Source organism: Rhodococcus sp. PvR044, assembly GCF_040548995.1.
In the GTDB taxonomy this organism is placed as follows: Bacteria; Actinomycetota; Actinomycetes; order Mycobacteriales; family Mycobacteriaceae; genus Rhodococcus_G; species Rhodococcus_G oryzae.
In genome coordinates this window covers 228,317-285,987 of the sequence record NZ_JBEPSX010000007.1, presented here as the reverse complement: position 1 = coordinate 285,987, position 57,671 = coordinate 228,317, and the positions used below count along the sequence as shown (strand labels likewise).

34 protein-coding genes and 1 pseudogene (2 of these 35 running past the window's edge) are annotated in these 57,671 nt (G+C 68.9%); 14 read left to right on the top strand and 21 right to left on the bottom strand.

From position 1 onward, the window contains the following. Together ABIC28_RS18090 and ABIC28_RS18085 are read right to left on the bottom strand one after the other, a co-directional pair. Positions 1-236, bottom strand: partial view of a cutinase family protein gene (locus tag ABIC28_RS18090; RefSeq protein WP_097209723.1) — the 5' portion only. It extends 472 nt beyond the left edge of the window; the window shows 236 of its 708 coding nt (coding positions 1-236); its start codon is at positions 234-236; its stop codon lies off the left edge, out of view. 473 nt (positions 237-709) lie between these two features. After that, complete coding sequence (locus tag ABIC28_RS18085) at positions 710-1,018, bottom strand: DUF2834 domain-containing protein (protein ID WP_257016948.1); 309 nt, start codon at positions 1,016-1,018, stop codon at positions 710-712. 649 nt (positions 1,019-1,667) lie between these two features. Here ABIC28_RS18085 and ABIC28_RS18080 point away from each other — a divergent pair. Then, positions 1,668-2,834 carry an HNH endonuclease signature motif containing protein gene (locus ABIC28_RS18080; protein WP_257016947.1) on the top strand — a complete coding sequence of 389 codons (1,167 nt, stop codon included), beginning with the start codon at positions 1,668-1,670 and terminating at the stop codon, positions 2,832-2,834. A gap of 17 nt (positions 2,835-2,851) precedes the next feature. Further along, complete coding sequence (locus ABIC28_RS18075; protein ID WP_097209721.1) at positions 2,852-3,511, top strand: response regulator; 660 nt, start codon at positions 2,852-2,854, stop codon at positions 3,509-3,511. A 10-nt stretch (positions 3,512-3,521) separates the two neighbouring features. On the opposite strand, the gene ABIC28_RS18070 is transcribed toward ABIC28_RS18075, so the two are convergent. Then, entirely contained in the window at positions 3,522-4,205 is a 684-nt protein-coding gene (locus ABIC28_RS18070; RefSeq protein WP_257017002.1) for a hypothetical protein, read from the bottom strand. A 171-nt stretch (positions 4,206-4,376) separates the two neighbouring features. On the opposite strand from ABIC28_RS18070, the gene ABIC28_RS18065 reads away from it, so the two are divergent. The 4 genes from ABIC28_RS18065 to ABIC28_RS18050 are packed head-to-tail and all read left to right on the top strand — an operon-like array spanning position 4,377 to position 8,988. Continuing rightward, positions 4,377-4,955 (top strand): FxsA family protein, encoded by a 579-nt coding sequence (locus tag ABIC28_RS18065; protein WP_097209720.1) that lies wholly within the window; start codon positions 4,377-4,379, stop codon positions 4,953-4,955. A gap of 6 nt (positions 4,956-4,961) precedes the next feature. Further along, positions 4,962-6,542, top strand: coding sequence for an amidohydrolase (locus ABIC28_RS18060; protein ID WP_257016945.1), 1,581 nt, complete (start codon positions 4,962-4,964; stop codon positions 6,540-6,542). Then, complete coding sequence (gene lnt / locus ABIC28_RS18055) at positions 6,532-8,157, top strand: apolipoprotein N-acyltransferase (RefSeq protein ID WP_097209718.1); 1,626 nt, start codon at positions 6,532-6,534, stop codon at positions 8,155-8,157. Before ABIC28_RS18060 ends, lnt begins: the two co-directional genes overlap by 11 nt. Before the next feature lie 54 nt (positions 8,158-8,211). Beyond that, positions 8,212-8,988 carry a polyprenol monophosphomannose synthase gene (locus ABIC28_RS18050; RefSeq protein ID WP_097209717.1) on the top strand — a complete coding sequence of 259 codons (777 nt, stop codon included), beginning with the start codon at positions 8,212-8,214 and terminating at the stop codon, positions 8,986-8,988. Positions 8,989-9,160: 172 nt separating this feature from the next. Here the strand turns inward: ABIC28_RS18050 and ABIC28_RS18045 are convergent, their stop codons facing one another. Next, complete coding sequence (locus ABIC28_RS18045) at positions 9,161-9,499, bottom strand: RNA polymerase-binding protein RbpA (protein ID WP_027501343.1); 339 nt, start codon at positions 9,497-9,499, stop codon at positions 9,161-9,163. Between the two features lie 218 nt (positions 9,500-9,717). On the opposite strand from ABIC28_RS18045, the gene ABIC28_RS18040 reads away from it, so the two are divergent. The 3 genes from ABIC28_RS18040 (at position 9,718) to ABIC28_RS18030 (ending at position 37,652) form a co-directional block, all read left to right on the top strand. After that, the gene (locus tag ABIC28_RS18040; RefSeq protein ID WP_097209716.1) at positions 9,718-10,050 is read left to right on the top strand and encodes a hypothetical protein; all 333 of its coding nucleotides are present in this window, start codon (positions 9,718-9,720) and stop codon (positions 10,048-10,050) included. 183 nt (positions 10,051-10,233) lie between these two features. After that, positions 10,234-37,101, top strand: a complete 26,868-nt coding sequence (locus ABIC28_RS18035; protein WP_354580147.1) for a non-ribosomal peptide synthase/polyketide synthase — start codon at positions 10,234-10,236, stop codon at positions 37,099-37,101. Positions 37,102-37,226: 125 nt separating this feature from the next. Further along, positions 37,227-37,652, top strand: coding sequence for a hypothetical protein (locus tag ABIC28_RS18030; RefSeq protein ID WP_354580145.1), 426 nt, complete (start codon positions 37,227-37,229; stop codon positions 37,650-37,652). A 71-nt stretch (positions 37,653-37,723) separates the two neighbouring features. Here ABIC28_RS18030 and ABIC28_RS18025 read toward each other — a convergent pair whose 3' ends face one another. The 9 genes from ABIC28_RS18025 to ABIC28_RS17985 form a co-directional block, all read right to left on the bottom strand. Next, positions 37,724-38,299 (bottom strand): MerR family transcriptional regulator, encoded by a 576-nt coding sequence (locus ABIC28_RS18025; protein WP_257016943.1) that lies wholly within the window; start codon positions 38,297-38,299, stop codon positions 37,724-37,726. Beyond that, entirely contained in the window at positions 38,254-38,508 is a 255-nt protein-coding gene (locus ABIC28_RS18020) for a MerR family transcriptional regulator (protein WP_257016942.1), read from the bottom strand. The genes ABIC28_RS18025 and ABIC28_RS18020 overlap by 46 nt, the downstream gene beginning before the upstream one ends. 23 nt (positions 38,509-38,531) lie before the next feature. Then, the gene (locus ABIC28_RS18015) at positions 38,532-39,752 is read right to left on the bottom strand and encodes a serine hydrolase domain-containing protein (RefSeq protein ID WP_097209713.1); all 1,221 of its coding nucleotides are present in this window, start codon (positions 39,750-39,752) and stop codon (positions 38,532-38,534) included. Positions 39,753-39,878: 126 nt separating this feature from the next. Further along, the gene (locus ABIC28_RS18010) at positions 39,879-40,871 is read right to left on the bottom strand and encodes an AurF N-oxygenase family protein (protein ID WP_179800402.1); all 993 of its coding nucleotides are present in this window, start codon (positions 40,869-40,871) and stop codon (positions 39,879-39,881) included. After that, entirely contained in the window at positions 40,868-41,743 is an 876-nt protein-coding gene (locus ABIC28_RS18005; protein WP_097209953.1) for a prephenate dehydrogenase/arogenate dehydrogenase family protein, read from the bottom strand. Before ABIC28_RS18005 ends, ABIC28_RS18010 begins: the two co-directional genes overlap by 4 nt. Before the next feature lie 77 nt (positions 41,744-41,820). After that, positions 41,821-43,905, bottom strand: a complete 2,085-nt coding sequence (gene pabB / locus ABIC28_RS18000) for an aminodeoxychorismate synthase component I (RefSeq protein WP_269590335.1) — start codon at positions 43,903-43,905, stop codon at positions 41,821-41,823. A 5-nt stretch (positions 43,906-43,910) separates the two neighbouring features. After that, the gene (locus ABIC28_RS17995) at positions 43,911-44,285 is read right to left on the bottom strand and encodes a chorismate mutase family protein (RefSeq protein WP_097209711.1); all 375 of its coding nucleotides are present in this window, start codon (positions 44,283-44,285) and stop codon (positions 43,911-43,913) included. A gap of 230 nt (positions 44,286-44,515) precedes the next feature. Next, on the bottom strand, positions 44,516-45,271 hold the full coding sequence (locus ABIC28_RS17990) for an MBL fold metallo-hydrolase (protein WP_097209710.1): 756 nt from the start codon (positions 45,269-45,271) through the stop codon (positions 44,516-44,518). Positions 45,272-45,316: 45 nt separating this feature from the next. Further along, complete coding sequence (locus ABIC28_RS17985) at positions 45,317-46,807, bottom strand: flavin-containing monooxygenase (RefSeq protein WP_097209709.1); 1,491 nt, start codon at positions 46,805-46,807, stop codon at positions 45,317-45,319. A 105-nt stretch (positions 46,808-46,912) separates the two neighbouring features. Here ABIC28_RS17985 and ABIC28_RS17980 point away from each other — a divergent pair, with 105 nt between their 5' ends. Next, positions 46,913-48,961 carry a phage holin family protein gene (locus ABIC28_RS17980; protein ID WP_097209952.1) on the top strand — a complete coding sequence of 683 codons (2,049 nt, stop codon included), beginning with the start codon at positions 46,913-46,915 and terminating at the stop codon, positions 48,959-48,961. On the opposite strand, the gene ABIC28_RS17975 is transcribed toward ABIC28_RS17980, so the two are convergent. Next, positions 48,958-49,860 carry a LysR family transcriptional regulator gene (locus ABIC28_RS17975; RefSeq protein ID WP_097209708.1) on the bottom strand — a complete coding sequence of 301 codons (903 nt, stop codon included), beginning with the start codon at positions 49,858-49,860 and terminating at the stop codon, positions 48,958-48,960. The genes ABIC28_RS17980 and ABIC28_RS17975 overlap by 4 nt on opposite strands. 137 nt (positions 49,861-49,997) lie before the next feature. Between ABIC28_RS17975 and ABIC28_RS17970 the strand changes: the two genes are divergently transcribed. Together ABIC28_RS17970 and ABIC28_RS17965 are read left to right on the top strand one after the other, a co-directional pair. Beyond that, a complete protein-coding gene (locus ABIC28_RS17970) occupies positions 49,998-51,314 on the top strand; it encodes an NAD(P)/FAD-dependent oxidoreductase (RefSeq protein ID WP_097209951.1) in 1,317 nt (438 codons plus the stop codon). Positions 51,315-51,393: 79 nt separating this feature from the next. Further along, complete coding sequence (locus ABIC28_RS17965; protein WP_097209707.1) at positions 51,394-52,680, top strand: MFS transporter; 1,287 nt, start codon at positions 51,394-51,396, stop codon at positions 52,678-52,680. Positions 52,681-52,703: 23 nt separating this feature from the next. Here ABIC28_RS17965 and ABIC28_RS17960 read toward each other — a convergent pair whose 3' ends face one another. Continuing rightward, entirely contained in the window at positions 52,704-53,090 is a 387-nt protein-coding gene (locus ABIC28_RS17960) for a DUF309 domain-containing protein (protein ID WP_097209706.1), read from the bottom strand. Positions 53,091-53,530: 440 nt separating this feature from the next. Between ABIC28_RS17960 and ABIC28_RS17955 the strand changes: the two genes are divergently transcribed. Beyond that, entirely contained in the window at positions 53,531-53,872 is a 342-nt protein-coding gene (locus ABIC28_RS17955) for a transglycosylase family protein (RefSeq protein ID WP_097209705.1), read from the top strand. 108 nt (positions 53,873-53,980) lie between these two features. Here the strand turns inward: ABIC28_RS17955 and surE are convergent, their stop codons facing one another. The 6 genes and pseudogenes from surE to ABIC28_RS17925 all read right to left on the bottom strand — a co-directional run bounded on the left by surE (position 53,981) and on the right by ABIC28_RS17925 (position 57,395). Then, positions 53,981-54,568: a 5'/3'-nucleotidase SurE gene (gene surE, locus ABIC28_RS17950; protein WP_257016938.1), complete on the bottom strand. Its 588-nt coding sequence runs from the start codon at positions 54,566-54,568 to the stop codon at positions 53,981-53,983. 133 nt (positions 54,569-54,701) lie between these two features. After that, a pseudogene (locus ABIC28_RS17945) lies at positions 54,702-54,767 on the bottom strand (hypothetical protein); the annotation flags it as partial. Further along, positions 54,764-55,729, bottom strand: a complete 966-nt coding sequence (locus ABIC28_RS17940) for a PfkB family carbohydrate kinase (protein WP_354580138.1) — start codon at positions 55,727-55,729, stop codon at positions 54,764-54,766. The pseudogene ABIC28_RS17945 and the gene ABIC28_RS17940, both read right to left, overlap by 4 nt. Before the next feature lie 51 nt (positions 55,730-55,780). Beyond that, a complete protein-coding gene (locus ABIC28_RS17935; protein WP_097209703.1) occupies positions 55,781-56,167 on the bottom strand; it encodes a hypothetical protein in 387 nt (128 codons plus the stop codon). 31 nt (positions 56,168-56,198) lie between these two features. Further along, positions 56,199-57,113: a non-homologous end joining protein Ku gene (gene ku / locus ABIC28_RS17930; RefSeq protein ID WP_097209702.1), complete on the bottom strand. Its 915-nt coding sequence runs from the start codon at positions 57,111-57,113 to the stop codon at positions 56,199-56,201. A gap of 45 nt (positions 57,114-57,158) precedes the next feature. After that, positions 57,159-57,395 carry a hypothetical protein gene (locus ABIC28_RS17925; protein WP_143548361.1) on the bottom strand — a complete coding sequence of 79 codons (237 nt, stop codon included), beginning with the start codon at positions 57,393-57,395 and terminating at the stop codon, positions 57,159-57,161. A gap of 238 nt (positions 57,396-57,633) precedes the next feature. On the opposite strand from ABIC28_RS17925, the gene ABIC28_RS17920 reads away from it, so the two are divergent. Then, positions 57,634-57,671 carry the start of a DUF6292 family protein gene (locus tag ABIC28_RS17920; RefSeq protein ID WP_143548360.1) on the top strand. It continues 328 nt past the right edge of the window, so the window shows 38 of its 366 coding nt (coding positions 1-38); its start codon is at positions 57,634-57,636; the stop codon falls past the right edge of the window.

The following is a 57,671-nucleotide window of genomic DNA, read 5'->3' as shown; positions in this document are numbered from 1 at the left end:
TAATTGACGGCGTACTCCCCGATCGATCGCGCACCCGCGAACAAGCGCAGCGATTCGATGAATGAGAGCCCCGTCGTGCCGACGCCGTCCTCTTGGCCGGTACCCCGGGCGAACACCACCTCGACATCAGGGCATGGCTGGGCCGACGCCGGCGGGGGTTCGAAGGATACGCAGAGCAGCACCGCAGACATCGCCATCGCGGCGCCGAGGAATCGAGCGATCGTGCGCGTCCCCATCGGCCAACACTACATTCGGGGACGCCACGTCGACATGCTTCCTCACGGCAGTCGGCAGCGGTTCGTACTGCGAACTTGTCGGACCCTGGCGGTAGATTCGAACATATGTTCCCTAGGCTCAAAGCCCGTCTTCGTGATCTGACATGTGGGTTTGCGTTGTGGACGGGTGTCCTCGACTAGCTGATGTGTTCACTGCGGAGTTGTCCGTGTGCGAGCGCGAGTTGGTGGCGCAGCTGCCTGTTCCCGGTTGCGAGTTCGGTGATCCGCACGCTCATCTAGCGATTCCAGTTCGTCGAACGTGGCTTCCGCTCGTTCACCGTGCGAGAGCGCTGCGTTGTCGGGCCGCATCGAACGGATCCACAAGACGGGCACTCAGATTTCGCGAGCCGTCCAGTTAGCAGGCCACGAAGCGCTGTGAACATCGTGGATTCTTCAAAGCACTGGACCGGTGCGGTGTCTTCTGCGCCGGGTGATCACATCGCCGTGCCCGAGGTCTCCGACATGCGCCGTTCGCGAGCGATCAGGAAGAGCGGAAACATCACGCTGATCGCGATCACGAACGACAGCACGACGTACACCCACACGTACTTAATACCCAGCCTGCGGGCCTCGACGACCATGAACACGACGGCCGCGAGCACAACGAGCCACAGGTCGTTGGTCAACGAACTGCTTGCGTAGTTCGCGTAGCTGTCGACGACGAATCCGCCAAGATCATTGCCGTCCGCGAGGTACGCGATGTTGTTCCACCACGTTGCGATCAGTGCTACGAATGCGATCACGCCGTAAAAGACACAGAGATTCCTGCGAGCAGGGGACATGCGCGAAGGTTAGCCCCCAACGCCGCTCGGCGTCCCCAATTCTTCGTGTCGCATTGGTCGGGACGATAGGCGCCTCGGGCGAGCGACAGTGCCCGGTCAACGTCGACGAGCGCCGGCCGCTGCGGGATGAACCGCCGGATTGCGAGGGTCAGATGGCCTGCCTTGTGGACACCCTCGACAACACTGCGGACTCGAGTATTGGAGTGTCCCAACGCATTCGACAGCTACATGGAGGACGCGATTGGCGCAGCCCAGGGGAACATGAGTGCGAACGATGGCATCGAGGTCTCGGAACAGGTGCACGGCTACCTGTCCGCATTGGCCACCGCCATCGGCGGGCTCACCGAATGCGATCTGACGGGGTTGCCGGACGGCGAACTGACGTCGGTCATGCAACGGGTCGAAAAGTCCCTTCGCCGGGCCGACGCGGTGGGGCACCGGCTGATTGTCGAAACGGCCGAACGTTCCCTACCCGGGAAGCTCGGCCACAAAACCTTCAACAAGCTGCTCATCGGGGTGCTTCGGATCTCCGCGGCTGATGCCTCCGCGAGGGTCACCGCAGCGAAAATCGCTCGGCGCCTGGCATGCACTGTCCGGCCAGCCACTACCCGTGGACCTGCCCGAAACCGCTACCGCGCAACGCGACGGAGACATCGGCGCCGACCACGCACGCGCGATACGCGAAGTCATCCGCAAGATCCCCCACACCGTCAGCAGTTCCGACGTCGCAGTCGCGGAGCAGATCCTCGCGGAACTGGCGCGCACGGCACCGCCCGAGGACGTCGAGAAAGCCGGGCACGAGTTGCTGGCGCACCTGAACCCCGACGGCAACCTCACCGACGACAAGGACCGCAAGCGTCTTCGCGGGATCCGCCTCGGCCGGCAGGACCAGAATTTGACGACACCGATCTCCGGGCACCTCGACCCCGAGACCCGCGCATTGCTCGACCCGATCCTCGCGAAATGGGCGCGACCGGGCATGAACAACCCCGACGACCCCGAATCACCCACCGGCGCCGCCGAACACCCCGGCGTCGACCGCGACAAGCTCGCGGCCGCCGCGGGCCGCGACACCCGCACCGCCGCGCAACGCAACCACGACGCAGTCAAGGAAGCACTGCGCGCCCTCCTCGGTTCCGGAGTCCTCGGCTCGCACCGCGGGTTGCCGGTGACGACGATCCTGACGATGACGATCGATCAACTCGAACAACAAACAGGTGTGGTCACCACCGCCTCCGGCGGGATCGTCCCCATCAAGGACGCCCTCAAGCTCGCCGAACGGTCACATCAGGTGCTGGTGCTCTTCGACCACAACGGCCGACCACTGCACCTCGGACGGAGCAAACGCCTCGCCACCGCCGACCAACGACTGGCTCTGATCGCCGCCGATCGCGGCTGCACCAGACCCGGCTGCGACGCCCCCGCCACCATGACCGCCGTCCACCACGTCCACGACTGGTCCAAGGGCGGCACCACCGACATCGGCGCGCTGACCCTCGGATGCGATGGCTGCCACGCCCTCATCCACGACGGACCCGGCGACTGGAAAACCCGCACCGCACCCAAAGACTCCGAATACGCCGGACGCACCGAATGGAGCCCACCACCACACATCGACCCCGAACAGAAACCCCGCGTCAACCACCGCCACCACCCGAAAGAGCTCCTCGACCGCGCCAGACGAAAAGCCAACGCCCACAAATATGCCGACACAGTGTCAAGGCGTGAGCAACCGCAGCGGCCGACGGGAAGCGACGGAATGGACGAGATCCCGTAGGGGGATAGGGTGGCGCCATGCCCATCACCGTGCTGCTCGTCGACGATCAAGAGCTGATGCGCATGGGCCTCAAGATGGTGCTCGAGGCACACGAGGACATCGTGGTGCTGGGGGAGGCGGGGGACGGGGCCGCCGCGGTCAACGCCACGCGGGACCTCGAACCCGACGTGGTGCTCATGGACGTGCGGATGCCGATCGTCGACGGCGTGGCGGCCACCACGCAGATCGTCGAATCCGGCTGCTCCAGCAAGGTATTGGTGATGACCACCTTTGACCTCGACGAGCACGCCCTAGGCGCGCTGCGCGCGGGGGCGAGCGGATTCCTGCTCAAGGACACCCCGCCCGAGGACCTGGTCTCGGCCATCAGGAGCGTCGCGGCTGGCGACGCGGTGGTCTCACCCAAGGTGACCCGGCGACTGCTGTCGCGGTTCATCGGCGACGACCCGGCCCCGACCCGGACACCCGAGATCCTCGACGACCTGACCGAACGCGAACTCGAGGTGCTCCGTCATCTGGCGACCGGGCTGTCGAACGCGGAAATCGCGCGGCAGCTCTATCTCTCCGAGGCCACCATCAAGACCCACGTGGGCAAGATCCTGACCAAGCTCGGCCTCCGCGACCGCGTGCAGGCGGTCGTGTTGGCCTACGAGACCGGGCTGGTCACGCCCGGCTCGTAGGCCGACCGGGCTAGGCGGTGAAGCTGCCCACCGTCGGTAGCGCGAAGCAGGTCTTGCCCGACTGATAGGTGACGTCGCCGTAGAGCGCAGCGAACACGGTCCCGGCGCCGGTTGCCACGGTCTTCGACATCGTCGGCACCCCGAGCAGGACGTCGTTGAGCGGCTCGATGCCGCCCTTGAAGGTGTCGGCATTGAACCAGACCACATTGAGTCCGGACTGCTTGGGGAAGTCGACGTGGGCGGGCAACGCCTGGAATCGCAACTGACCGCGCTCGATGAACGGCGGCAGGGGGAAGTTGGGACCGGCCTGCGCGGACGCGACGGTGACGGTCACCGGACTCTCGCCGACCCCGCAGCCGAGAGTCGGTGCGGGATACATGAAGTCCTGCGGCGCGGTCACGCCGAACTCGGGGAGACCGAGGGGACCGAGCGCCGCGGCGCCCAGAATGTTCTGGAGCACCGCCATCGCCTCGGGCGACTGCATGCCCGACTGCGTCAGGAGGGCTGCGGGCGCCGAGCCGGGCGGTTCCGCGGCCGCGGGGGACGCGCCCGCCTGCCCGGTGACCGCGAGGGCAAGGGCCGCGGCGGAGGCCCCGGCGACGGACATCGTGCGAAGGATCAAGGGGAGACGCATGTTGCTCCTCGGCTGGTGCGCGAACAGGGCGATCATGAACCCGACCGATGTGAACTGCATCACGCCCAATGTCTAAATGTCAACTAGAGGGTTTGGGTTGACCTCCACTGGAGGTGTGCATCCAGGTCAACTGGAGGGTTCTGGTTTACAGCGCAAACCCGGGAGAATTTCGGGGCCTCCGCACGTTGTTCGGGCAGAGGACCCGACAGGGGACCGAGGAAAGGCAGGCCGATGATCCCGGCGTTGTTCGTGCTCTACGTCGTCATCGAGGTGGCTGCGGTGATCTGGGTGGGCAGCACCATCGGTGTGCTGTGGACGATTGCCCTGTTCCTGCTCGGCTGGGCGATCGGCCTCGTCCTGGTCCGCTCGCAGGGCCGCAAGGTGATCGAGGGGTTCCGTCGTGCCGGCAGCGGCACCGGTTCCGCAGGCGGAGCCGTCGCCGACGGGGCGGTCGTCGCCGCGGGCACCGTTCTCCTGGTGATCCCGGGCCTCGTCACCACCGCGCTCGGGTTGCTCCTGCTGATCCCCCCGACCCGGCGGGTGCTCCGGCCGCTCGTGTTGATCCTCGGGGGTCGTCGACTCGGCATGATGACCGCGGCGGGCGGGGTCGGCGCCGAGGTGTACTCGCGAACCCGTCGCCGCACGGTGGTGGACGGCGTCATCGTCGAGGACACCATCGTGGAGGACGTCACATACGGGACCGAGACCGCCGGCTCGCCCGCGGGCACCGCCGAACCGCTCGCGATCGAGGGAGAGATCATCCTTCCGGATCCCGGTGACACGGCGGCGGGTCCACGGCGGGCAGACTGAACCCCCGTGGGTACCCAATTGTTGGTCGGCGGTCGCATCTACAGCCCCGCCGCACCTGATGCGACATCGATGGCCGTGACCGATGGCACCGTGGTGTGGGTCGGCGAGGACCGTCCCGGACGCGCGCTCCATCCCGACGCCGAGATCATCGAACTCGACGGGGCCTTCGTGACACCGGCCTTCGTGGACACCCACGTCCACGTGACGGCCCTCGGACTGATGTTGACCGGCCTCGACCTGACCGGCGCCCGATCCCGACGCGAGTGCCTCGACCTGGTGCGGCGCTATGCCGAGGAACAGGACGACGCGGTGATCTGGGGGCACGGCTGGGACGAGACCACCTGGACCGAGGAACCCGGCGCCCCGACGACCACCGAACTCGACGCCGCCGCACCGGGCCGGATGGTATACCTGGCCCGGATCGATGTCCATTCCGCTGCCGCCTCGTCGCTGCTACGGCGGGCGGGTGGCGTCGACGAGGCCGAGGCCCCGGTCACCGCCGAAGATCACCACCGGGTCCGCGCGGCCGCCAGGGAGCTGCTCACCGCGGCACAGCGCGCGCGGGCCAGGACCGCGGCGCTCGACAACGCCGCCGCCAACGGGATCGTCGCGGTCCACGAATGTGCAGGCCCCGACATCTCCGGTCGCGAGGACCTGCGTGAACTGCTCGCACACCCGCACGGGGTCGAGGTGCGCGCCTACTGGGGACAGCCCGTTCAGACCGCGGCGGAGGCGAAGGCACTCCTCGCCGAGACGGGGGCGGCAGGCCTCGGCGGTGACCTCTTCGTCGACGGCGCGATCGGATCCCGCACGGCCTGGTTGCACGAGCCGTACGCCGACCGCCCCCAGACGGGCAATGCCTACCTCGACGTCGACACGATCGCGGCGCACCTGCGGGCCTGCACCGAGGCGCGCATCCAGGCCGGCTTCCACGTCATCGGCGATGCCTCCGTCGCCGCCGTGGTCGAGGCGTTCGAGCGTGTGGCAGGCGAGCTCGGTGGGCCCGCGGTCGCGGCGTGTGGTCACCGTCTCGAGCACGTCGAGATGATCACGGCCGCGCAGGCGGCGACCCTCGGCGGCCTCGGCGTGGTCGCGAGCGTCCAGCCGGTCTTCGACGCACTCTGGGGCGGCGACCACGGTCTCTATGTCCAGGCCCTCGGGCGGGATCGCGCGGCGACCCTCAACCCGCTCGCCGCGATGGCGGCGGCTGGGGTGTCACTTGCCTTCGGATCCGACGCACCGGTCACCCCCGTCGACCCGTGGGCGATGCTCAGGGCCGCGGTCAACCACCGCACCGAGGGCAGCGGGGTCTCACCCCGCGCGGCCTTCTCCGCCGCCACCAGGGGAGCCTGGCGGGCCGGTGGTGTCCGCGACGGGCTCGCGGGCACGCTGGTCCCGGGTGCGCCTGCCTCGTACGCCGTCTGGGAGGCCGGTGAGCTGGTGGTCACCGCGGCCAAGGATTCGGTCCAGCGCTGGTCGACCGATCCGCGGTCCCGCGTGCCCGCGCTGCCGCACCTCGATCCCGAGTCCGCGAACCCGGTGTGCCTGCGAACCGTTCACCGCGGGGAGACCATCTATGAGCGTTGAGGTGACCGCCTCGACCCAGACCCGCTCTCGCAAGCCCCGATCGTCGACCATCCGCGACTGCGTCCTTGCGTTCGGATCCGGTGCGCTGCTGTTCGCGAGCTTCCCACCACGACCGTTGTGGTTCCTCGCCCCATTCGCCGTGGCCCTGCTCGTCCTGGTGCTGACGCGTTTCGGTGCGGGGGGCCGCGCCGGGACGGCCCAGGATCGGCCGCCACTGCGCCTACGAGGCGCATTCGGGTACGGATTCCTCGCCGGACTCGGATTCCTGCTGCCACTGCTGCCCTGGGTGGGGGAGTACGTGGGTCCGGCGCCCTGGCTCGCCCTCGCCTCCGCGGAGGCCGTGTTCTTCGGGCTGTTCGGCGTCCTCGCCGTCATCCTGGCCAGGCTGCCGCTGGCGCCGCTGTGGATCGCATGCGCGTGGACGTTGACGGAATGGCTGCGCTCGAGCGTCCCGTTCGGGGGCTTCCCGTGGGGACGGCTGGCGTTCGGACAGTCCGACGGCTGGCTGCTGTCGCTCGCCGCGATCGGCGGCGCCCCGCTGCTCGGGTTCGCGGTCGCGCTGACCGGCTCCGGGATCGCCGCGCTCGCGGTGGCGATCGCCCGCCGTCGCCCGACCCGGGACCTTCTCGCCGCCGGGGCGTTCGCCCTCGCCATGCCGGTCCTCGCCGCCGCGCTGTGGCCCGCCCTTCCCGATATGGAGTCGGTGGACGGCGCGGCGGGGGATCGGAAGGTCGTCGTGGCCGCAATCCAGGGCAGCGTGCCCCGGCTCGGGCTCGAGTTCAACGCCCAGCGCCGCGCGGTCCTCGACAATCACGTCCGGGAGACCCTCGCGCTGGCGGAGGACGTGCGGGCGGGCACGCAGCCGCAGCCCGACCTGGTGATCTGGCCGGAGAACGCCTCGGACATCGATCCGTTCCGCAACGCCGACGCGGCCGCCGCGATCGAGGCGGCCTCGCGTGCCGTCGACGCTCCGATCCTCGTCGGCGCCGTCCTGGTGAACGGCGACAGGACCACCACGAACTCGGTGATCGTCTGGGACGGCGACAACGGTCCACAGGACCGCCACGACAAGAAGATCATCCAGCCGTTCGGCGAGTACCTGCCCTACCGCGACTTCTTCCGCCACTTCTCCTCGTATGCCGACCAGGCGGGCAACTTCGTCCCCGGCAACGGCAACGGGGTCGTGACGGCCGCCGGGATCCCGGTCGGCGTTGCGACCTGCTACGAGGTGGCATTCGACCGAGCGCTCAGCCAGTCGGTCCGGGCCGGCGCCCAGTTGATCGCGGTGCCAACCAACAACGCGACCTTCGGGGATACCGAGATGACCTACCAGCAGCTCGCGATGTCGCGGGTGCGGGCGGTCGAACACGGTCGGGTCGTTGTGGTCGCGGCCACGTCGGGCGTCAGTGCGATCGTCGCCCCCGACGGGTCCGTACAGGAATCTTCGTCACTTTTCGTGCCCGCGACGCTTGTCGCGGAGGTTCCACTTCGGGCCTCCACTACGCTGGCTACTCGACTCGGCCCGATTCCGGAGATCGTTCTCTGTGTCGGCGCCACATTGGCCCTCGCCGTCGCACTCGTGCGGCGGCGTCGGTCGGCCGCACCGATCAACTGACGGCGGCGGACGCATCACGAAGGAAACCAGCCTCGGCTGGCAGGGAGGATCAAGATGGCAGCGGGTACGCCAGGCGGGGACACACCGAGCGCGCACACCTTGGTGATCATTCCGACGTACAACGAGCGGGAGAACATCGGGCTGATCATCGGCCGCCTGCACGCCGCTCTCCCGAACACACATGTGCTCGTGGCCGACGACGGCAGCCCGGACGGCACCGGCGACCTTGCGGACAAGCTGGCAGAGCAGGACACCGCAGGCCGGATCCACGTCATGCACCGGACCGAGAAGAACGGCCTCGGCGCGGCCTACATCGCCGGTTTCAAGTGGGGCCTCGAGCGCGACTACCGCGTCATCGTCGAGATGGACGCCGACGGCAGCCACGCCCCCGAGCAGCTGCACCGGCTGCTCGACAAGATCGACGCGGGCGCCGACGTGGTCGCCGGCTCGCGCTACGTGCCCGGCGGCTCCGTGGTGAACTGGCCGAAGCGACGCGAGTTCCTCTCCCGTGGCGGCAACATCTACTCCCGGCTGGCGCTGGGCGTGAAGATCAAGGACATCACCGGCGGCTTCCGCGCCTACCGGCGCGAGGTGCTCGTGGCACTCGACCTCGACTCCATCGAGTCGCACGGCTACTGCTTCCAGGTCGACCTGGCCTGGCGCGCGATCCAGCACGGCTTCACCATGGTGGAAGTGCCGATCACGTTCACCGAGCGCGAGTTCGGCGAGTCCAAGATGGACGGAAACATCGTGCAGGAAGCGTTGCTCAAGGTCACCGTCTGGGGCATGCGCAACCGGTGGCACAAGGCGAAGGCGCTGTTCGGTAAGTAGGCAAGGCGTTCGGATACGACAACGCCGCCCCCGGGGATCTCCCCGGGGGCGGCGTTGATTCGTTCAGGTGAAGCGGCGCCTGAGGCGCCGGCTCCGCTACGCTCCGCGTCGCGGTATCTCAGGCGCCGGCTCCGCTACGCTCCGCGTCGCGGTATCTCAGGCGCCGGCTCCGCTACGCTCCGCGTCGCTTGGTCTTCAGCAGGTCCAAACGCTCCTTGAGCAGCTCCTCGAGCTCCTCGACGGAACGACGCTCGAGCAGCATGTCCCAGTGGGTACGCGGGGGCTTGACCTTCTTGGCCTCCGGCGCGGTGCCCTCGAGGAGGCTGCCCTCCAGACCGTTCTTGCACAGCCAGGTGCCGGGGATCTCGGCATCGTCAGAGAAGGGGACATCGAACTCTTCGCCGTTGTCGCAGCGGTACCGGGCCATGCGGCGGGGCGCCAGGTCGTGGTCGCGATCGGTCTCATAGCTCACCGCTCCGAGTCGACTTCCTCGAAGTACGCGATCTGCCATGGTGGTGTCCTCTCCCTAGGTCGGCACGCGAGCGCACTGGATCGGCAGTACCTCACCGATCAGCAGGCATTCACTCATCTTCAACGCCACGGACGCTGGAATGGTTCCCGGGCGTCGCACAGACGCAACCGCACCATCTTACCGGTTTGTGAATGTCGAACAGCACAGCATCGTCGCCCGGCACGGCGTCGTCGGCAGGCACAGTAAGGTGACTGTCCGTGGCAGGCCCCTCTCGCAGACTTGATTCGTGCGTGTGGTGTGGGCGCGAGGTCGCCGACGTCGGCATCGGGAGACGCCGCCGCTACTGCCGCCAGTCCTGCCGACAGCGCGCATACGAACAGCGCAGCGCGGTCAAGGGCACGTCGATTCCCGCCGACGCCGTGGTCCTGACCGCAGACGAGGCGGCGGCGCTCGTGGATCGGATGTTCGAGGTCCGCTGCGCCGCGGAAGACGTCGAGACCGCCGTGGCGGAGGGCGCGGAGCAGTCCGAACTTGCGTCGATGTGCGCTCGGCTGGTCGAACTCGCGCGAGAGGCCGAGCGCTTCCGCTGATCCGGGCGAGGGGCCGCCGCGCGCGAACGTGCAGGCCATGTAACCAAAGGCCGAAACGGACGACAATAGCAGCCCACGGCCGATACTCTGTGTAACGCGGCCGACACAAATCTGGACATACAAAATAGTGCGCAACCTGCGCCGAATACACCTTCGAGTTTGTCTACTCGCTTGGGGAGTGCGATGACGACTACACCTTCGCAGGGGCCAGCCCAAGACCCTTACGGGCAGTACACGGCATTTCCGCTGTCGGCAGTCCAACGGAGTATGTGGTTCGCACAGCAACTCAGCCCCACCGTCCCGGAGTTCATCGCGCACTACATCGAACTGCACGGCGACCTGGACCTCGAACTGCTCCGCCGGTCGGTCGATGCCACCGCGCTCGAATTCGAATCCCCGATGCTGAAGATGGTGGACGTCGACGGCGAGCCCTATCAGGTGATCGACCCGAACTGCGACACCTCCACCGGATATATCGACTTCCGTGGGGAACCCGATCCGACCGCCGCCGCCCACGCGTGGATCGAGGGGGAGTACACGACGCCGGTCGACCTGGCCCGTGACCGACTCATCGATACCTCCGTCCTCCAGGTCGGCGACCGAGATTACTTGTGGTACGCGCGAATTCACCATGTGGTCCTCGACGGTTACGGCGGCGCGACGCTGATCAACAGGATCGCGGCGCACTACACGGCGGCGGTCAACGGCACCGAGCCGCCACCGAATCGCGCCCTGCCCGTGCGCGACCTCTACGACCTGGATCAGAAGTACCGCAGTTCCGACCGATTCACCGCGGACCGCAACTACTGGGCGGAACACATCGTCGGCATCGAGTCGGGTTCCACGCTGGCGCAACGGGAGGCAGCCGCGACCGCGCGTGTCTCGCTGGTGAGTGCTCGCCTGTCGGATGCGGGCCTGTCCGCACTCGAGGACTCTGACCACCGGGTCGGAGCGACCTCGGCCGCGGTGATCATCGCGGCCTTCGGCTGCTACCTCGGGCGGATGACGGGCGAGCGCGACCTCCTGATCAACCTGCCCGTGTCCGGCCGGACGACGGCACAGTTGCAGCGATCCGGGGGCATGCTCGCCACCGTCGCGCCGCTGCACATCACGGTGGACGAAACCGACACCGTGACCGAGCTCGTCGGGCGGGTCCAGCTCGAGCTCATGGGGGCACTCCGGCATCAGCGGTGCAGCGTCGAGGACATCCGCCGCGATGCCGGGCTGACCGGCTCCTCGCGTGGGCTCGCGGGCCCGATGGTCAACGTCATGCTCTTCAACCAGGTGGTCACCCTCGGTCCCATCGTCGGCGGCTATCACATCGTCACCTCCGGACCCGTTGAAGACCTGCTGGTCAACATCTACAAGAGCGGTGCCGACGAGCGCACCCTCGTCGACTTCCGTGGCAACCCGAACCGATACGACGACGACGAGCTGCGGACGCACCACGCCCAGTTCGTCGAGCTGCTCGAGGAGTTCCTGGCCGCCACACCGAGCACCCGGCTCGGCGACATCCACGCGACCAGCGCGGAGGCGGGCGTCCGCCAACGCAGGATCAACGAGGACCGCGACTATTGGACCCGCGCACTCGCCCACCTGCCAACGGCCGCGTCGGTTCCCCTCGATCGTCCTCGGCCCGTACGGCAGTCGGGACCGACGGGGCACGTCGACCTCGAGATCGACCGACGCATCCACCGCCGGATGGCCGACCTGGCCTGGCGGTCGGACTCGAGCGTCTTCGCGGTGATGCACACCGCGCTCGCCGTATTGCTCGGCCGGCTCGCGGACACCGACGACGTCGCCCTCGGCACCGTGGTCAACCGCAGGCAGGCGACCGAGCCACCCGACACCACCGACCCGGACAACCCGGTGGTGTTGCGAAATACGGTCTCGGGGGCCTCCACGTTCACCGACCAGCTCGCCGCCGTCCGCGATTCGGACCGGATGGCGCTGCGACACTCCGATCTTCCGTACGAGAAGGTCGTCGAGGAACTGGTCGCCGCTGCGGGTGGACCGATTGAACCGCCCTTCCGGGTCCTGTTCGAATTCGGGAACAAGGGCGACCCCGAATCCGGCCCGGACAGCCTGCGGATCGGGACGGGAGAGGTCGACGTCCGCCTCGTCTTCACCGAACTGACCACCCACGCCGGGGAACCGGCCGGGATCGCGGGCCGCATCCTCTTCCAGACAGACCTGTACGACCGCACCACCATCACCGAGTTCGCGGACCGGATCGACCGGATCCTGCAGAGCGCCACCGCCGACCCCGATCTGCCGGTCGGCGATATCAGACTCCTCGGACCGGCCGAGTTCGATTCGCTCACACCCGTCCTGGGCGCGCCAGGAGTCCCGCCACGGCCACTGCCCGACCTCCTCTCCGCTGCCGCCGCGATCACACCCGGCAACGACGCCATGAGGTTCGAGGGCACCAGCCTGACGTATCGCGAACTCGACGATCGGTCCACCCAGCTGGCACGTCTGCTGATCGATCGCGGGGTCGGCCCGGAATCCGTTGTCGCGCTGTCGATCGCCAGATCGATCGACTCGGTGCTCGCGCTGTGGGCGGTCACCAAGACCGGCGCGGCCTTCGTGCCGATCGACCCCAACTATCCGCAGGACCGCATCGCGCACATGCTCACCGATTCCGGCGCGGTCCTCGGACTCGCCGCAGGCGACGGCGAACGGTCCGACACCACCCCGTGGCTGGATCTGCACGACCCCGAACTGGGTCGCCTGTGGTCCGAGCAGTCGACGGCGCCGATCGCCGATGCGGACCGCACCGGCCCACTGCGGATCGACCATGCGGCATACCTGATCTACACGTCCGGGTCGACCGGCCTGCCCAAGGGTGTCGTCGTCACCCACCGGGCCCTGGCGAACCTGGCCGCCGATGCTCGCGAGCGGTTCGCCGTCACGCCCGAATCGCGGACCCTGCACTTCAGCTCGCCCAGTTTCGACGCGTCGATCATGGAGCTGTTCATGACCGTCTGTGCCGGTGCGACGATGGTCATCGCCCCGTCCACTCTGTACGGCGGTGCCGAACTGGCCGAGTTGCTCAGCCGCGAGCGGGTCACGCACGCGTTCGTCATCCCGGCCGTACTCGCATCGGTCGATCCGGCAGGACTCGACCACATCGAGTGCATCCTCACCGGGGGAGACGTCTGTCCACCGGCACTCGTCGAACAGTGGGGCCGGGGCCGGACGCTGTTGAACGGGTACGGCCCGACCGAGGCCACCATCATCGCGAGCGCCAGCGGGCTGCTGTCACCCGGAGAGCGGGTCGGCATCGGCCGCCCCTTCGTCGGCTTCGGCTTGATGGTGCTCGACTCCCGCCTGAACCCGGTCCCGGTCGGTGTACCCGGCGAGCTGTACATCTGCGGTCCCGGGGTGGCCAGGGGCTACCACCGGCGACCGACGACCACCGCCGAGCGATTCGTCGCGAACCCGCACTCGCGCTCCGGGGCACCGATGTACCGCACCGGTGACCTGGTGCGGTGGACGGATACCGGCGGCGGGATCTCCCTCGAGTATCTGGGGCGCACCGACTTCCAGATCAAGATCAGGGGCTACCGGATCGAGCTCGGGGAGATCGACGCGGTGCTGCGCTCGCACCCGAGCGTCGGTTTCGCGCTGACCACCGGCCACCCGGGCCCCTCGGGCGACACCGTGCTGGTGAGCTACCTCGTGCCCGAACCGGGACAAGAGGTCGACGAACCCGGAGTCCTCGCCCAGGCCGCGGCCGCGCTGCCTGCGCACATGGTGCCCGCCAGCATCACCGTCCTCGACGAGGTGCCCTTGACCCCGGCGGGCAAGGTGGACCGAAAGGCGCTGCCCGCGCCTCGTTTCGACGGGAGCGTCGCCGGATACCGTGCGCCGAGGGGCGAGACCGAGGAGGCGATCGCGGCGGTCCTCGCGGGCGTGCTGCAGCGCGAGCGAATCGGCGTCGACGACAGCTTCTTCGATCTCGGTGGCAACTCACTGGTCGCCACCAAGGTGGTGACCCGGATCAACGCCGCCCTCGGCACCGAGATCGGGGTGCTCGACCTGTTCGAGGCACCGACCGTCGCGAGCCTCGCGGAGCGAATCGGAGCCGGCGGCGTGCGCACGGCGCCGGGACCCGTCCTGCGGGCGGTACCGCGGACCGGTCCGGTGCCGGTATCGCTGGCCCAGCAACGGATGTGGATCGTCAATCAACTCGACACCTCCTCGGCCGCCTACAACATCCCGATCGCCGTGTCCCTGTCGGGCGAGCTGGACGTGGCCGCGCTCCGGATGGGGCTCGTCGATGTCCTCACCCGTCACGAATCGCTGCGCACCGTATTCCCGAACAGCGAGAACGGCCCGGTCCAGGTGGTGCTCCCCGCCGAGAGGGCAATCCCCGATCTCGAGGTGACCGCCACCGGCGAGGCCGAGCTCGACGAGCGCCTGAAGCTGATCGCGACGGCGGGATTCGACGTCGCCGAGGACCTCCCGGTCCGGATCAGGCTGCTCAGCACCGGCCCCACCGAGCACGTCCTTGTCATCGTGGCCCACCACATCGCGGCGGACGGACTGTCGATGCCGCCGCTCGCGCGCGACGTCATGACTGCATACGTCGCCCGTACGGCGGGCCGGGCACCGGAGTGGGCGCCACTCGAGGTCCAGTACTCGGACTTCGCGGTGTGGCAGCGCGAGATCCTCGGCTCCGAACGCGATCCGGAGAGCCGGCTCTCTCGGCAGCTCGACTTCTGGACACACGCACTCGACGGCGCACCGGAGCTGCTCGAACTGCCCACAGATCGACCTCGGCCCGCTCAGCCGACCGTTCGCGGTGGCGTCGTCGACTTCACCATTCCGGCGCACCTGCATCGCGGGCTGCTCGAGATCGCGGGAGCGCGGAACGCCAGCCTGTTCATGGTCTTGCACGCGGCGCTCGCGGTGCTACTGGCGAGGGCGAGCGATTCGACCGATATCTCGATCGGCACCCCGGTCGGCGGTCGCGGCGAGGCGGCGCTCGACGACGTGGTCGGCATGTTCGTCAACACCCTCGTGCTTCGCACGCAGGTGGACGGCGGCGGCACCTTCTCGGACCTGCTCACCCAGACCCGCACCACCGACCTCGAGGCCTTCGGACACACCGACCTCCCGTACGAACTACTGGTGGAGGCGCTGCACCCCAATCGCTCCGCCGCGCATTCGCCGCTGTTCCAGGTGATGCTCGTCCTGCAGGGGCTCGAGGGCACCGAACTCGAACTGCCCGGCCTCGACGTGCGGGTCAGCGATGTGGACACCCAGACCGCGAAGTTCGACCTCCAGGTGATCCTCACCGAGAACTGGGAGGACGCGGACTCACCCGATCGCGACGGTCAGCGCGAACCAGGGCCGATCACCGCCCAGTTCTCCTATGCCCGTGACCTGTTCGACCCCGCCTCGATGTCCGGGCTGGCCGAGCGGTTCGTCCGCATCCTCGAGGCGGTGACCGCCGACGCCGACGCTACGGTCGGCGACATCGCATTGCTCGGTGCCGACGAGCGGGAGCGGGTGCTGGAGGGATGGAACAACACCGCCGCCCTGGTCCCCGACACCACGCTCGTCGGGCTCCTCGACGACCAGGCGGCGCGCACGCCGGATGCGGTCGCCCTCGTGGTCGACTCCGAACAACTCACCTACGCGGAGTTCGACGCGCGGGTCAACCAGCTGGCCAGGGAGCTGATCTCCCGGGGTGTCGGGCCCGAATCGCGCGTGGCCGTTGCCATCCGGCGCTCCACCGAGCTCGTGATCGGCATCCACGCGATCGTCAAGGCAGGCGGTGCGTACGTTCCGCTCGACCCCGACCACCCCGCGGCCCGAACCGAGTACGTGCTCGACAGCTCCGCACCCGTGTGCGTGCTCAGCACCACGGCCGACCAGGCCGAACTGCGCAGCACCGTCGAGATACTGCAGATCGATTCGATGGACCTGTCCAGGCACTCGACTGCTCCGATCACCGACGCCGACCGGACCGCACCGCTGCGACCCGACAACACCGCCTACGTCATCTACACCTCCGGCTCCACCGGCCGGCCGAAGGGTGTCGCGGTCTCCCACCGGGCCATCGTCAACCGCCTGATCTGGATGCAGGAGACGTACGGTCTGGATCCGACCGATGCGGTCCTGCAGAAGACCCCGGCGACGTTCGACGTGTCCGTGTGGGAGTTCTTCTGGCCGTTGCAGACCGGCGCCAGGCTGGTCGTCGCGGCACCCGACGGACATCGTGACCCCGGCTATCTCTCTCGCATCGTCGAGGCCGAGCAGGTCACCACCATGCACTTCGTGCCCTCGATGCTGGCCGCATTCACCTCGGAGGCCGACCCCGCGCGGTGCGGCTCGCTGCGCCGGGTGTTCTGCAGCGGCGAGGCGCTGCCGCCCGCCACCGCCGATGCCTTCCGCCGGTTCAACGGTGCGGACCTGCACAATCTCTACGGCCCCACGGAGGCCGCGGTCGACGTGACCTCGTGGGAGTGCAGCGAATACGACCGTGTCACCGTGCCGATCGGCGCACCGGTGTGGAACACCGGCGTGTACGTCCTCGACTCGCGTCTGCACCCGGTTCCGCTCGGGATCCCCGGCGAGCTCTACCTCGTCGGTAGCCAGCTGGCCCGCGGCTATGTGGGCCGCAGCGGGCTCACCGCGGACCGATTCGTGCCCAGTCCCTTCGGCGCCCCCGGCGAGAGGATGTACCGGACCGGTGATGTGGTCCGGTGGCGGCGCAACTGGGAGGCCGTCGGATCGCTGGAGTACATCGGTCGATCCGATTTCCAGGTCAAACTCCGCGGGCTGCGAATCGAACTCGGCGAGGTCGAGTCGGCCATGTTCGTCGACCCCGCGGTGGCGCAGGCCGTGGTTGTCGTGCACGAGAGCCCCATCACCGGGGAGAGCCTGGTCGGCTACGTGATCGCGGAAACCGGCTCCGAGGTGGACACGACCGAACTGCGGGAGTCCCTGGGGAAGATACTGCCCGGCTACATGGTGCCCGCGCAGATCATGGTGCTCGACGAGTTCCCGCTCGGCGCGACCGGCAAGCTCGATCGAAAGGCCCTGCCCGCACCCGATTTCCTGGTCTCCGGCGCGGAATACCTGGCACCGCGCAACCCGATCGAGGAGATCCTCGCGACGATCACCGCGGACCTCCTCGGCAGGCCGCGGATTGGGGTGCTCGACAACTTCTTCGATCTGGGTGGGAATTCGCTGATCGCCACCAGGCTCGTCGCGCGCGCCAACTCGGCGCTCGGGTCGCAGCTCGGGGTGCGTGAGGTCTTCGACTCCCTCACGGTGGCGGGCATGGCGGCCCGCATCGAATCCCAGGCCTCCCACGAGAGCGGCAGGCCCGAACTGGTCGCGGGGGCACGCCCCGCCCCGGTGCCGGTTTCGCTGGCCCAGAAGCGAATGTGGTTCATCAACCAGTTCGACACCGATTCGCCTGCCTACAACGTGGCGATGGCGGTGCGGCTGACCGGACGGCTCGACGAGGACGCGTTGCGGGCGGCCGTGACGGACGTACTCGAGCGGCACGAATCGCTGCGCACACTCTTCCCGTCCGTGGACGGCGAACCGACCCAGGTCATCGTGTCGACCTCCGAGGCTTTGCCGGATCTTCCCACCGAGGAGGTGCTCGCGGCGGAGCTCGACACCCGGATCGCCGCGCTGGCAGGCTCCGGTTTCGATGTGACGGCCGCGGTTCCGTTGCGCGCAGGGTTGTTCCGCACCGGCCCCGATGAGCACGTGCTTTCCCTCGTCGTGCACCACATCTGCGCGGACGGATTCTCGCTTGCCCCCCTCGCGCGGGACCTGATGGTCGCGTACACCGCCCGCTCCGACGGGCACGGCCCGCAGTGGGCGCCGCTTCCCGTCCAGTACGCCGACTTCACACTGTGGCAGCACCGGGTTCTCGGTGACTTCACGGATCCGGGCAGCCTGCTCTCGATTCAGCTCGACCACTGGCGACAGGAGCTCGACGGCATGCCGGAGCTGCTGGCGCTGCCGACCGATCGCCCGCGGCCACAGGTCCCGTCGATGCGCGGCGCCGTGCAGGAATTCGCCGTCGACCAGCAGGTTCACCAGCAGTTGGTGCGGCTGGCCCGCGAACACAGTTCCAGCGTGTTCATGGCCGTGCATGCGGCACTCGCGGTGTTGCTCGCGCGCTCGTGCGACACCGACGACGTGCCCATCGGTACCCCCATCGCGGGCCGCGGCGAGGCCGCCCTCGACGACATGGTCGGCATGTTCGTCAACACCCTGGTACTGCGGAGCAGGGTGGGGAGCGACACCAGCTTCGCCGACCTGCTGGCGCGGACCCGCGAGACGGACCTGCGCGCCTTCCATCACGCGGACCTCCCGTTCGAGCGTCTGGTCGACGCCCTGTCTCTGGAGCGTTCGACCTCCTACACCCCGCTTTTCCAGGTGGTGTTCGAGTTCCGTAACAACGACCGGGCGCGGCTGGAGCTGCCGGGTCTGACGGTCGAGGGCATCGATCTGGGCACCGAGATCTCCAACTTCGACCTCCAGCTCACCTGCACCGAGGAGTTCGACGAGACAGGGGCACCCGCGGGCATCTCCGCCGGGTTCACTTACGCGACCGACCTTTTCGACCCCGCCACCGTCGCCGGGTTCGGTCGGCGACTGGTGGCGATCCTCGCCGCGGTCACCGCCGATCCCACCGTCGCGATCGGAGACATCGATCTGCTCGATGCCGCCGAACTCAGCGCGCTGGCTCCCGCACGCGGTCCGGAGTCCGTGCCCGCGCGCACCCTTCCCGAGATCCTCGCCGCCCCGCTCGCGCTCGCGCCCGACTCGCTCGCACTGGTCACCGAGGATCACGAGCTGACCTACCGCGAGATCGACGAGCGGGCGAACCGGCTGGCCCGCATCCTGATCGCGGAGGGTGTCGGTCCGGGCTCCGTGGTGGCGATCGCGATACCCAGGTCGGTCGAGTCGGTGCTGTCGGTGTGGGCCGTGGCGAAGACGGGTGCCGCCTTTGTCCCCGTCGACCCGGACTATCCGGCGGAACGGATCGAGCACATGCTCGCCGACTCCGGCGCGACCGTGTGCCTCACGGTCACCGAATACGGCCGGCGGCTACCCACGCTCGCCCGATACCTCGAACTCGATGCGCCGGACATGCAGGCGGGACTGGCCGCCGCAGCGGCCGCAGCGGTGACCGATGCCGACCGGATCGCCCCGCTGACCCTCGACCACCCGGCGTACGTGATCTACACATCGGGGTCCACCGGCACGCCGAAGGGTGTCGTCGTCCCGCACCGAGGGCTGGCCAATCTCGCGGCCTCGATGCGAGACCGGTTCACCATCACCCCGCCGTCGCGAACGCTGCATCTCGCCTCGCCCAGTTTCGACGCATCGGTCCTCGAGTTGGTGATGGCGTTCGGCGCGGGCGCGACGATGGTCATCGCCCGACCGGGCGTCTACGGCGGAACCGAACTCGCCGACCTGCTCCGCAGCGATCGGGTCTCACACGCCTTCGTCACCCCCGCCGCACTGGAATCGGTGGATCCGCACCAGCTGGACGACCTGGAGTGCGTGGTGACCGGCGCCGACACCTGCCCACCGGACCTCGTCGGTAAGTGGGTCACGGCCAGGAGGCGGATGTTCAACGGCTACGGCCCGACCGAGGCGACGGTCGTGGCGACCGTGAGCCCGCCGATGAGCCCCGGCGACCCCGTGGTCATCGGGCGGCCGATCCGGGGCTGCGGCCTGCTGGTCCTCGATTCGAGGCTGCGAGCGGTGCCGCTCGGGGTCCCGGGCGAGCTGTACATCAGCGGGCCCTCGCTCGCGCACGGCTACCGCAATCGCGCGGGCACCACCTCCGACCGGTTCGTGGCCAACCCGTTCGGCGGACCGGGGGAGCGGATGTACCGGACCGGGGACCTGGTCCGGTGGGTTCGCGCCGTCGGCGACACGACGGGGGTCGACGGGACCGTGCCGGTGGGCGACCTCGAGTACCTGGGCCGCACCGACTTCCAGGTCAAGATCCGCGGGTTCCGGATCGAGCTCGGCGAGATCGAGGCGGCGCTGGCCAGCTACGAGGGCGTCTCCAGCGCGGTCGCGACCGCGCACTCGAACGGCTCCGGCCCCGGCCGGCTGGTCGGCTACGTGGTCCCCGAGCCGGGGGTGGAACTCGACGAGGCCTCGATCCTCTCGTTCGTCAGCGGCATCCTGGCGCCCTACATGGTGCCCGTCGCGCTGATCGTGCTCGACGGCCTGCCGCTCACCCCGGTCGGCAAGCTCGATCGGAAGGCGTTGCCGAAGCCGGACTTCGGTGCCCTTGCCACGCCCGGCCGGGCGCCGGACTCCGAACTCGAGGCCGTCCTGGCGACGTTGTTCGCCGACGTGCTCGGTCTGGATGCGGTGGGCGTGGACGACTCGTTCTTCGCGCTCGGCGGCGACAGCATCATGTCGATCCAGCTCGTGTCGCGAGCCAAGGCCGCCGGTGTGGTGCTGACCCCGCGAGACGTGTTCGAAGCCAAGACTGTCTCGAAGCTGGCCCTGGTCGCAGGGCTCGGCGAGACCTCGGCGGCCGTCACCCTCGAGGAACTGGCAGGCGGCGGCGTCGGCGAGATGCCCCTGACCCCGATCGTGGCCTGGCTGCTCGAACGCGGCGGCAACTTCGGCCGGCTCACCCAGTCCGCTCTGCTCGTCGCCCCCGAGGACCTCACCGACACAGGGGAACTCGGCCGCGTGCTCCAGACCGTGCTCGATCGACACGACATGTTGCGGGCCAGGTTGCACACGAACCGGGCAGCCGGTCCGGACACGCGTGCGGACGCGAGGATGGAGGTGGCCGAGCCGGGGTCGGTCGACGCCGCCGACCTCATCCGCCGGATCGAGGTGGCCGCGACACCCGAGGATCCCGAATTCGACGCCGAGGTGGTCGCGCAGTTCGAGGCGGCCGAGCAGCGACTGGACCCGGCCGCGGGCGTCATGATGCAGGTCGTGTGGCTCGATTCCGGCGCGGGCGTCGGCCGAATCCTGATGGTGGTCCACCACGCCGTGATCGACGGGGTGTCGTGGCGCGTGTTGGTGCCGGACCTGGCGTCGGCATGGGCGCAGATCCGCGCGGGCCAGGATCCGGAGCTGGACCCAGTGGGAACCTCGATGCGGCGCTGGGCGCACGCCCTCGTACAGGAAAGCGAGAACAGGACCGACGAGCTGGTCCGCTGGCGCGAGATGCTGTCCGGGACCGACCCGGTGATCGGTTCGCGCGCACTGGATCCCGCGGTCGACACGAACCAGACCGTGCAGAAGATCAACGTCGAACTGTCGACCGAGGTCACGGACGCGGTACTCACCCGGATTCCCGAGGCATTCCACGGCAGCGTCAACGACGGACTGCTCACCGCGCTGGCGATGGCCGTGTCCCGGTGGCGTCGCGACCGCGGAGTGCATGCGACCGCGACGGTGGTCAACCTCGAAGGGCACGGCCGCGAGGATCAGGTGGTCCCCGGCGCCGACCTGTCACGCACCGTGGGCTGGTTCACCACGGTCTTCCCCATGCGGCTCGAGCTGTCCGACATCGATCTCGACGACGCCTTCGCAGGCGGCCGCGACGCCGGTGCCGCGGTGAAGGCTGTCAAGGAACAACTGCTCGCGGTCCCCGACCACGGCATCGGCTTCGGCATGCTGCGGTACCTGAGCGAGCATGCGCTCGAACTGGGAGAGCTGCCGACGCCACAGATCAGCTTCAACTACCTCGGACGCCTGACCGCGGGCGGCACCGACGACGGGCCGAGCATCGGGTGGAGCCCGGTCGCGGACACCGATCTGGACCTGGTCGGCACCGTCGACATGCCACCGTCAGCGGTCCTGGACATCAACGCGGTCACCACCGAGACCCCCGACGGCCCTCGCCTGCGGTCCACCTGGGCATTCCCCGGCGAGGTCCTCACCGCCGCGGAGGCGATCGACCTCGCGGACCTGTGGGCCGAGGCGCTGACCGCGCTGACGCGGCACGCCGCCACCCCAACCGCGGGCGGGCTCACCCCGTCGGACCTCGACCTGGTGGACCTCGAGCAGGGCACCATCGAACGGCTCGAGGACCGCTACCCCGACCTCGCCGACATCTGGTCGCTGTCGCCGCTGCAGACCGGACTGCTCTTCCACGCGCTGCTTGCCGAGCAGTCGGTCGATCAGTACACCGTGCAACTCGCGCTGGATGTTCGGGGCGCGGACCCCGAGCGAATCTGGCGGGCGGGCCAGGCCCTGATCGACCGGCACCCGAACCTGCGCACGTCCTTCATCGCCGACATCGACGGTGTGACCGTGCAGGTGCAGCACCGGCACGTGCAGCTGCCGTGGACCGAGCTCGACCTGACGACGCTCGACGACGGGGATCGTGAGGCCGAGGTCGCACGCGTCCTGGACGAGGACAGGCACCACGGATTCGACATGGAATCGCCGCCGCTGCTGCGATTCCTGCTCATCCGGACCGGCCCGGACACCCACCGACTGGTGATGACGAACCATCACATCCTGCTCGACGGCTGGTCTGCGCCGCTGATGCTGCGGGAATTGCTGGCCCTGTACGCGACCGACGGCGACGCGACGGCGCTGCCGCGGGCCAACGCCTACCGGGACTACCTGAAGTGGTTGTCCCAGCGCGACTCCGAGAAGTCGATGGACGTGTGGATGCAGGCCCTCGCCGGAGTCGATGAACCCACGCTCGTCGCACCGCTGGACCGCGCCAGGCTGCAGTGGGACAGCGCGCTCTCGGTTCTCGTCGAGATGGGGGTCGAACGGACGCAGCGCCTGCGGGCCGTGGCCCGCGAGCGCGGTCTGACCCTGAACACGCTCATCCGTGCCGCGTGGGGCATCATCATCGCCGAGCTGACCGGCCGCGACGACGTGGTCTTCGGCAGCACCGTCTCCGGGCGACCCCCGCAGATCCCCGGCATCGAGTCGATGATCGGCCTGTTCATCAACACGCTGCCCGTCCGGATCACCCTCGACCCGTTCGAGAACCTCGGCGAGCTGCTGAACCGAATCCAGGACGAGCAGACCGCCCTGCTCGATCACCACTACCTCGGACTCAGCGACATCCAGGACGCGGCGGGGCCCGCGGCCACCTTCGACACGTTGACCGTCTTCGAGTCGTACCCGTTCGACCGGGCGGCGCTGACCGCCGACGTCGACATCGCCGGGCTGCGCGTGCTCGGGATCCCCGAGATCAACGATGCCGCCCACTATCCGCTGGCCCTGGTCGCCTCCGCGGAGGAGCAGTTGCGGCTCAAGGTCGAGTACTTCCCGGATCTGTTCGAGCGCGCGGACGCGGAGACCATCGCCGCGCGCACCGCGCGGGTGCTGGACGCCTTCGCCGACACCCCGGACCTTCCACTGTCCCGGCTGCGGCTGCTCTCGCCCGAGGAGGAAATCGAACTGCTCCCGGTCGACGGCGGCGCGATCGTGAGCGCGCGGACGCTGCCCGAGCTGTTCACGGACGGAGCGGGGATCGACCCCACCGCGGTGGCGCTGACGATGGCCCGCCGCGAGATGTCCTATCGCGAGCTCGACGAGCGGTCGAATCAGATCGCCAGGAGTCTGCTCGCGCGGGGCCTCGGGCCGGGTTCGGTTGTCGCCCTCGCGATCAGGCGTTCCATCGAATCGGTCATGTCGGTCTGGGCGATCACCAAGACGGGAGCAACCTTCGTCCCGGTGGACCCGAACTACCCGTCCGATCGGATCGAGCACATGCTCTCCGACTCGGGCGCGACCTTCGGACTGACCGTCGCCGAGTACCGCGACCGCCTACCCGGGACCGCAGCATGGTCGGTCATCGACGATCCGGAGGCCTCGGCCGAGTTCGACGGCAGGTCGGCGGCCGCGGTCACCGACGCCGACCGCCCGCGCCCCCTGCGGGTCGACGACATCGCGTACGTGATCTACACGTCCGGCTCGACGGGGCTCCCGAAGGGCGTGGTGGTCTCGCACCGGTCGTTCGAGAAGCTCGTCGCCGTGCAGCACGATCTGTTCGCCCCGAACTCGGCATCACGCACCCTGCATTTCGCCAGTCCCAGCTTCGACGCGTCGGTCTTCGAGTACCTGCTCGCCGCGGGCGCGGGAGCGACGCTGGTGATCGTGCCGCCCACGGTGTACGGCGGGATCGAACTGGCCCGGCTGCTCAAGGAGGAACGGGTGACCCACGGCTTCATCATCAGCTCGGCGCTCTCGGGGATGGACCCCGCCGGTCTCGACGACTTCCAGGATGTCCTGTTCGGCGGCGAGGCCGCGCCACCGGAGCTGGTGCCGCGCTGGGCTCCAGGGCGCCGACTGTGGAACGCGTACGGCCCCACCGAGGGCACGATCGTGACGAACTTCAGCGATCCGGTGTCGGTGGACGAACCGGTCACCATCGGCGGACCGCTGCGCGGGATCCAGGAGATCCTGCTGGACGCCTTCCTGCGTCCCGTCCCGATCGGGGTGCCCGGCGAGCTGTACATCGCAGGGCACAACGTGGCGCTCGGCTATCACCGTCGCACCGGCCTCACCGCCGGTCGATTCGTGGCGAATCCGTTCGGCGGCCCCGGCGAACGGATGTACCGCACCGGCGACGTCGTTCGGTGGCGGCGCTCCCCGGAATCCGGCCGACTCGTGATCGAGTACATCGGACGCAGCGACTTCCAGGTGAAGGTCCGCGGGTTCCGCATCGAGCTCGGCGACATCGACAGCGCCCTCGGCGAGCACGAGGGCATCGACTTCTCCGTGACCATCGGGCACGGATCGGCGAGCAACGCCGTCCTGGCCTCGTACGTGCTGCCGGCAGCCGGACACCGGATCGAGCCGGCCGAGGTCCGCGAGTTCCTCTCGACCCGGCTGCCCTCGCACATGGTGCCCTCGAGCGTGATGATCCTCGACGACATCCCGCTGACCCCCGTCGGCAAGCTGGACCGCGCCGCGTTGCCCGCGCCGGAGTTCGCCGCCACCACCGAGTTCCGGGCGCCGACCACTGCCCTCGAACGCACCATCACCGATGTCTTCGCCGCCGTCCTCGGCCTCGACCGCGTCGGCCTCGACGACAGCTTCTTCGACCTCGGCGGCAACTCGCTGAGCGCGACCCGCGTCACCGCGCGGCTGTCGTCCGCACTCGAGGTCGACCTCAGCGTCCGCGCCCTGTTCGAGGCGCCCACCGCAGGCACCCTCGCACAGCGTGTCGCACTGTCCGACGGTGAGCACCGGCGCCCGTCGCTCGAGGCGACCGACCGGCCCGAACGACTGCCGCTGTCGTTGGCGCAGCAGCGGATGTGGTTCCTCAACCAGTTCGACACCGAGTCCGCCGCGTACAACATCCCGCTCGCCGTACGCCTGACCGGGCACCTCGACACCGACGCGCTGCGCAGCGCCGTCGCCGACGTCGTCGACCGGCACGAATCGCTGCGCACCCTGTTCCCCATGGTCGACGGTCAGCCCACCCAGGTGATCGTGCCCGCGGCAGCCGCGGTACCGGACCTCACCGCGATCGACACCACCGAGTCCGAACTGCCGCAGCGCATCTCCGACCTGATCTCGGGCGGATTCGATGTCACCGACGCGGTGCCCGTGCGCGCGGCCCTGCTGCGCATCGGCTCAGACGAGCACGTGCTGGTGCTCGTCGTCCACCACATCAGCGCCGACGGTTTCTCGATGTCCCCGCTGGCCCGGGACGTGATGGCCGCCTACACCGCGCGGGTGTCTGGTGCCATGGCACCGTGGTCCCCGCTGCCGGTCCAATACGCCGACTACGCGCTGTGGCAACACCGCGTCCTCGGCTCCGAGGACGATCCCGAGTCCCTGCTCGCGCGCCAGCTCGACCACTGGACGGAAGTCCTCTCGGGGTTGCCGGAGGTGATCGCGCTGCCCACCGACCGACCGCGGCCGGTCTACCAGAGCTTCCACGGCGAACGATTCGACTTCACCGTGCCGCCAAGGGTGCACCGCGCCCTCGTCGACCTGGCACGGCAACACAACTCGACGATGTTCATGGCCGGCCACGCCGCGCTGTCGCTGCTGCTCGCGAAGCTCTCCGGAACCACCGACGTCGCCGTCGGCACCCCGATCGCGGGACGCGGCGAGGCGGCGCTCGACGATCTGGTCGGCATGTTCGTCAACACCCTGGTGCTGCGCAACGAGGTGGATCCACGGGCATCGTTCGGGGAGCTCCTCGACAACGTGCGCGAGGTGGACGTCGCCGCGTTCGCGCATGCGGACCTGCCGTTCGAGCGACTCGTCGAGGCACTCGCCCCCGAACGGTCCACCGCACACTCGCCGTTGTTCCAGGTACTGCTCGAGTTCCAGAACAACGAGCCGCCCCACCTGGAGCTGCCCGGACTGACCGCGGACGGAATCGATCCCGACCTGGCCGTCGCCAAGTTCGACCTGCAGCTGACACTCGCCGAGCGGTACGGGGAGGACGGGCGCCCGGCCGGGATCTCGGCGATGTTCACCTACGCCGACGATCTGTTCGACCCAGGCACCGTGCACGGCTTCGCCCGGCGACTGTGCGACCTCCTCGAATCGGTCACCACGGATCCCGACCGCGCGGTCGGGGACATCGAGATCACCGACCCGGCCGAGCGCGACGCGATGGCCTCGCTCTGGAACGTCGCGGGCGTGCCTGCACCGACGGGCACCCTGGTGGACCGGTTCGCGAGCACGGTCGCCCGGCAGCCGGCAGCGGTCGCCGTGTCCTGCGACGGTGAAACCCTGACCTACGCGCAACTCGACGACCGGGCCAACCGGCTCGCCCGGGTCCTGATCGGCAGGGGCGCCGGACCCGAATCCCTCGTCGCGGTCGCGCTGCCGCGCACCAACGACCTGATCGTGGCGCTGCTGGCCGTCGTCAAGTCCGGTGCCGGCTATCTGCCCGTCGACGTGACGTACCCGGCCGACCGGCTGATCTTCATGCTCGAGGACGCGGATCCGATCTGCATGATCTCCACCGGTGCCGACCTCGAACGCCTGCCTGACACCGACGTGCCCGTCGTGGTGCTGGATTCGGACGAGTTGACCACCCGACTCGCCACGGAATCGGGCGCGCCCGTCACCGACACCGATCGGCTGGCCCCGCTCGACCCGGCGGACACCGCCTACGTGATCTACACCTCCGGGTCGACCGGGCAGCCGAAGGGCGTCGTCGTCTCGCACCGCAACGTGCTCACCCTCTTCGCGAACACCGAAGAGAAGTTCGGGTTCGACGAGTCCGATGTGTGGACGATGTTCCACTCCTACGCATTCGACTTCTCGGTCTGGGAGCTGTGGGGCCCACTCCTGTACGGCGGCACCCTGGTGGTCGTCGACTACTACACCGCCCGCTCGCCGGAGATGTTCCTCGAACTCTTGCGGCGCGAGCGGGTGACGGTGCTCAATCAGACGCCGACCGCGTTCTACCAGCTGGCCGAGGCCGACCGGCTGGCCACGGGTGACTCACCGGCTTTGGCCCTGCGTTACGTGATCTTCGGTGGTGAGGCGCTCGATCTCGGTCAGCTCGGCCGCTGGTACGCCAGGCATGGCGAGACTGCGCCTGCGCTGGTCAACATGTACGGCATCACCGAGACCACCGTGCACGTCAGTCACCTCCCACTCGACCGCGCCTACGCCGCCGAGGCGTCCGCGTCCGTCATCGGCCGGGCGATCCCCGGTTTGCGGGTGTCGGTGCTCGATCAACGACTGCATCCGGTCCCGCCAGGGGTGACGGGGGAGATGTACGTCGCGGGAGATCAGGTCTCGCGTGGCTACCTCGGCCGGGCGGCGCTGACCTCCGCGCGGTTCGTCGCGGATCCCATGGGTGCCGCCGGTGCACGGATGTACCGAACCGGTGATGTGGCCCGCTGGAATCGGGATGGTCAACTGGAGTACCTGGGCCGCAGCGACTTCCAGGTGAAGGTCCGCGGGTTCCGGATCGAGCTGGGCGAGATCGAGGCGGTCCTGCTGCGGTTCCCTGGCGTCGCGCAGGCCGTGTCCCTCGTGAGCGAGGACCCGCGGGGCAACCGGTTGATCGCCTACGTGGTCCCGGAGCCGGGGTTACGCCCGGACGAGAACGAGGTGCTCGAGTTCGCGGGCACTCAACTCGCCTCGCACATGGTGCCCGCGGCGGTGCTGGTCATCGACGAACTCCCGCTGACCGCGAACGGCAAACTGGACAGAAAGGCACTGCCGGAACCGGATTTCGCGACGCGGGTCCATGCCGGCCGCGCGCCGAGCACCGAGACCGAGACCGTGTTGGCGACCCTGTACGCCGAGGTGCTCGGTCTGGATTCGGTGGGCGTGGAGGATTCGTTCTTCGCGCTCGGCGGCGACTCCATCATGTCGATCCAGCTCGTGTCCCGGGCCAAGGCTGCCGGTGTCGCGATCTCGCCGCGGGAGGTCTTCGAACACAAGACGGTCGCCGCGCTCGCCGTCGTGGCCGAATCGGCCGAGGTCGGGGACGCGATCGTGCTCGACGAGCTCGCGGGCGGGGGCGTCGGCGAGCTGCCGTTGACCCCGATCATGCACTGGCTGACCGATCGGGCCGGGGCCGCTGGGGACATCAACCGCTACACCCAGACGGCACTGCTCACGCTGCCGCCAGGGGCGGACGCGGACACCGTCGAGCGCACGCTGCAGGCAGTGCTCGACCACCACGACATGTTGCGGTCCAGGCTGATCCAGCGCGATCCCGACCGCGAACCGGCGATGACGGTCGCCGAACAGGGGTCGGTGCCCGCCGCGTCGGTACTGCGTAGGGTCGCGGTCGCAGGTGTGGAGGGCCCCGAGTTCTCCGCGATCGCGGCGGCCGAACTCGACGCGGCGGCGGACCGACTCGACCCGTGGACAGGCACGATGCTGCAGGTGGTCTGGTTCGATCCCTCGGACTGCGGCGAACCCGATGCCCCGGGCCGACTGCTGATGGTCGTGCATCACGCGGTGATCGACGGGGTGTCGTGGCGCGTGCTGGTGCCGGACCTGGCGTCGGCGTGGGCACAGATCCGCGCGGGTCAGGATCCCGTCCTGGCCCCGGTGGGGACCTCGATGCGCCGCTGGACGCACGCCCTGGCCGAGGCGAGCGCGACCAGGTCCGGGGAGATGGACCTGTGGCGGCGGATGCTGGCCGGTCCGGATCCGGTGATCGGTTCGCGTGCACTGGATCCGGCGGTCGACACCAACGAGACCGTGCAGAAGATCACCGTCGAACTCCCGAGCGAGGTCACGGAGTCGCTGCTGACGCGGCTTCCGGAGGTATTCCACGGCAGCGTCAACGACAGCCTGCTCACGGCGCTTGCGATGGCCGTGTCCCGGTGGCGCTCCGCCCGCGGCGAAGAGGTGTCGGCGACGGTGGTCAATCTGGAGGGCCACGGCCGCGAGGATCACGTGATCGCGGGCGCCGATCTGTCGCGGACAGTGGGCTGGTTCACCACGATCTTCCCGGTCCGGCTCGATCTGTCCGACATCGATCTCGACGACGCCTTCGCGGGCGGGCCGGACGCGGGCACCGCGGTCAAGGTCGTGAAGGAACGGTTGCTCTCGATACCCGATCACGGCATCGGCTTCGGGATGCTCCGATACCTGAGCGAACACCGGAACGAATTGCGCGAACTGCCTGCGCCGCAGATCAGCTTCAACTACCTCGGCCGGATGACGGACGGAGCCGGGACGCTGGACCCCGGCACCGGCTGGACCCCGGTCACCGACACCGGCCTCGACGACGCCCCGAGCAAGCAGATGCCGGTCGCGTCGGTCCTGGACATCAACGCGCTGACCCTCGGATCCCCGGACGGGCCGCGGCTGCGCGCAACCTGGTCGTTCCCGACGCGGGTCCTGCGCGCCCTCGAGGTCCGCGAGCTGGCGGACCTGTGGGCCGAGGCGCTGACCGCGCTGGCCCGGCACGCCGCGGCGCCGACCGCGGGCGGGCTCACACCGTCGGACCTCGCCCTGGTGGATCTCGAGCAGGACACCATCGAGCGACTCGAGGGCCGGTTCCCCGGCCTCGCCGACGTCTGGTCGCTGTCCCCGTTGCAGTCCGGCCTGCTCTTCCACGCGCAGATGTCGGACGCGTCGGTCGATCCGTATCTCGTCCAACTCACCATCACCCTGCGGGGCACGGTCGACCCGGACCGCATCCGCAGGGCCGGTCAGGCACTGCTCGATCGGCACCCGAACCTGCGGGCGGCGTTCGTCGCCGAACAGGGCGGTGTCGCCGTCCAGGTCATCGCGGATCACGTCGAGCTGCCGTGGCGTGAGATCGATCTCGCCGAGACGGCATCCGAGGACCGCGAGGACGCCCATGCCGCGGTCGTGGCGGCCGACCGGGCAGCGAGGTTCGACATGTCGTCCGCGCCGCTCCTGCGCCTGATGCTCGTGAAGTTCGACGAGGACGAGTACCGGTTGACGCTGACGAACCACCACATCCTGATCGACGGCTGGTCGACACCGATCGTCATCCGGGACCTGCTGACCCTGTACGCGACCGACGGGGACGCCTCGGCACTTCCGCCCGTGCACCCCTACCGCGACTACCTGGTCTGGATGTCCCGGCGTGACATCGGTCAGTCGACAGAGGCGTGGCGGCAGGCACTCTCGGACGTCGAGGAACCGACCGTGCTGGCGCCCGCGAACGACGGTCGTCCGCATTCGGGCAGCCAGGAGTTCGGGCTGACGCTGTCCGAAGCGGAGACCAGCCTGCTGCGACTGTTGGCGGGCGAGCGCGGCCTCACCCTCAACACGATGCTCCAGGCCGCATGGGGAATCGTGCTCGGCGCGCTGACCGGCCGCGACGACGTGGTGTTCGGCAGCACCGTCTCGGGCAGGCCGCCGGGGATCGCCGGCATCGAGTCGATGGTCGGCCTGTTCATCAACACCCTTCCTGTCCGGGTCATCCTCGATCCGTACGAGAGCCTCGGCGGATTGCTCGACCGGGTCCAGCACGAGCAGGTCGCGCTGCTCGACCACCACTACCTCGGGCTGGCGGACATCCAGAAGGTCGCCGCACCCGCCGCCGCGTTCGACACCCTCACCGTGTTCGAGTCATACCCGATCGATCGCGCCGGCCTGACCGAACAGACCGACATCGCGGGCATGCGCATCGCGGGCTTCGACGGACGGGATTCGGCTCATTACCCGCTGGCCATCGTCGCCTCCGGTGAGGAGAACCTGCACCTGAAGCTCGAGTACCTCGCCACGGCCTTCGACGTCGCCGCCGTGGAGTCCATCGCGGCCCGGGTACGGCGGGTACTGGTCGCGATGGCCACCCACCCCGACCTCCAGCTCGCGCGGATGGACCTGCTGTCGGCGGACGAGCGCGTCGCCCTTGTCCCCGTGCACGGCAGGCCGGGTGTCTCGGCCAGGACGCTCCCGGAGTTGTTCGAGGACGCGGCGGCCGCGAGTCCGGAGGCCACCGCGCTGGTCCACGAGGGACGCCACGTCAGCTATCTCGAGCTCGACATGCGTTCGACGCAGTTGGCGCGCCTGCTGATCGCGAGGGGCGCGGGTCCGGAAACCTATGTTGCTCTTGGCATCCCTCGATCCATCGAATCGGTGCTCGCGGTGTGGGCGGTGGCCAAGACCGGCGCGGCGTTCGTGCCCGTCGACCCCAACTACCCGCAGGACCGGATCGAGCACATGCTCACCGACTCCGGCGCGACCCTCGGACTCGCCATGACCGCGGATCGCGCGCGGCTGCCCGACTCCGTGCCGTGGCTGCTCCTCGACGGGCCCGACTGCACCGCCGAACGGGCGGCCCAGTCCACCCGTCGGGTGGTCGACGCGGACCGGGTCTCGCCGATCGGCATGAACAACGCCGTCTATGTCGTCTACACCTCGGGTTCGACCGGAACACCCAAGGGCGTGGTGATCACCCACGTCGGCCTGGAGAACTTCGCCACCGACCAGCGCGAACGGTTCAACACGACGCCGATGTCGCGGACCCTGCACTTCTCGACGCCGAGCTTCGACGGCGCCGTCTTCGAATACCTGCAGGCGTTCGGGCTGGGTTCGACGATGGTGATCGCACCGCAGTCCGTGTACGGCGGAGCCGAACTCGCGCACCTGATCAAGGTCGAGGGGGTCACCCATGCCTTCGTGACGACCGCCGCGCTGGCGACGGTGGACCCGGGGGGACTCGTCGAATTCCAGCACGTGGCCTTCGGCGGTGAGGCCTGCCCGCCGGAGCTGGTCACGCGGTGGGCGCCGGGACGCAAGCTGACCAACGCGTACGGCCCGACCGAGACCACGATCATGGCCAACATCAGCGACCCGATGACGGTGGGGGAGCCCATCACGCTCGGCGGCCCGATCCGCGGGGTGTCCGAGGTCGTACTGGACGGGTACCTGCGGCCGGTTCCCGCCGGCGTCCCCGGCGAGTTGTACATCGCGGGTGTCGGACTGGCGCGCGGATACCACCGGAGGGGCGCGCTGACCGCGGACCGCTTCGTGGCGAATCCGTACGGGCAACCGGGAGATCGGATGTACCGCACCGGGGACATCGTCCGCTGGCGGGTGGAACCCGGGTCCGGCGAACGCACGGTCGAGTACATCGGGCGCAGCGATTTCCAGCTGAAGGTGCGCGGCTTCCGGATCGAGCTCGGCGAGATCGACTCCGAGATCATGGCGTACCCAGGAGTGAGCTTCGCGGTGACCGTCGGCGTGCCTGGTCCGTCCGGCGACACCGTGCTGGCCAGCTACGTGGTGCCGATGGCGGACGTACCGGTGCGGGTACCGGCGTTGAGCGATCACCTGGCGGGCCGGCTGCCGTCCCACATGGTGCCGTCGAGCATCGTCCTGATCGACGAGATCCCACTGACCCATGTCGGCAAGCTCGATCGGTCGGCGCTGCCGGAGCCCGAGTTCCTCGGCACCGCCACCGAGTACCGCGAACCGAGCACACCGCTCGAACGCACCATCGCCGAGGTGTTCGCCGCGGTCCTCGGTGTCGATCGGATCGGCCTCGACGACAGCTTCTTCGACCTCGGCGGGAACTCGCTCATCGCCACCCGCGTCACGGCACGACTCGGGACCGCGCTCGGTGCCAAGATCGGCGTCCGTGCACTCTTCGAGTCGCCGACGATCACCGCGCTGGCCGCCCTGCTCGCGCCCGAGCGCACCGGCACCGATGCGCGGCCTCCGCTCACCGCGATCGAGCGCCCGCCGGTGATCCCGGTGTCACTGGCCCAGAAGCGGATGTGGTTCCTGAACCAGTTCGACACCGCCTCGCCCGCATACAACATCCCGCTGGCGGTCAAGCTGTCCGGTCGCCTCGACACCGAGGCGCTCGGCGCCGCGATCCGGGACGTGCTCGACCGACACGAGTCGCTGCGCACGATGTTCCCCGTCCACGACGGCGAGCCCACACAACTCGTGGTGCCCACCGACCAGGTCCTGCCCGCACTGACGACGATCTCCGTCACCGACGCCGAACTGAACTCGCGCATCATCGAACTCGCGGGCGCAGGCTTCGACGTCACCGCCGCGGTACCGGTGCGGGCCGCGTTGCTCCGGCTGGGCGAGCTCGAACACGTTCTGACCATCGTGGTGCACCACATCTGCGCCGATGGTTCCTCCCTCGGTCCGCTCGCCAGGGACGTGATGGTCGCCTACAACGCCCGGGTCAACGGCTCGGCCCCGGGATGGGACCCGCTGCCGGTGCAGTACGCCGACTACACCCTTTGGCAGCACCGGATGCTCGGCGCCGAGGACGATCCGGGGTCACTCATCACCGCGCAACTCGAGTACTGGAACCAGAACCTCGCGGACCTGCCGGACGTGATCGCGCTGCCGACCGACCGCCCGCGTCCGCTGCAGCAGACCTTCCGCGGCGACCGCATCGAGTTCGCGATCGACGCCGGGCTGCACGCCCGCATCGGCGACCTGGCGCGGGCGAACAACTCGACCGTCTTCATGGTGATGCACGCGGCACTCGCGGTCCTACTGGCCCGGCTCGGCGACACCGACGACGTCGCCATCGGTACCCCGATCGCCGGCAGGGGCGAGGCCGAACTCGACGAGATGATCGGCATGTTCGTCAACACCCTCGTGCTGCGCACCCACGTCGACCCCGACGCCGACTTCCTCGAGCTGCTCGAATCGGCCCGTGAGACGGACCTCGCGGCGTTCGCACACGCCGACCTCCCGTTCGAGCGGATCGTCGAGGCGCTGAACCCGGCCCGATCCACGTCCTACCAGCCCCTCTTCCAGGTCGCGCTGGAGTTCCAGAACACCGAACGGCCGCACCTGGCACTTCCGGGCCTCGAGGTCGACGGCGTCGACCTCGACATCCGGGTGGCGAAGGAGGACCTGGAGCTGATCCTCGCCGAGAACGTCGCGGCGGACGGCACGCCCGCGGGTGTTCGTGGCGGTATCGACTACGCGACAGACCTGTTCGACCCCGAGTCCGTGCACGCCTTCGCGGATCGTTTCGTCCGGGTTCTCGATGCGGTGACCGCCGACCCGCACCGGGCGATCGGCAACATCGGCATCCTCGGCGAGGTCGAGATGTCCGATATGGCACCGGCGCTCGGACCCGAGGGTGGTGCGCCGCAGCTGTGGCCGGACATCCTGTCCGCCGCCGCGGCCGCGGCACCCGAGTCGCTCGCGTTGTCCTTCGAGGATGAGCACCTGACCTATCGTGAGCTCGACGAGCGGTCGAACCGGTTGGCCCGGGTGCTGCGAGGGTCCGGGGTCGGCCCGGAGACCTTCGTCGCGCTCGGCCTGCCCCGCTCGATCGAGGAGATCGTGTCGATCTGGGCGGTGGCGAAGGCAGGCGCCGCGTTCGTACCCGTGGATCCGACCTATCCGCCGGAACGAATCGAGTACATGCTGGTGGATTCCCGCGCCGTCGTCGGGCTGACCGTCGCATCGCGGCGCGGGCAGCTCCCCGACACGATTCCGTGGCTCGTGATGGACGCCCCCGACTTCCTCGCGTCCATGTCCGCGTCGTCGCCGGCCCCGGTCATCGATGCGGACCGGATCGTCCCCCTGCACCTCGCCCACCCGGCCTACCTGATCTACACCTCCGGATCCACCGGTCTGCCCAAGGGCGTCATCGTCACGCATCAGGGCATCGCGAACCTGACCGCGGAGGAGAACAGCCGGTTCGGCGTCACCGAGCGGTCGAGGGTCTCGCACCTGGCGTCCCCGAGCTTCGACGCCTCCGTGTTCGAGCTGATGATGGCGTTCGGCACGTCCGCGGGCGTGGTGATCGTGCCGCCCACCGTGTACGGCGGCCCCGATCTCGAGGACCTGCTCCGGCGCGAGCACGTCACCCACGCCTTCATCACCCCGACCGCCCTGGCGTCGATGGAGGACCGGGATCTGTCGGAGCTGGAGGTCCTCGCGGTCGCCGGGGAGGCGTGCCCGCCGGACTTGGTGGACGTCTGGGCGCGGGGGCGCCGGATGTTCAACGGCTACGGGCCGACCGAGACCACCATCCAAGCCAGCGTCAGCGACCCGATGGAGAGTGGGGTGCCGGTCAACATCGGCAACCCGGCCATCGGTTTCGGCGAGGTCGTGCTCGACGCCCACCTGCAGCCGGTCCCGGTCGGGGTGCCCGGCGAGATGTACATCCTCGGTCTCGGGCTGGCCCGCGGTTATCACAACCGGATCGGGTTGACCTCCGAACGCTTCGTGGCGAGCCCGTTCGGTGATCCGGGGCAGCGGATGTACCGCACCGGGGACATCGTCCGCTGGCAACGCGACCCCCGCACCGGAGATCACACCATCGAGTACATCGGCCGCAGCGACTTCCAGGTGAAGGTGCACGGCTTCCGCATCGAACTCGGCGAGATCGACACCGTGCTGACGCACCACCCCGACATCGCGTTCTCGGCCACCATCGGTCAGACCGGGCCGTCCGGGGACACCCTGCTGGCGTCTTACGTGCACCCGGTCGAGGGTCGCACGCTGGTGCCCGCCCAGGTCAGGTCCTTCGCCTCGGGCCGCCTGCCCGCCCACATGGTGCCGTCGGCCGTCGTGGTCCTCGACACGATACCGATGACGCCCGTCGGCAAGCTCGATCGAAAGGCATTGCCGACACCCGAGTTCGGTGCTCGCGCCGACGAATACCGCGCGCCGGTCACACCGAGCGAACTGGCGATCACCGAGGCCTACGCCGAGGTGCTCGGCGTCGAACGCGTCGGTGTCGACGACAGCTTCTTCGACCTCGGAGGCACCTCGATCGTGGCCACCCGGGTCGTCACCGAGCTCCGCGCGCGGTTCGGGGACCGGATCCAACTGCAGTCGATCTTCCTCGATCCGACCCCGGCCGGGCTCGCGCACCGCCTCGACGAGGAGTCGGCGCAGTCGGCCGCCGATGAGGCTCTGCAGGTGGTGATCCCGCTGCGGCCGAGCGGTACCAAGCCCGCCCTGTTCTGCGTGCACCCCGGCATCGGTCTGAGTTGGGGTTACGCCGGGCTGGTCCAGCACCTCGCCCAGGACCGCCCCGCGTTCGGCCTGCAGCTGCCGCTCATCAGCGGGGGGCCGCGCTTCGAGTCGATCGAGCAGCTGGCGCACCGGTACGTGCAGGAGATGCGCGCGGTCCAGGGCCACGGCCCGTACCACCTGCTCGGCTGGTCCCTCGGCGGCGTGATCGCGCACGCCATGGCCGTGGAGCTTCGGCGGGACGGCGACGAGGTGGCGACGCTCGCCATCATGGACAGCTATGTCACCGCCGACGGGATCCCGCAGGTGCTGACAGTCGAGGAGCTGTTGCAGGGCCTCGGGCTCGACCTCCGCACCCCCGACGGCGAGGAGCTGACCTACGCGCGGGCGGTCGAGCTGCTCGACGAGTCCCTCGGACAGCGCACCGGCCTCACCGCCGCGCATCTCGAGCGGATCAGCGCCGGCTTCACCAATTCGGCGCAGATCATGGACCGATTCCGTCCCGCGGTCTTCGACGGCGACCTGCTCTTCTTCAGCGCGGCAGGCGGTTCCGGGAACGGAGAACATTCCCCCGAGGAGTGGCGTCCGGCGGTCACCGGCGGAATCCGCGAGGTCCAAGTGGACTGCGGCCACAACCAGATGATCGAACCCGAGTCGTTGGCCGTGGTCGGTCCCGCGCTCGAGAAGTACCTCTCCTCACATTGATCGGTCACGGTCGCCGGGTCGCCACATCTCCCGCCATGCTTGCGATCATCCTGGCAGGAGTCTTGCTGACGGGTGGGTGCGGACAACCAGGGACGAACCAATTGCCACAGGAGGTTCTGGTCCCGTTGGAGGCCGTACAGAATCACTTCCCGGAGATCGCCACCCAGAACCCGCCGAGTGAGAACACCAATGCCGCCGGCATCCCCGATGCGACGCGAATGGCGATCTACGAAGGGGACGACGGCAAAAAGGTGACTGTTTCAGTCGATCGATATCCCGGCCCCGACTCGGCCTCGACCGCATTCGAGGAGGCGATCGACAAAAGCGAGGCCGTCCAAGGTTTCGCCGCGCTGCCTCCGCCGATCGACGTCGGTGACAGAGCATTCGCCGGCACCGTGAGTCAGGGAGATGACACACACATCGGATACGGCGCGCTCGCAGGCGAATACGTCATCGGAGTGACCTCGGCCGGCTATCCGGCTACCACCGAGAACACCGCAAAACTGATCGATCTCACCCGCGAGGCGGTCGGGAAAGCAGGAACGGCATAGGGGGCCGCTCGAGCGAAGCCTGTGGGCAGGCCCGGCAGGTCGTCGAGCCGAAGGACCGGAGCACGGCGCCGTCAGCGGGAGTCCGGTCTGGGGATTTGGATGCCGGCGGCGCGGAGTCTGGTCTCGAAAAGCGCCGTCGCCCGCATCGTGGCCGGTATCTGCTCTTCGCCGTGGTGGGCAATGAGCCTGTAACGAGTCGCAGTGTCGCTGCGAGCTTGCAGAGCGGTCACGACTTTCAGGTGTGCGGGGTTGGCGAGGTAATGGTCGGCTAGGGCGGTGGCGAGCTCGTCGACGCGGGGGTCGTCGGGTTCCCAGGCCACGGCCTCGGCGGCACGCTTGATCAAGGCGACGTACTGGGCGTCGTCGAGGGCGTGCTCAAGGTAGGTGAGGTAGTCGTCGAAGCCTTCCGGGACCAGGGCCTTGGCCAGCACCCAACCCTGCCTGGCGTTCGCGACCTCGTCCACAGGGAAGCCGAGGTCGGCCATCCGCTGAAGCAACGCCACGGCGCGGTCGCCCAGTAGCGCACGGTCGCCGTCGGCGAGCCGTTGCAACGTGTCTCGTCGCGCGATCAGCTCCTCGATCCGTTCGGTGAGCTGTCGCTCTACGCCGGCGAGCGCGGCGGCGTAGAGCGTGGCGTCGGCGTCCACCAGGGGCGGGATCTGGCCAGCGGCACCCCGGCAGCGGCGAGCGTCCGGACCTGCACCAACCGCAACAACTCGGCCGATCCGTATCTCCGGTACCCGGAGCTGTCACGTTCGGGCTCCTTCACCAGGCCGAGCTTGTGGTAGTGCCTCACCGTCTTGACTGTGACACCGCCGAATGCTGCCGCCTGCCCGATCGTGACTCCGTTCCTCATCTGCTCAGCCTGCCTTAGATGGTTCATTCAGTCGGCTGCGCCGGATCGGCCTGTCCACCGCAGAAGACGGCGTTGAGGAGCCCTTGCTGAGCGGTCTGGAACGCTGCCGCGATGGACAGGTCGGCGTCGTCCACACAGTTCAGCGCTGCGGTCAGGGTCTGGCTGCCGTCGGGTGTGCTGTACATCAGTGCTGCGTGGCCCACGGCGGCGCCATTGTGTGAGATGACGGTGCCGCCGCCGTCGGTAGACACCACGAACACCCCCAGGCCGTAGTCCATGTTCGGAATGCCCGTCGGGTGCGGAGTGCACATCTCGGTGAGCAACGGGGCGGGCAGGAGCTTGCCGCTCATCAGCGCGGAGATGAAGGTGTGCAGGTCCTTGGTGGTCGAGATCATGTCACCACCCGTGGAGATCCAGGACGGGTTCTGGCGGGTGATGTCGACCGTCTTCTGCTCGCCGGCCTCCTCGTACCGGTAGTAGGCGTGGGCGTGGGGCTCGGGGATCTCCGGCGAGGCGTCCGGCACCGCGGTGCCCGACAACCCGAGCGGGTCCAGGATCAGCCGCTGCATCTCCTCGGCGAGCGCGCGGCCGGTGACCTTCTCGATCAGCAGCCGGGCGAGCACGTAGTTGGTGTTGGAGTAGCTCCAGTCCGTCCCCGGCTCGAACCGGGCCGGCTTGGACAACGCCAACTCCACCAGCGCCTGCGGCCGATAGGTCTTCAGCCGGTTATCCATCCACTCGGTGCCCGCGGGGCCGTAGGGCATGGGGCTTCCCAGCACCATCGTCCCGTCGTTGTAGACCTCGCCGGTGAAGTTGAACAATCCGCTGGTGTGCTGCAACAGCATTCGCACCGTGATCCGCGCATCCAGCCCGAACTCTGGCAGGTACTCGGTCACCGGGGTATCCAGCCCGATCTTGCCCTCGGCCACCAGTTGCAGCACCACGGTCGCGGTGAAGGTCTTCGTGTTGCTGCCGATCCGGATGTGCCCGTCTACCGGAGGCTTCGTAGTCCCGCCCAGCTCGGCCGCCCCTGCGCTGCCGACCCATTCGCCCCGCTTATCGTGCACGCGCAGCGACACCCCGACGAAACCGGAATCGACGATGTCTTCGATGGCCTTCTGAAGTTCCGGGCAATCCTGCCCAACAGCGGCCTTCAGCACGGCCCCGCTGTTCGGGACCGAGGCGGCGTCGAGGGCTGCGGCCCGCAGGGTGCACTTGTCCTGGTCGGAGAAGGTGATGGACATGGTGGTTTGCTCCCAATCTGTTCCGTCCGGTCGGCGTCGTGCCGCTGAGACGAGCTTCCACCCTGACCCAAGGTCAACCTCAACCATGATCTAGATCACAGTTGCTTTCGGAGGGACCGGGACCCCTCACCATTCGTCGCGAATGTCCTCAGCGACGCCCAGTCGCTCGCACAGCCGCCGAATCGCGCTGCAGTCCTGCACCATCGGCTTCCGGTCGCCGTCCGCCGTGACGTCCGCGATGATCGTCCCCGCGCCGGTGACCCGTTCCTGGTCCAGGATGGCCCGCCAGGTGGTGAGGTCGCTCGCGGTGAACGCGTCCACCCCCTCGCGCAGACCCTCGAGCAGGGTGTGCCGGTCGTCCGCATCGAGAGTGTCGTACACCAGCGTCACCAGGTCGCCGGTGATGGAGGAGTGGCACTGCTCGTCTCGTCGGTGCAGCGCCACGGTCGCCCGGTTCAACGGCTGCACCGCCTCGTCCCCGGTCATCAGGCCCAGGTAGGCGCTGATCGATGTTTCGGCGACCGTGGTGTAGGCGAGGGTCGTCAGCGCCGCGGCCCGCGGATCGGTGTGCCGGGCCACGGCCGCGTGATGGCGGCGGACAGTCTGGGCGGCGGGCAGCGCGTCCTCGCGCAACGGCCACCCGCGGTGGCGACGCGTCGCGGCGCTCGCGTTGAGGTGCATCAGGGTGTGGTACTCCTCGTCGACCATCGACTGCAGCGCCGCCGCGCGGTGGCCGTCGCCGAGCCCGGTGCCGAACGCGTCGCGGGAGAGCAACTGGAAACCCGGGTTGACCACGAACTGCTCGATGTCCATCACGTTCTTGTTGTAGGCGATCCACCCCCAGGCCCGCAGCCGGTCCTTCTTCGACTCGTCCAGGCAGCGGTAGAGGTCGTGCTCGCGGAACGGGAGCAGCGCCTCGGGGAAGTCGGCCTTGGCCGGATCGAAGAAGTCGTCGAGCTCGGGTTCGACCCTCCGCACCGTGGCTCGGCGCGGCCAGCTCCTGACCAGGCCGCGGATCACCGCGCTCTCGACCGGATTCGACTCTTCGCATTCGGGCAGGGAGGGCGGCGACAGCAGGCCCTCGAACGTCCCGCCGTGTAGCTCGAACGGACCGGTCACGACTCGATCACCTCCGATCGCACCGACACGTCCTCGGATGCCAGGCCGTGAAAGATCTCCGCACACAAATCCCCGTACCGGCGGGCGCGATCGCCGAGGGGTCGACTCGCCGCGGCCACCAGCGCGTCGAAATCGGCCTCGGTGCCGTGCTCGACCACCGACGACAATCGGGTCACCGCCGCCGCCAGCGCATCACGTGCCCTGCCCGCCAACGGATTCCCGGCCTGGACGTCGCGGTACACCGCCGGGTTCCCGAGCCCGATCCGAGCCAACAGCGCCAGCGCCACCGTGTGCGGCGGGGTCGCGCTGGCGGCCAGCTCCTCGTTCGTCACGTCGAGCTCGGTCAGCGCGAGGCCGAAGGCCAGCACCGCCGCGTGCGTGAGCGCCTGCGTCGCCGCCACGATCCGGTCGTGCTGTTCCGGTGCGAGCCGGACGATCTCGGCCCCCCATCCGGACAGGGAGGCGAGGAACCGGTCGACCTGCTGACCCCCGCAATACGTGACCGCGGCCACCGGCCTGCCGGCCATACCCAGGTCGGGTGCGAACATCGGGTTGACCCCGACGGCCGCAGTCCCCGGCGCGGATTCCGTGAGCGCACACGCGAACCGCGTCTTGACCGACAGCGTGTCGACGAGCACCGCGCCGGGGGAGAGAAGTCCGGGGAGAGCCGGGGCGGCGGCCAGCGCGACCGACTCCGGCACGGCCAGCACCACCAGGTCCGCGGAGCGCAGCGCCGCGACGAGCTCCCCGGTCGGGGCCGTCAGGTCCGCGGCCATGGCATCCGGATCGGTGATGGCGTCCGTGCGTGCCGCACAGCGGGGATCGACCACCAGGACCCGGACCCCGTCGCCGCGCAGCAACGCCACCAACATCGCGCCGACCGATCCCGCACCGCCGACGACGGCGGCGGTGCGGAACTGCGACGATGCCCGCGCAGATCCCGTGTCGATCACGGTCCGGCCTGGTCCTGATGGTCGGTGTTCATGGACAGGCAACGTTTCATGGTGACGGCCTTGACCATCGTCTCCTCGTACTCCTCGTCCGGGTCGGACATCGCCATGATCGCGCCACCGGCACCGAACGTCACCTCGTCGGCGGTTGCGACCAGGGTCCGGATCACGATGGAGAAGTCAGCGGTGCCGGTGAGCGAGAAGTACCCGATCGCACCCGAGTAGACCCCGCGCGGGCCGTCCTCGAGCTTGTCGAGGATCTCGAGGGTCCGCACCTTCGGTGCCCCGGTCATCGAACCGCCGGGGAAGGTCGCCCGGATGCAGTCCACCACCGATACACCCGGCCGCAGGGTGCCGCGGATGGTCGAGACCAGTTGGTGCACGGGCGCATAGGTCTCGACGTCGAACAGCTTCGGGACGTGCACCGAGCCCGGCACGCAGACACGCGAAAGGTCGTTGCGGACCAGATCGACGATCATCAGGTTCTCGGCGCGATCCTTCTCGGCCTCACCCAGGTCGCGGCGCAGGGCCTCGTCGGTGTCCGGCGAGAACGACCGCCGCCGGGTGCCCTTGATCGGCTTGGACTCGATCACCCGATCCGCGCCGATCCGCAGAAAGCGCTCGGGCGAGGCGCTCAGGACCGAGATCCCCGAGAACTGCAGGAGCGCGTTGTACGGGGTCGGGCTGATCTCGCGCAGGCACGCATAGCGGTCCAGCGGGTCGATCGGCCCGTCCACGGTCCCGGTGTTGGTGAGGCACACCTCGTAGGACTCGCCGGACCGGATCTCGCTGAGGCACTGCTCGATCAGCGCGAGATAGGCGTCCCGGCTGTGCCGGAACCGTGGCTCGGGGTCGGCATCGAGATGGACCAGCGGGGGCGGCGCCGGCGGTTCGTGGGGGACCACGTCGAACTCCGACAGCGCGGCGGCCGTCTCGGTCAGCCAGCGGGTGCCCGCCGGGTCTCCGGAACCGTCGTCGAGCGCGAGCAGGTAGCAGCAGTCGGCCTCGTGGTCGAGCACCAGGGCTCTGTCCGCGAAGACGACGGCGGCGTCCGGGTTCGACGAGGTGTGGACGAGCTGCCCACAGGTGTCTGCCTTCAGCTCGTAGCCGAGGTACCCGACGTACCCGAGGCAGAAGCCGAACGGGAGGTCGGGGCGGGGGGCCACCGCGCGGGCGCGCAGCTGCTTGTCCATGTAGTCGAAGAAGGTGCTGTGGACCTCCCGCGCGAGCTTTCCCTGCTGGTGCACCCGCACCGTGGTCTCGGTGACGCTGTAGGTGACGTACTCGGCCAGCGGGCCCGAGCAGTCGCCCATGACGGAGAACCGCGAGTCCGGCTCGAGCGCCGCGCTGCCGTCCAGCCAGAAGCTGTTCGGGCCGTGGGCGAACAGCGCCTCGTAGATCTCTTTGGGATCGAATGGCCGGTCGATGCGCATGCTGTCGACGCGATAGCGGGGTTCGGCCAGCGGCAGCGGTATCGGGCGTGCCGTCGCCCGGCGGGAGCGCGCCCGCGGGGTCAGGTCCCGGAAATTGGTCAGCAGCGCGCGACCGTGATCGGTGCAGATGGACTCCGGGTGGAACTGAACGCCCCAGAGCGGCCGCTCCTTGTGGCGCACCGCCATCAAGAGGCCGTCGCGCGTGTGTGCCAGCGCCTCGAGCCGATCGTCGAGATCCTCGACGATCAGGGAGTGGTACCGGACCGCGCGGAAGGGCGAGGGGATTCCCGCGAACAGTCCTTCCCCGGTGTGATGGACCTCGGAGACCCGCCCGTGCATGGGGAACGGCGCGGGCAGGACCTGGCTCCCGAACAGGTGGCACAGCCCCTGGTGCCCGAGACACACTCCGAGAACGGGCAGATCGCCCTCGGTGATCGCGGCGGCGCTGATGCCGAAATCCCGATCCCGGTCCGGCCTTCCCGGCCCCGGCGAGATGACGATGTTGTCGTGGTCGGCCAGGTTCACCGACGCCCAGTCGACATCGTTCGACACCACGGTCGGCGGTACGCCGTTCACCTCGGCCAGCAGACTGTAGAGGTTGTAGGTGAAGGAGTCGTAGTTGTCGATGAGGAGCGTTCGCGTCGGCGTCATGGGCGTCAGCCCCCACGTCCAGACGGCCCGCGCGCCCCCTCGGGCTCGGATCCGTCGGCGTCGATGATCAGGTCCTCGACCCGGCAGGTCTCACGGATCAGCAGCTCGTAGAGCGAACGAAAGAAGTCCGGGGACAGCTCGTGCTCGACCGCATAGGTCTGCGCGCGGTCCTGGACCACCCCGATGCGCTGCGGCTGCATCATCGGTATGGAGTTCCGCCTCTTGAGTCGGGCGATCCGGGTACACACGTCGATACGTGCGCGGACGTCCTCGAGCAGGTGCTGGTCCACGTCGTCGAGCTCGGTTCGCAACACCTCGAGCTCGCGCTGCGCCGCCGAGAATCCGTTTCCGGCCCCGTGGGAACCATTCGACGTGTCCATCCGCCGCCGCCTTAGCAATCTGGGCTGACCTGCACCGACTTCGATCGATGCACACCAGCCGAGGTTCGTCAGCCTCGAGCAGAACTCCGGGTAGAGAATCTTCCAATCTTCTCACGGGGGAATACGCCCAAGCCACCCTTTTCATCGAATCCTCGACCCCCGACGTTACCCAGTTCCTGGTCTGTCCTGCGGCCGATGCGGTCTCTCTTGGGTTGCTCTTGCCGGTCGCCTCAGCTCGACTCGCCAGGACGCAGTTCGGTGGCGGTGAGACCCGCCTCCTCCATCCGGCGGACGAACTCGGCGCCGGGCCCGTAGAAGCGATCGGGGCGCACGGAATCGAACCCCATCGGCCAGAGCGTGCCGAAGTGCACCGGGATCGCGGTGCGGGCACCGACCGCGACCGCCGCGCGGACGGCCGCGGCCGGGTCGAGGTGCCCCGGCCCGAGACTCGGCCCCCACCCGCCGACCGGGACGAGCGCCACATCGCACTCGGGGATCCAGTCCGACATCGATCCGTACAGCGCGGTGTCCCCGGCGAAATACGTACGCCCCTCGCCCTCGATCACGTAGCCGAGCGCCCGCACCCGGTGCGGCCCGCGAGGCCAGCGACGACCGTCGTGTTCGGCAGGGACGGCGCGGACCAGCACCCCGCCGATCCGCACCTCGTCGCCGGGACTCACCTCGATCAACCGATCGCCGAACGCCCGGAGCCCCGACACCTGGCCGACCGCGCCGGTGGGAACGAGGATCGGGACGTCGCCGCCGATCAGCCTCAGCGAGGGCAGATGCGTGTGGTCCGCGTGCAGGTGGGACAGCACGACCGCGTCCGGGAGCAGGGGAGTGTCGAGCGGGTTGGGCCCGCGGCGCCGCCGCAGGTGCGCGACCCGGTCGGTCAGGATCGGGTCGGTGAGGATGGTGGTCCCGCGGTCCGTGATCGAGACGGTGGCGTGCCCGTGCCATCGGGCCCGCGGTGTTCGATCAGACATGGCACCCACGATCCCAGACCAGCCGATCCGCCGCCCGGCGAGTGATCAGCCCACGACGTCCGCACGACGGGCACCCGCAGCATCGGCCCGGACGAATTCCATCGCGTCCTCGACGGATCCGAACTTCAGCATCGCGATGTCGAGGGCGTAGTTCTGGTAGAGCCGCCACGGCTTCTTCGATCCCTGTTTCGGGAACTCGTGGATCGAGCGCTGCACGTACCCGGACGAGAAGTCGATGATCGGCATCGTGGTGATGGACGGATCGACGTTGCGGGGCGTGCACTGCCGGTAACCGTCGGCGGCCATGTGATTGAGCAGCCTGCACACGTACTCGCATGTCAGGTCGCACTTGAGCGTCCACGACGCATTGGTGTAGCCGATGCAGCTGGCAAAATTGGGGACGTCGCTCAGCATCATCCCCTTGTAGCTCAGTGCCTTTGCGGCATCGACGGGGGCGCCGTCCACGCTCAGCTCGACCCCGCCACCGACGATCAGCTTCAGCCCGGTGGCCGTCACGATGATGTCGGCCGCGAGCTCCGTCCCCGACGCGAGGCTGATTCCCCGTTCGGTGAACGTCTCGATCCGATCGGTGACGATGTCCGCCCGGCCGTGCCGGATCGCCCTGAACAGATCGCCGTGCGGCACGAAGCACATGCGCTGATCCCACGGGTCGTAGCGAGGCGTGAAGTGGGCATCGACGTCGAACCCGGCGGGCAGTTGCGCCTGCACCTGCCTGCGGAGCAGTCGCTTGACAACTCCGGGCGCCCGGCGGCTCATCGTGAAGAAGAGCATGAAGCGCAGCACGTTCTTCCAGCGGACGATGCCGTAGGCGAGCTTCGACGGCAGGACCGCGCGCAACCGATTCGCCATCACGTCCTCGTCCGGCACGGACAGGACATAGCTGGGCGAACGCTGCAACATCGTGACGTGGGCGGCGGACTCCGCGATCGCCGGGACCAGCGTCACCGCGGTCGCGCCACTGCCGATCACGACCACGCGTTTGCCCGCCCAATCGATGTCGTCGGGCCAGTGCTGTGGGTGCACGACCCGGCCCGCGAATCGGTCGACCCCCGCGAACTCGGGGGTGTAGCCCTCCCGGTAGTCGTAGTAACCGCTGCACATGAACAAGAAGTTGCACGTGAGGCGCACGACCTCGGCGGTGGGGCCGCGCTGCGCCTCGACCGTCCACCTGGCGTCCGCGCTGGACCACTCCGCGCGGATCACCCGATGGTCGAACCGGATCTTCCGGTCGATTCCCTGTTCCCGCGCGGTGTCGCGGACATAGCTCAGGATCGACGGGCCGTCGGCGATGGACTTCGCGTCCGTCCACGGCCGGAACGAGTACCCGAGGGTGTACATGTCGGAGTCCGATCGAACACCGGGATATCGGAACAGGTCCCAGGTCCCGCCGATCGCGCCGCGCGCCTCGAGGATCGCGTACGTCTTGTCCGGGCATCTCGCCTGCAGGTGATACCCGGCCCCGATCCCGGACAGGCCGGCACCGACTATCAGGACGTCGAAATGGTCGATCGCCATGGCTGCCACCGCCGTCGTGGGGAGTGTTCCACCTCGAACCTAGCACCGCGCCACACTGCATTCCGGCCCGTTGGACACCTACGATCCAGGTGAATGGAGGTGTGCATGCGCACTCTGGGATCGGCGGCCCGAACCGTCACCGAGTTCCTCGTGCTGTGGCTGATATCGGCCGCGGCACTGATGGTGATCGACGCGGTGCTGCCCGGCGTCGAGCTGGCCAGCACCGGCGCGCCGGGCCCCCTCGGATCGGCTCCGAGCGCGCTGGCACTGGCCCTGCTGTTCGGTCTGCTCAGCACGGTGCTCTGGCCGATCCTGCTGAGAGCCATGCTGTGGGTCGGACCGGCGCTGCTCTTCCTGTTCGTCTTCGTCGGCAGCGGTCTGATCATGCTGCTCTCCGTGCGCATCCTGCCGCTCGCCACGGCGGAGAGCGTCACCGACATCATCATCCTCGCGGTGCTGTTGTCGCTGGTGAGCTCGGCGGTGTCCGGTGCCATCGCTTCGCGGCGCGACGACACCTACCGCATGATGCTGGTGCGTCGACAGCGGTTTCGATTGCGCCGCAAGAGGTCACCCGACAGTGGTTCGGATCGTCCGGGACTGCTGTGCATCCAGATCGACGGGCTTGGTCACAAGGTGTTGCAGCGCGCGATGCGATCGGGGGTGGTCCCCACCCTCGCCGCGATGGTCCGCGACGAGTCCCACCGTCTGATGCCATGGCACACCGACTGGAGCAGCCAGACCGGTGCCAGCCAGCTCGGGATCCTGCACGGCAGCAACCACAACGTGCCGGCCTTCCGGTGGTACGACAAGGCCACCAAGAGGATTGCGGTGTTCAGCAATCCGAGCGACAACGCCGAACGCGAGCGTGAACGCGCGTCGATACCCGGACTGCTCGCCGACGGGGGAGCGAGCCGCGGAAACCTGTTCTCCGGCGGCGCCGAGGACAACGTCCTGGTGGTCAGCAGAATGAAGGGCGCCCGGATGGGCGGCGGCGGCACCGGATATGCGGACTACTTCATCGATCCGGCGAGTGCGGTCCGTACCTTCATCCGACTGGTCGCCGAGGTGCTGCGCGAGATCCGCCAGGCCTGGCACCAGCGCAGACGGGACATCCGGCCGCGGGTCCGCCGCGGCGGGATCTACCCGCTGGTGCGGGCCTTCACGACCGTCGTCGAGACCGACGTCGTGGTGGCCGCGGTCATCGGCGACATCATCAAGGGCCGCAACGTGATCTACGTCGACCTCGTCGGCTACGACGAGGTCTCACACCATTCCGGGGTGGAGCGGCCGGAGACCCTCGCGGTGCTGCGCAAGCTCGACGCGGAGATCGGCATGATCGCCGCCGTCGCGGCACAGGCCGACCGCCCGTACAACATCGTCGTCCTCTCCGATCACGGCCAGAGTCAGGGCGAGACGTTCACCGGCCGCTTCGGCGAGACCCTCGAGGCCCTGGTCCTACGCGAGTGCGAGGCGGGTCGGCCGCAACCCCAGCACGGTCGGTGGCTGCACCACGACAAGGATGTCCCGGACCTCGGCGCGCAGGGCCGAGGCGCCGAGGGCCTCGGGTACGCCGCCGCGAGCCTGCGGGCCACGCCGCCGCCGGACCGGGTCACCGCGCCGCCCGAGCGACCGGTGGTGCTCGCGTCGGGGAACGTCGGACTGGTGAGCTTCCCGCTCGCCGCCGGTCGCGCGACGATGCGCTGGATCACCGAGCACCATCCATCCTTGCTGCCCGCCCTCACCACTCATCCCGGGGTGGGGTTCGTCCTCGTGGCCCGCGAGGGCAAGGGATCGATCGTGCTGGGAGCGCACGGCAGCGTGGAAGTCGACACCGGATTCGTCGCGGGCCAGGATCCGTTGGCGGACTTCGGCCCCGGCACCCTCGAGCGGATCCGCAGGACCGACGGCTTCGACAACGTCGCCGACATCATGATCAACGGCCGGTACTGGCCGGACACCGGCGAGATCGCGGCGTTCGAGGAACAGGTCGGCTCGCACGGCGGGCTCGGTGGTCCGCAGACCCGGCCGTTCCTGCTCTATCCCGCGCACCTGCCCGAGCCGCCCGACGAGCTGCACGGCGCGGAGCAGGTACACCGGGTGTTGAGCGGCTGGCGCGACCTCGCGGCGGCCGAGGCGCGCGCCGGCTTCGGCTAGTCCTCGGTCTGACCCGTCGGGCCGCCGTCCATCGATTGGCGGAGCGCGTGCATGACGCTGGCAAGGGCGGGCGAGTCCGCGCCGCCGGTACGCACCACCCCGCACACCGGGATCCGGAGCCTGCTGTTGGCCTCGCGCATGAAGCAGAGCCCGGTTCGGGGCGTCTCGGCCGCCGTGCTCGCGTACAGCACGGTCCACGCCCGCGGGTTGGTGATGACCTCGAGCGTCGCGGCGTGGTCACTGGCGATCGACGGCCCCAGCGAGACGCGGCGCCCGATCTCACGGAAGGCGTCCTCGACCACGGTGTGCAGCAGCACCTGGCTGCTGCGCGGCGGGAGCAGCAGCTGATACGGGGCCAGCTCGCCCAACTCGACCGTCGAGAACGCGGACAGCGGGTGTCGGCGCGAGGTCACGATCACCAGGTCGTCGACGCCGAGCCGCACCGTCTCCAAGCCCGGCCGATCCGCCCGCCCGCGGATCAACGCGATGTCGGCGTCGCCCGAGGCGACCGCGTCGATACGCTCGGTGAAGCTCTTGATGACGAACTCGATGTCCACGTCCGGATGCGACTCGCGCACGCGGGCGATCGCGTCGAGGCTCTGCGCCGCGAAGCTCATGTTCGCGGTGATCCGGATCCGGTTCCTGGGCTCGCGCACGACGGAGTACGCCTTGGTCTCCAGACTCAGCACCTGCTGGGCGATGGGGATCAGGCGGGACCCGGCCGGGGTCAGCCGCACCACCCGCGTCGACCGCTCGAACAATGGGGCGCCGAGCTCCTGCTCGAGCCGGGTGACCTGGTGGCTGACGGCGGATTGCGAGATGAAGCACCGTTTCGCGGCCCGACTGAAGCTCAGCTCCTCGCTGACGGCCAGGAAGTAGCGCAGCTGCCGAAAGTCCATGCTCACATTCTATTCATTAGCAATCCAGATAAGAGAATTCTCGATACCCGGAGCTAGCTGGCGAAACACCGGAATGCATCCCTACGGTGTAACTCATACATCAGATCGAGCTGGAGGTTGTCGTGGTCGACGCAGGGATGGACCGGACCGAGGTCGTCATCGTGGGCTCGGGGTTCGGCGCGCTCGCGGCGGCGAAGAAGCTGGCGAAGGCCGGCACGCCGTTCGTCCTCATTTCCGAGACCACCGAGCACCTGTTCCAGCCGCTGCTCTACCAGGTGGCGACCGGCGTGCTCTCGGCAGGCGAGATCGCTCCCTCCATCCGCGCGATCCTCGCGAAGTACCCGAACGCCGACGTCCGGCTCGGCCGGGTCGTGGATGTGCACGCCGACGCGAAGGAACTCGTCTACGAGGCCGCGGGTGAACGGCACACCCTCGGCTACAACTTCCTCATCGCGGCCACCGGTGCGCGCCAGTCGTACTTCGGCCGCGACGAGTTCGCCAAGGTGACCTACGCGCTCAAGACCGTCAACGACGCGAAGCGGCTGCGCGACCAGATCGTGCGCTGCTTCGAGGAGGCGCACACCACCACCGACCCGGAGCGCGCCAAGAACCTGCTCAGCTTCATCGTGATCGGCGCGGGCGCGACCGGCGTCGAGCTCGCCGGTCAGATCAAGGAGCTCGCCGGCCGGTACTTCGAGCAGTCGATCCGCGGCATCACCGCCGACGACGTCACCGTCACCCTGGTCGAAGGCGCCGGTGTCGCGATGCCCGCGTACGGCGGCAAGCTCAGCGAGTACACGAAGGCCTCGCTGGAGAAGTCGGGTGTCGAGGTAGTGCTGAACACGCTGGTCACCGACATCGACGAGCACGGCGCCACCTTCAAGGCGCACGGCAGCGAGGCCGGGGTGCGGCGCACCGCCGAGACGATCGTCTGGTCGGCGGGCGTACAGGCCAACGACTTCGCGGGCGTGCTCGCCGAGCGCACCGGCTGCGACACGGACCGGGCGGGCCGGCTGCTGGTCAACCCGGACCTGACGGTCGGCGGCCGCGCGGACATCTTCGCCGTCGGCGACATGACCTCGCTGAACAACCTGCCGGGCCAGTCCCCGGTGGCCATGCAGGGTGGACGCCACGTCGCCAAGACCGTTCTCGGCAAGACCCCGCGCGGCACCGCCTTCAAGTTCCGCGACAAGGGCTCGATGGCGATCATCAACCGCTTCCGTGCGGTGACGAAGGTGAAGAGCATCGAGCTCACCGGCTTCATCGCCTGGGTGCTGTGGCTGGCCGTGCACATGGTCTACCTGGTCGGGTTCCGCAACCGGTACATCGCGGTGATGTCGTGGTTCGGCTCGTTCCTCGGCCACCGGCGCCCGCACTTCCACTACGCGCAGGAGCCGTCTCCGGTGGGAACGGTCGACGCCGACGCCGACGACGAGGTGCCGGTCGCCGCCTAACCGGGCGTGACCGTCGGGGTCGGACGCGCGGCGCAATAAGCTGAGTGCGCCCGCGCGTCCCGACCCCCGAAAGACACTGATGGACACCACCTCTCCCGTCCTCGTCGACGATCTCCGGGCGAGCACCCAACGCCGCACGCTGATCGTGGTGGTGACCTCGCAGATCCTCGGCGGCGCCGGACTGGCCGCGGGCGTCACCGTCGGCGCGCTGCTCACCAAGGAGATGCTCGGGTCGAGCCGATACGCCGGGCTGTCCTCGGCCCTGTTCACCCTCGGGTCCGCGGCCGCGGCGCTGCTCGTCGGGCGGGTCTCGCACCGCCTCGGCCGCCGGACCGGGCTCAGCATCGGCTACCTCGCGGGCGCGGCGGGCGGCGCCGGGGTGGTGCTCGCCGCGGTCATGGACAGCCTCCCGCTGCTGTTCGTGTCGATGTTCGTCTACGGATCCGGTACCGCCACCAACCTCCAGGCCCGGTACGCGGGAACCGACCTGGCCGAGGCCTCGCATCGGGGCCGGGCGGTCAGCACGATCATGGTCGCGACCACCTTCGGCGCGGTGGCGGGGCCGAACCTGGTTGAGGTGATGGGTGACCTCGCGGACGGGTGGGGCATTCCCGTGCTGGCGGGCCCGTTCATCCTGTCCTCGGCCGCATTCGCCGCCGCGGGCATGTTCCTCTTGGCGTTCCTGCGGCCCGATCCGCTGCGCGTCGCGCGACAGCTGCAGTCCGAGCCGGTCGTCGCGGGCGGGGAAGTACCGCCGGAGCCCGACCGGGACACGCAGCGCCGGGGCATCCTCGTCGGCGCCACCGTGATGGTGGTGACGCAGATCGTGATGGTCGCGATCATGACCATGACCCCGATCCACATGATGGATCACGGACACGGCCTCGGACAGACCGGGATGGTCATCGCGATCCATGTCGCGGCCATGTTCCTGCCGTCGCCGCTGACCGGCATGCTCGCCGACCGGTACGGACGGATCCCGGTCGTGGTCGCGGCCGGTGTCACCCTGCTCGCGGCGGGCATCCTCGCGGCCCTCGCACCCGCCGATTCCGTGGTGCTGCTCTCCGTCGCGCTGGGTCTGCTGGGGCTCGGCTGGAACTTCGGGCTGATCAGCGGCACCGCCATCCTCACCGACTCGACCCCGCTGGCGACGCGGGCCCGCACCCAGGGTTCAGTCGACCTGTGTATCGCGCTCGCCAGTGCGGGTGGCGGCATCGTCAGCGGGATGGTGGTCGCCTCGAGCAGCTTCGCGGTCCTCTCGCTCGGCGGCGGGCTGATCGCGCTGGCGCTGATCCCCGTGCTCGCACTGAACCGCAGGCAGGCGCAGGCGGCACCCGAACCCGCTCGGGCCGGCACCACGTCATGACCTCGGACTGACCGCAGCGCCTCTCATGGCATCCGCAACCGGGGCACCGGCGGGACCCAGTCGGGGTCGCGGGTCGTGACCGCGAGCTCGTCGATCACATGGGTGGACCAGGCCAGGAGCCCCGTGATGTCGAGGGCGTGCGGCGGCCGGTCCTCGTACGACCCGACCAGATCCCGTCCCCTCCGCAGCCGGGCCGCCGCCACAAGGGATTCACCCCGCAGCGCCCGCTCCATGCCATCCGCCAGCTGCCACAGGCCCTGCCAGAGTTCCAACTCCTCAGGGGGCGCGAGCACCGATTCGGCCTCCAGCAGGTCCCGCGCCCGCGCGGGATCGCCGTGATCCATCAGTCGCTGCGATTCGGTGATCGCGGCGCCGAGGTCGAGCTGTGGCCCCCAGGAAACATCGGCCATGTACCGAATCTAACCCCTCCGACACGCGGCGACCAGGGTCCACGGGGGACATCACGACCGAACTGAGAGTGTCACGAACGGGTCCAACGCAACCCGACATGCGGGACCATACGAGTGACCTTCGTCACATTCAGGTAACGAAATGGATACGTTTCGAGATGTTTAGATCTCGGTCGTGACCTGCGGGGGAGGCGGAGACAGCCCTCGGATCTGGACGGGTGTCCGTGCGTCGGGACCGCCAACCGAGGGGTGCGAGGGCCCCCGAACTGCGGCTACCGTCGCTTCCGGTTCACAAACGAGAACCGCCACCGGCTCGCCCACCTTCGCGAACTGCCCAGCGAGATCCGGTCCGACGCAACACATCAGGGCAGTGACGAGGCCAACATCGCCGCGGGGCAAGACCCCGCCGCCCGCCTCGGATGCAGGAGAGGACCCATCACATGTCGATCAACCATGCACGCCGGACCGCCACCAAGACCCTCGGCTGGATCGCCGCGACCGGCGCCCTCGTCGCCATCCCGATGGGACTGGCCGGCGGCACCGCGAACGCGGCAGGTCACAATTGGGACGCGGTCGCCGAGTGCGAGAGCAGCGGCAACTGGGGCATCGATTCGGGCAACGGATTCTCCGGTGGCCTGCAGTTCACCCCGAGCACCTGGGCCGCCTACGGTGGCCAGGGCCACGCCGCGAACGCCTCCCGCGAGGAGCAGATCCGCGTCGGCGAGAACGTGCTCGCGAGCCAGGGCCCGGGCGCATGGCCCGTGTGTGGCCAGTACCTCTGATCCGACCCGGTTGCCGCCCGAGATTCTCGGGCGGCGGCCCCAACGGGCACTCCGGCGCCCTGCGGGTGTGACAGGCAGTGTCCCGAGCGGGCACTGACCCAGTCGACCTCACGCGCTCCCCGGCATCGGGTCGAGGTCCTCGCCCGCACAGGTCAGCGCCTCGATATCGATCTCCGCGGGCTCGAACGATGCCCGCACCGCGGTCGCGGTCACCCAGCCGCGGCGCAGGAGCCCCGCGTCGGTCCTCTCCGCCTCACTGATCTCCGCCTCACCGCGGCGGATCTGGGTGAAGGTGACCGTGAAATGGTGCTGGTCCCGCCGATCCAGCTCCGCCTGGACCGCGCCGAAGGCGGCAAGTGGAGCCGCCCGCAGGCCGCGTACCTCCGATAGCGGGAGGTCAGCCGCATTCACGTTGAGCACGACGCCCGGTACACCCCTCGAGGCCGCCCACTCGATCGCGCGCCTGGCGACGGCGGCCGCTGTCTCCCAATGCTCCGGGCGAGGGCTGTCGACCGACAGGGCGACCGCCATTGCGCCCAGACCGGCGCCGGTGAGCGCGGCACCGACCGTCCCCGAGTGCAGGATCGCGTTGCCCGTGTTCGGCCCGTGATTGATCCCGGAGAGCACGAGATCCGGCGCAGGACCGAACGCGCCTTCGGAAGCGACGAACACGATCAGTGCCGGAGACGCCTCCACGGCGGTCACCTCCACATCGGGCGTTCCGTCGAACCGCCGCGGAGACAGCACCAGGCGACCCCCGTCCTCCAACGCACTGAACGCGGTCGACGTGCGGCGCCGCCACCACCACCTCCAGACCTGCGTCGACGGCGACGCGGGTCAGCAATTGGATGCCGGCGCTGTCCACGCCGTCGTCGTTCACGACCAGCGCCCTCATCGACGGGACCATCCCGCGGCGGGCCTGACGACGACCGTGTCGGCCAGCTTCGTGATCACCTCTCGCTGCCCGGACCCCAGACCCCGCCGGGTCACATTCAGAGCGCCTGCGGCCGCGCCGAGCTTGAGCGCGTCCCTCATACACGCCCCGGACGCGACCGCAACGGCGATACCGGCAGTCATCGAATCTCCCGCGCCCCGGTGATCCGCCGGTCGTAGCGGCGGGGGCGGCACCTCCCACAACTCTCCGCCCACCAGTGCGAGCGCAGGATCGCCCGCGCGGGAGACGACGACGGTCTCGGCGCCCTCCGCGTGCAGCCGTTCCATCGCCGTGCCCAGCGAACCGACGTCCGCCGAGGCCGCGAATCCGTCCTCGACGAGTTCTGTGTGACTGACCTTGAGGACCGTCAACCCGCCGCGCAGCGCGGCCGACAGCGTCGCTCCCGACAGATCGGCGATCACCGGAACACCGAGCTCCCTCAGGTCACCGACCAGGCGCGTGTAGACCTCGACCGGAACCACGTTCTCGGACCGGCTCCCCGCGAGCACCGCAACGCTCGACGACATGCCCTCACCGAGTGCCGTGCCGTACATATCGTCCGCCTCATGCCTAGACAGACCGATCGGATCGATCTCGACGATGACCTCCCTCGTCCCACCGCGGCGATCGTGGATGTAGGACCCGTTCGGGCCTGCGACCGGCACGCCGCGCACGTCGATGCCTTCCCCGGCGATCAGGTCGGTCAGGATTCCACCCGTCTCGCCGCCGAAAGGGCCGCACAGCCGCACCGCGAGTCCCAGCGTCATCGCCATCCGGCCGATCCAGCAGCCCTGGCCGCCCGCGTGGACGTGCAGCTCCGGACCACCATCGGGTCGCGGCTCGATCGTGATGGTCAACACGGGGTCGGGAGCGAACACGAAGGCAGAACGTTCCTCCGTGGCGCCGCTGTCGCCGGCGGCCATGGGCGACTCCTCAGATGCCGAACCGCCCAGACGCAGGGCGGTCCCGCGCTGTCAGGTTCGCTGCTCCCGGTCTGGCGGCGCGATCCGCTGGGTCGCGTCGGGGTCGATGGCGTCGGCCCGTTCGAACTGCCCGTCCAGTTCCTCGCGTGACTTGGCGGCATCGGTCGCTCGGGCTCGAGCGCGCTCCTGCAACCGCTCGGCTTCGGCCTTCTTCACGTCGGCCTCTGCCTCGGCGATTCGTGCACGCGCGGCTGTCTTGTCCGCCAGCGCCTCCTCCTGACCGACCTCGTGAGATTGCGCGGTGGCCCGTTCACGAAGGTCGGCTGCCTCGGCGCGCTGATGCCGTGCCCGTGCGTTCCTCGTCATCCAGACCGCCGCGGCCGCGAGCACCACGATCACCACAATCACGACGATCCAGATGACAACGTCCCTGTCCATGTCGATGTGCCTCCTCGTACGGAGTCCGGCCTCACGATGAGGCCGACTTCTTCTTCGAGCGCGTACTGCGACGTCGCCCGTCCTTGCTCCCCGACTTCCTGGTTCCCGCTCTGGCCCTGCTGCCACCCGACTTGCTCGTCTTGCGTGACTTGGGCGACGTGGCGTTGCGTCCTCCCGAGGCCTCCACGCTCGCGGACAAGGCATCCAACAACGAGGAGATCTCCTCGTCGGCCTCGGCGGCCGGCGCCTGGGGCTCGGTGACCTCGTCGCCCGCGACCTTCGCCTCGATCAGCTTCTGCAGTGCCGCGCGGTAGTCGTCGTCGAATCGCTCCGGTTCGAACACCGGCTCGGACATCGCCTCGATGAGCGAACCCGCCATCGCCTTCTCCTTCGGCTTCACCTGGGGCGCATCCTCTTTCACGAAGGCGAAGTCGGGCGTCCGGACCTCGTCGGGCCACCGCATGGTGTTCACCATGATGACGTCGCCGTAGACACGGAGCACCGCAAGGGATTCGCGCTGCCGGATCGCGATCTTCGACACCGCGACCTGACCCGACTTGTGCAGCGCATCGCGCAGCATCACGTACGGCTTGAGTGCAGATTGCTGCGGCGCGAGGTAGTAGCTCTTGTCGAAATAGATCGGATCGATCGATTCGAGCGGCACGAACTCCACCACCTCGACGGTTTTGGCGCTGGACAGCGGGAGGACGTCGAAATCCTCATCGGTGAGGATCACGACGCCGTCGTCGGTCTCGAAGCCTTTCGCGATCTCCTCATAGGGCACCTCGGCGTCGTCGAGGGTGCAGACCCGTTGGTATCGGATCCTGCCCCCGTCGGCGGCGTGCACCTGGTGCAGGGGGACGTCCTTGTCCTCGGTCGCCGCGTAGAGGCTGACCGGGATCGCGACGAGTCCGAACGTCACCGTGCCCTTCCAGATCGAGCGCACACCGTCACCCTCTCCACCTCGTATTGGCCACGCCTGCCGGCAATGTCAGAGCGTGCAATCGATGATGCGCATGCCGTGCATCGACGGCTTGGCGCTCACTGCATGGGTGCTCTCGGTGTTCTCGAGCAGCCTGCGTCCTTCGGCCGTGTTCAAGCAGCACACCCCCAGCTTGGCCGCCGCGCTGAGCACGAGGGCGTCGTCCGGGGTGCAATTCCCATCGAGCACGTCCTCGGTCGCGATCGCGCACAGCGAATCGGAGCCGACGTCTTGGGTCACGCTCACGCCGTGAGCGCTCGCCCATTCCGAGAACTCAGACAGTTCCGACGGGTCTCCGATGAGCACGACACTTCGCCTGCCTGGCTCGGATCTCATGAGGTAGCCCTTCTCGCCGGGGCGGCAGTCATCTCCGCCCTCTATCCCAGGATTGCCCGTAAGGACCCCACCGAAACCCGCGCACGGGAACGCGACGATGTGCATCCCGACCGGTTTCGGGATCCCCTGGGATGGGAACACCCGTGGCATGAGCAGGCGGAGGCGGCGAGCGCACGACAGTGCGGA

Coding starts and splice junctions, on each gene's coding strand:
- ABIC28_RS18075 (WP_097209721.1), top strand. CDS start 2,852: ATGCCCATCACCGTGCTGCTCGTCGACGATCAAGAGCTGATGCGCATG.
- ABIC28_RS18070 (WP_257017002.1), bottom strand. CDS start 4,205: ATGCAGTTCACATCGGTCGGGTTCATGATCGCCCTGTTCGCGCACCAG.
- ABIC28_RS18065 (WP_097209720.1), top strand. CDS start 4,377: ATGATCCCGGCGTTGTTCGTGCTCTACGTCGTCATCGAGGTGGCTGCG.
- lnt (WP_097209718.1), top strand. CDS start 6,532: ATGAGCGTTGAGGTGACCGCCTCGACCCAGACCCGCTCTCGCAAGCCC.
- ABIC28_RS18050 (WP_097209717.1), top strand. CDS start 8,212: ATGGCAGCGGGTACGCCAGGCGGGGACACACCGAGCGCGCACACCTTG.
- ABIC28_RS18045 (WP_027501343.1), bottom strand. CDS start 9,499: ATGGCAGATCGCGTACTTCGAGGAAGTCGACTCGGAGCGGTGAGCTAT.
- ABIC28_RS18035 (WP_354580147.1), top strand. CDS start 10,234: ATGACGACTACACCTTCGCAGGGGCCAGCCCAAGACCCTTACGGGCAG.
- ABIC28_RS18020 (WP_257016942.1), bottom strand. CDS start 38,508: ATGAGGAACGGAGTCACGATCGGGCAGGCGGCAGCATTCGGCGGTGTC.
- ABIC28_RS18015 (WP_097209713.1), bottom strand. CDS start 39,752: ATGTCCATCACCTTCTCCGACCAGGACAAGTGCACCCTGCGGGCCGCA.
- ABIC28_RS18005 (WP_097209953.1), bottom strand. CDS start 41,743: ATGTTGGTGGCGTTGCTGCGCGGCGACGGGGTCCGGGTCCTGGTGGTC.
- pabB (WP_269590335.1), bottom strand. CDS start 43,905: ATGACGCCGACGCGAACGCTCCTCATCGACAACTACGACTCCTTCACC.
- ABIC28_RS17995 (WP_097209711.1), bottom strand. CDS start 44,285: ATGGACACGTCGAATGGTTCCCACGGGGCCGGAAACGGATTCTCGGCG.
- ABIC28_RS17990 (WP_097209710.1), bottom strand. CDS start 45,271: ATGTCTGATCGAACACCGCGGGCCCGATGGCACGGGCACGCCACCGTC.
- ABIC28_RS17985 (WP_097209709.1), bottom strand. CDS start 46,807: ATGGCGATCGACCATTTCGACGTCCTGATAGTCGGTGCCGGCCTGTCC.
- ABIC28_RS17980 (WP_097209952.1), top strand. CDS start 46,913: ATGCGCACTCTGGGATCGGCGGCCCGAACCGTCACCGAGTTCCTCGTG.
- ABIC28_RS17975 (WP_097209708.1), bottom strand. CDS start 49,860: ATGGACTTTCGGCAGCTGCGCTACTTCCTGGCCGTCAGCGAGGAGCTG.
- ABIC28_RS17970 (WP_097209951.1), top strand. CDS start 49,998: ATGGACCGGACCGAGGTCGTCATCGTGGGCTCGGGGTTCGGCGCGCTC.
- ABIC28_RS17965 (WP_097209707.1), top strand. CDS start 51,394: ATGGACACCACCTCTCCCGTCCTCGTCGACGATCTCCGGGCGAGCACC.
- ABIC28_RS17960 (WP_097209706.1), bottom strand. CDS start 53,090: ATGGCCGATGTTTCCTGGGGGCCACAGCTCGACCTCGGCGCCGCGATC.
- ABIC28_RS17955 (WP_097209705.1), top strand. CDS start 53,531: ATGTCGATCAACCATGCACGCCGGACCGCCACCAAGACCCTCGGCTGG.
- ABIC28_RS17940 (WP_354580138.1), bottom strand. CDS start 55,729: ATGGCCGCCGGCGACAGCGGCGCCACGGAGGAACGTTCTGCCTTCGTG.
- ABIC28_RS17935 (WP_097209703.1), bottom strand. CDS start 56,167: ATGGACAGGGACGTTGTCATCTGGATCGTCGTGATTGTGGTGATCGTG.